Source organism: Bacillus cereus group sp. BfR-BA-01492 (assembly GCF_022662815.1).
Classification (GTDB): domain Bacteria; phylum Bacillota; class Bacilli; order Bacillales; family Bacillaceae_G; genus Bacillus_A; species Bacillus_A cereus_BD.
This window is the reverse complement of the sequence record NZ_JAKUEH010000003.1, coordinates 287,360-345,030: the sequence shown is the minus strand read 5'-3', so window position 1 is coordinate 345,030 and position 57,671 is coordinate 287,360. Positions and strand designations below refer to the sequence as shown.

Here is a 57,671-nt window from a genome sequence, read left to right as displayed (position 1 = left end):
GTGGGACAAGAATTAATTGTCATTTGGACACTTTTTTCTTTACTCGTTATGATTACGCTTACGGATCTTTTTTATATGATGATCCCCAATGCTGTATTACTTAGTTTTAGTTGTATTTTTCTTATTGAATATATGGTAAGCCCGTTTATTTTTTGGTTTGATAGTGTGCTTGGTGGGGGCATTATATTTTGTGTATTGTATGCGCTCCGAATGATACACCCAAACGGTCTTGGAGGTGGCGATGTAAAATTGTTATCTCTACTTGGATTTGTACTAGGAATAAAAGGGATTTTGATTACGCTTTGTATTGCTTCTTGCTCCAGTCTTTTCTTTTTAGGGATTTGTTTCCTATTTAAGCGGATGAATTTAAGAGATCCCTTGCCGTTTGGCCCTTTTATTGCACTTGGAACAATCTGTTATGTCGCTATGAAATTTTGGGAATAGGGGCGGGGCACATCGCTATTAAGCTAAGAAAAATTGAACTCTAGAAAGTGAAACTTTAATCAGCGGGGGTTTTCTTCATCCCCCACTGATTATGAGCTCTCACCAATCGGGCTGTTACGGGCAGCCCTACTCCCACCTATCTTCCTTGCTTCTCTCTGAATCTTGAGGTGGGAGTCTTACTGCTCTAAAATAGCGGGATAAATCAATGAGGACAAATGATATAAATTTTAAAAGGAAACGTAAAGTAACCTCAAAATCAATTTTTATCCCTCTTTTCAATATTTCTTTTCTGCCAATATTATTTCAGTTAGTGGCATATTTTTTACTGTAGAATGAATTGTATAAGTGTAAATTTGTACCGAATTATTTGGAGAATGCTAGTAAGTGATGCCATAAGTTAAACTAGAACATGTCAATTTATAAAAAATTTCACAAATCGACCATGTATCCCAATTGTTTGCGCTTATACCAAATTTCTGAGGAGGAAATTGACTATGATGGATTGGAATAAGGTGAAAAAACAGATTGAAAATACGTTTAATGGCACGATATTGCTTGCACAAGAAAAAAATTCTATTACAAGGTGCCTATGGAGAAGCTTCTATTCAAACACATGCTCCCATGCAACTCAATCAACGTTTTAACTTAGCTTCTGTATCAAAACCCATAACAGCATTAGGTATTTTACTATTAGTGCAAGAAAATAAAATCAATTTAGATGACGATATTAACCAATGGTTTGCAAAATTACCTTATACTAATATTACTGTACGTCACCTTTTACAACACACATCGGGTTTACCTGATTATATAGAATTGTTTGCTGAACATTGGAACGAATCAACATTTGCTTCAAATGAAGATGTACTACAACTATTAACTCAATATGCACCACCTCGGCTCTTTGAATCAGGTGAACAAATGATATATAGCAATACGGGTTATGTATTATTATCCCTGTTGATTGAGCGTGTCACGAATAAGAGCTTTTCTAAGTATATGACTGAAGCTATCTTTAAACCATTAAATATGAAACATACAACAGTAACTTCAACTACTTTTATAAAGGAATATACTTGTGAAATTGCACAAGGATATGTATATGATGTTTATAGTGGCAAACATATTAGGCCTGTTGAATTTGAAGAAACAAGGGGTACTGTTTGCTTAGATTATATTACCGGTGATGGAGGAATCTATTCAACAGTGGAGGACTTATGGAAATTAGGGCGTGCTGTCATTTGTGCGCAACTTTGGAATAAAGAATTGCTTGAACAAGCTTTTATTCCATCAACTCTTTCGGTAGAACAATCTTTTCCTTACGGTATGGGATGGATGATATATGAAGATGAACAACTGGGAAAATGCGTCTCCCATACTGGTGGTTGGCCAGGCTATGCAGCCACCTTTAAAATTTTTCTTCAATCTAAAACGATCTTTGTCTTTTTACGTAGTAAAGAGCAAGAAGTAACCTACGAACAAGCGATTGAAGAAGTGATTGAAAAGGCACTAAAAACAAATGAATTAATCTTACCAAAAAAACCTAAGCAACTGAAAGCTATACATTTATCAACTGAATTATTGGAAGGATATGTGGGAAAATACTATTTACAAGAGAATCCTGAATATGCGATTGAGGTGGTATTACAACCAAATAATCACTTGTATATATTTACCAAATACAATGCCAATGGAATTATATGCAATTAATGAGAATGAATTTTTTCTACGTAATATAGAAGTTTTAATAAAGATTAAACAAAATATATTAACTGTTATTGACGGAGATCAAAAAACAATCGCAATAAAATAGTATGAAAGTAGGGGAACACCACATGCCCATCAAGCTAACCAAGTAAATTATTAGGTACGAAATGATCCTTGTTTCAAAACTAGCAAGTGATAAAAAAGTAAGCATGCTAAAGAAGCCTATTAAAACGCGATTTTTTCGCTAGGCAGCTTGTCTATGCTTCAATGTCGTTTTATACACAATCCCTAGAATATCAAAGACGGTCATCTTCTTATGCCTATGACATTTACGGCCGTTCTTTTTGAGCAGTTGATAAAGGCGATGCAGAATTTTTAAAAGTTCTTCTGTGGCAAAAGCTATCGCTTGAAACAGTAACGGAAAGTAATCTTTAATTATATAAATCGCTTTGTATTCACTCAGTTCCTGCTTTTTCTTTTCAAGCAGAAACTGACGCATTTGAAACATCGTAGAAGAACAGAGGAGAATGCTGATGAGTTATCCATATAAATGGCACTCTAGGCGTTCTCTTTTTATATTTTTGCATTCATCAATTTCAAAGAATGACTTCCACGTTTTAAATAAAATTTCAATCTGCCAACGCAGTGAATATAATGAATGCACGTAGTTTGTCGGTACTTCTTCTAGCGACGTATTCGTGATATACACATTCATGCCCATTAAACGTTTACTTTTATCCTTCATGACAATGCCTTTTTTCTTTTCACGTATCGCTTGATTTTTTAGACGTGTTTGCGTTTGATCATCAGTTAAACGATGGATAATGACACGTGCTGGAAGTTTCTGATTTTGGCCAATGTATGTCTCTTGGATTTCCATCGTTTCATCAGGGGTTAGGTCAGACAGCATTTGTGTCATATCAAGCTGGATGTATTCTGTTTGCTTTTTTAACATGCCGTTGTTGAAGTATTCTGGCTCAGGGTTCTTGATATAAATCCGTGTATTCAGCTTCAACCGCGAGATATAGTAAGCTCCTTTATCATGAATAGTTTGCAAGTCCCCTAAATCGAAGTAACCAAGATCACGTAAACATAAATCGCCCGCCTCTACGGTTTTAAGGCAGATGGTACCGTATGTTTTATCATTATTCTTTCCTGGTCCAAGCTGCACGTTAAGGAATTGACCACTAAGCAAATCATATTCCAATTGAATTTTCACGCCTGCCGTATTACTACTCCCACCTGAACCTTGATAGTCAGTAGCGAATTGATCAGGTAGTTGAAACACTGTTGCATCTAGAATACGGATACGATTGAAAGTAGAGATTATATGTGCAGAAAGTGAGTGATTTGAACAGAGTTTTTGTGTGAGAAGGGAAGTAAACACTTCTCGAAGAAATGCGACAGCTGCTGGATTAAAGCGTTGATTCAGTCCTTCTGGACTCATAAGTGTAGCTGTATTTACATAAAGCTGACTACATAATCGAGTAAGAGAATCGCTTGCTACATGTTGATTGATCCAAATACATAAAGCAGTCAAGTCTCGTGCGCCATACTTGCTTTTACGTTTTACAAATCCTGTCTTCTGTGCGAGTTGTTGAAGGACATGTGGAGATAGGTATCGCTTTAGTTCTTTAGCGAATAGATGAAACTCATTTTGAATCGATAGATTCATACAAAAACGCCATCCTTTCTGTATATTTCTACAAAAAGAATAGCGCTTTTTTCATTTTATGAATACAAATTTACTCTATTTTGAAAAAAATTATATTTAAAATAAGTATTTTTTTAAAGAATCAATGCAATAACGAATAGCCTCGTTATTAAGTGCAGTTGATTTCGCAATAAGATACACTTCCTGGGGATGTAACAAATTTAAAGACTCATATGCAAGTTTATGAACTTTCTCCAAACCCTCTGATGATTCAACGATTCGATCCGGCATAAATGCAATTCCTTGTCCGGATTTTACAAAATCCAGTAAAGTTTTACTGTGGCCAACTTGCACAAAGGGTGTAAACGATTCACCGAATTCTCTAAAAAACCAATCATCAAAAGTTCTTCCCCAATCTAGATATACAATTGGATAGTTTATAATGTTATTCCAATTAAGCCTTTCATTAATATGAAAAGAAGAGGCACCATATAACGAAAAACAATCATACCCCACTATTTCAATTTTAATATTATCATTTAATGGAGCATGATAAACTATTCCGATATCTATAGAACCATCTTTCACGCCCTCCATTATTTGTGGAGAGTGGTCTGTTACAAATTTAAAATGTATATTTTTAAAAGCAGTATGTATATGTTCAACCCACTTCACTAATACAGGATTCCATAAAGAATATGTTAATCCTAGACAAATTATCTTTTCTTTCGTTTTGTACCCTTTAGCAATATCTTTTGTTTTCTCCATTATTTCTAACTGTCTCTCTAGCAATGGTAATATTTCTTTTCCAAAATTAGAAAGTTCGACTTTTTTGTTTGAACGATAAAACAAAGATTGTTCATAATAGCTCTCTAAATTTTTAATTCTGGTAGTAATTGTTGATTGAGTTACATGTAGTTCGTCAGCCGCTTTTGTAAAGTTTCGATGATTTGCCACAGAAAGGAATGACTTAATTTGCTGATAGTCCAAAAACATCACCTTTTCATTCGAAAAATCAATTATTAGTATAGAATAATTCAATTAGACAATAGTCAATAATCATTTTACACTAAATAATGAATTAAGAAATAGAAACGAAATAAAATAGTAAGTATTTATTTGAAAATAGGGGATGGTTTAGATTGAAATTAACTATTAAAAAAAATACTAAAATCAATTATTTACAATGCTTACGCTGTAATAATAACTATGATTTTGCTGATTTTTTTGAAGGTTGTCCAAGATGTTCAGCGGAAAATAAGCCTTCAAGTTTAAAAATAGTATATAGAGAGTTTGATACTACTTGTGCATTACCTTATAAATCCTACCTTTCTATGTCGGAAGGTAATACACCATTAATTCCTATATCAATTGACAAAGAAGAATTCGGGAAATTTCACATAAAACATGAAGGTCAAAATCCAACAGGTTCACATAAAGATAGAATGAGTGCTTTAATTGTAACAAGAGCTATCGAAATAGGGGCCAAAGGTGTAGTTGTAGCATCTAGTGGAAACGCAGGGATTTCATTAGCAGCTTATGCAGCGTTTGGAGGTATAAAATGTGTTGTAATTGCTTCGAAAAACTTAAATAATCGTATTCAATCATTACTTAAAGGTTATGGGGCTAATTTAGTATTAACTAATACACCTGAAGAAAGATGGATTAAATTGAAAGAATATTCAGATGCAGGGTTTTATCCTGCTAGTAACTATTTAACTCCTCCTGTTGGAAGTAACTTTATTGGAGTTCAAGGGTATAAAACTATTGCCTATGAAATTTTACACCAATTACAAGGAAAGGTCCCTACTAAAATCATTGTTCCCGTTTCTAGGGGAGACCTGTTGTGGGGAATTTGGCAAGGCTTTAAAGAAATCAACCTAAATAAAAACATAATAAAACTTCCTAAAATGATAGCAGTTGAACCTTTTCCTCGTTTAACAAATGTATTAAATGGGGTTCACTATACAGAAGAATTTATTGGAGAAACTCGGCTGAAATCATTAGATGGTACAACGGTGACTTTCCAGGCTTTGAAGGCATTACAAGAATCTAATGGACTAGCAACAGTAGTTACTGAAGAACAAGCAAAACAAGGCCAACAATTCCTGTTAACAAAGGGGATTTTTCTTGAAAATTCTTCTGCCACAGTAATCCATGCGATAAACCAATTGAAAAATCAAAATCTCTTAAAAAAAGAAGACATCGTAATTGCTATGGGGACGTCTTCAGGCTTTTTAGAAGTTTAGATTTATCCCACCTCCAAGTGGAAATGTATATCTTCTACTGGATATAGGAACTTATTCACTTTGAAGTATTTTCATTTCTGAGTTTGATAGGTGTGTAGTTCTATCTCATCACCATCAAGTTAGCTTATATAACGTCAAGCATAGGAAAAAAGAGATTGCAGTGTTGTATAAAATTAAAATTTAGTTTGGAGTGATAAAATTTATGAAATTAACAATTATTAATAGTGTGCGGACTAATAATTTTAATGATAGTTTTTTAATCCAAAAGATTACGAGATTATGGAAGGAGTCTTCTAATCGCCTGACTAATAAAGAAATTATTACCTATGCTGTATATCATAATTATGAGAGTAATTATAAAGGTGATTATTCATTAAGCATTGCCATTGAAGATAACAATGGTGAACCTTCACTGGAAATACCGAATAATGCAAAATATGAAATATTCAATGTAGATACAGCAGTAGAAAATGGAGTTGTGAATACTTGGAAAGAAATATGGGAACGTGAAAATGCAGGTACATTAGAAAGAATTTACAAATATGACTTTGAGAAATATTATCCCAATGGGGAAATTGAGGTTTACATAGCAATTAAATAATCTAAAAGGGCTTTGGGGTATCAAACTTGGTACAATTGTATACAACACGTAAGATATCAAAGGTTGTTTTATGAGTTTTTCTCCCTTTTTGTTGTAGGAGATGGAACACCTTTAGTAGCTCTTAGGTGTCTTTCTGTATAGGAATTCCCCCATATCCATTAACTTAAATTAATGTTCAAAAAAACGAAAAAACAGGCTTATTATTCATAAATAACTGTAGAGAAAAATTTTCGTTATGGGGGGACTTCAAAATTTTAGCTTGATGGGTATGGGGGAACACCAGCAAAATGCGAATTTCGTATATTATCAAGACCTAAATTCAAAGAAACCTAAAATATAAGAGTCCTAACATATTATATATGGCTAATATGTTAGGCTTTTTTATTTTTGTTAATGATTTTTGGACCTGAGTTTGCATAATAAGCAAATAAAGCACCATAAACGGTCGTTTTGGGTACGTTTAAATTAAAGCTCGATCAAAAAGATGGTATTACTGACACGTACAAGTTATCAACAATCTTTATGTTGAAAGCATTGTAGCGTACGCTAAGCGATTTTTCACATAGAAAAAGCCGACTTCCTGTACGTTAAGGGATCATCGGCTTTTGTTTTAAATATTTAGGACTTAGTTTTACAGACAAGACTAGGCATCAGCAATGATTGAGTTTGGATTAATTGCCATAGCCTACAACTTCCTCAAACTGGCGAAAAAAACAGATTGTTTGAGGAAGGAAATTAAAAAAATAATAAATCCCACAGAGAAAATACTTTTTCTCCGCGGGAGGTGTCAATGAAAGGAGCTTTTTGGGTTGCTCCTTTCATTAATGTTTCATATGAGCTTGTAAAGGAATAATCTCCTCTTGAGGAGCAGCTTCACCAGCATTTGTTGTTCCTTTTGTTAAATAATGATATACCATACCTACAAAGACGGATCCGCCAATAATGTTCCCGATTGTGACGGGAATTAAATTGTGAATGGCACCAGCAAAACTAATTGTATCAGGGTGTGGTGATAGTAAAGATAATGCAAATAATGATAAGTTTGCAATGCTATGCTCATAGCCAGACAAGAAAAAAGTAAAAACAAGGAACATCATCACAAGAATTTTGGCTGTATCACCTTTCACTTGCGACGGAAGAAAACAAGCTAAACAGACAAGCCAATTACATAAAATAGCTTTAAAGAAAAGTTGGATTGTAGGTGTTCCCATTTTGATTTCCACAACTTTATTCATCAAATGTTCATGATCGATTGTTTCAAAAATTCCAGTTGCATAAAATAATAATGCAAAAAATAATGCCCCTGCTAAATTGCCTACATAACAAGTAATCCAGTTACGGAATGTATCGGAAATAGTTGTTTTGTTTCTTAAAGTAGAGACTGTAAAATACATTGTATTTCCTGTAAATAATTCAGCCCCACCGTATATGATTAATACGAGTGCAATACCGAAAAACATAGAAGCAGCTAAATAAGTTGCTGGAGAATTTTCTATATTGAAGAAATTACCTAATTTAAAACATAGTACAATAATAAAGCCGATATAAATGCCAGCAAGTGCAGCACGAATGAAATATTGCATTAAATTTCTGTCTAGCATTTCTTTTTTTTTCTGAGCAAGTTTTACAACGTAAGTCAATCCGTGTTCTAGCATAATAATTGCGCTCCTTTTTGTAAATACTCTTTATATGACTAAAGTACATGGATTCGATTTCATTTTCAATAAAATTGTGAAACGTTTCACAAAAGGGACACATATGAAAACAAAAAGTAGAGGGATTAAGATGTCATTTATTCGCTATTTGCGAACATTCAGATGAATAGTGAGGGCTCATAATCAGTTGAGGATAGAGACAATTGTCATTGATTACAGTTACACCTTATTTGAAAAAGTAGGAAGGGTGAGTGAGTTTATGTAATAAAAGAAAAAAGCGCTGTAATTACAACGCTTTTTCATCAAAATTCTTTTGTATAGTATTTGTTTTTGTATCTTTTGAGAAGAACCAACCACCAGCTGCAATTCCAACTAGTACAATCCAGAATCCAATTTTCCATGGAGCAGATTCAGGGAATGAATGAGGGATAACCCCTAAAGCTGGATGTGCTAATGTGTAAACAGCAAGTTTTACCCCAACCCAACCAACAATCAAGAAGGCAGCTGTTTCTAGTCCTGATTTCCGTTTTAATAAGTGTACGAAAGCAGATGCAGCAAATCGCATAATGATTAAACCGATTATACCGCCTGCAAAAATAACAAGGAATTGACCTGTATCGAGGCTACCAATAGTACCTAATCCTGTTTTTGGTAAAGTCATTGCCAATGCAACAGCAGCTAAAATAGAATCAACTGCAAATGCTATATCAGCAACTTCGACTTTAAATACCGTCCACCAAAAGTTTTCTTGTTTTTTCTTTGTGTCTGCTTCTTTCTGCTTCGTTTCTTCATTTGTATTCTTTCTCATATAAGTTTTGAACAAATGGTTACCTGCAATAAACATTAAATAAATCGCACCTAGCGCCTGCACTTGCCATACATCGACTAAGAAAGAAATGATAAACAGTGATCCAAAGCGAAATACGAAAGCACCAGCTAATCCATAAAACAATGCTTTTTTTCGTTTTTCTTCGGGTAAATGTTTTACCATAATAGCAAGAACAAGTGCATTATCTGCTGCTAAAATTCCTTCTAATGCAATTAAAATAAGTAATATCCAACCATACTCCAAAAGTAATGATACATCCATACACATTCTCCTCTCATTTGTATAAATCCTAAACGAGTGACGAAAATCCCCACTGTTTAGTTTCCCCATACTCCTACCTATCAGCGGTAGAAGAATCTAGAAAAGAATGCAAAAAAGACCTCTGCCGTTGATAGGCAAAGGTCTTGCTAGACATATGTAATGAAAATGCCAACAAAGCCGGAAGAACGAAGTTCTACGTAATGACGACTTTGTTTCCAAGAATTATTTCTTGGACGCTACTCCCCTTTGGAGATATGTTATTGTAGTTATATTATATGAGTGATGGAATTGGTTGTCAACCTGTTAAAATATCTTCGTTTGGATATTTTATTTTTTTTCGCTTTTTACGTGCAAAGGAAAAGGCTAGCGTTAGTGGCCCCATCTTTCCAAAGAACATCATAAATATAATAATAAATTTTCCAATGAGAGTTAACTGCGGTGTAAGTCCCATACTTAATCCAACGGTTCCAAATGCCGAAAAAATTTCGAATGCACTCATGAAAAGAGGAGCTTGTTCAGTAATGCTTAAAATAAGTATGGAAAAGAAAATAAATGAAATGGATATGACAGTAATGGTTAAAGATTTAACGATAAGGGTATCTTTTATCGACTTTTTAAAAATAACAATATCATCTTGTTCTTGAAGAAACTTAAATACACCGAATACCATAATTAAAAAGGTTGTTAATTTAATACCACCTCCTGTAGATGCACTACCAGCTCCGATAAACATAAGTAGCATCATAAGCAAAAGAGAGGGTTTGGAGAGCTGTGCGATATCAACTGTATTAAAACCAGCAGTACGTGTTGAAACGGCTTGAAAGTAGGCAGCTAATGCTTCTTCAAATGGTGTGAATCCTTTCATGGAGATAGAATTATGAAATTCAAATATAAAAATTAAAAGTGTTGCAACAATATTGATTATAAGGGTAGAAGAGAGCATAAGTTTAGAATGTAGAGTCAGTGTTTTAAAACTCTTTTTTCGTTTTATATCCACGATGACTGTAAAACCAATCCCTCCTAAAATAATTAAAGACGAAATAACAACATTAACAAGAATACTGTGAGATTGAGACATTAAATTGTCACTCCAGATGGAAAAACCGGCATTATTAAATGCAGAAATGGAGTGAAATAAACTATAATAGAATCCTTTCGTCGTACCATATTTAGGAATCCATTCGAACGAAAGAAAAAGAGCTGCAATACACTCAACTGTAAACGAAAATATAAACAAAGATTTGACAAGGCGGATTACACCACCAATATTTGTTTGATTTAATGCTTGTTGGAGTAATATTCGGTTTTGAAGTCCAATTTTTTTTCCTAACATAATCGCAATGAATACGGCAAAGCTCATAATACCTAGTCCACCGATTTGAATGAGAAATAAAATGACACATTGTCCAAATGTAGTGAATACTTTTCCTGTATCAACAACACCTAGTCCAGTAACGGTACAGGCAGAAACAGTTGTAAATAAAGCATCTAGCCATGAAATAGAAGTTGTCGTTGAAACGGAGAGTTTTAATAAGCATGTTCCAGTAATGGAGAGCATCATAAAAGATAAAATGAGTACACGAGGTGGGCTCATTTTCATATTGATTCGTTTCATGTAATCTATCTGTCCTTTCAGTGTGCTCTCTGTAGTATGTGAAGAAGAAATATAATGTATGTCTAAAAAGAAAGAAGGCAGAATTTCTGCCTTCTAAATCCAAACGGTATAAAATTATCCACGCAATTGTTGTTGTGCTAAAGAAACAAGACGTTTTGTTACTTCGCCACCGACAGATCCATTAGCACGAGCAGCTGTATTCGATCCTAAGTTTACGCCGAACTCTTGCGCAATTTCGTATTTGAATTGTTCCAGCGCTTGTTCAGCACCAGGAACAAGTAATTTATTTGTTTTTACCATTTATATACACATCCTTGTCTATAATCCAGTTTGGTAACTGGTATCGTTATTGTATGTGTTATGGCGCCAGTCATACGCGGAAGTAATCGGAGGGATTAGTAGTTCTTGGATATACAAAAGGAGTAGCTCATTTGCTACTCCTTTTTGAGTGTCGTTGCGGTACCTTCGACAACAATAACATTTGATTGGTTATATATATTTGTTTGCAATGTAATGATTTTTTTATCATCACGTTTTTTTATCACTTCTACTATAACGCGTAATGTATCACCAATTTTTACAGGTGCACGAAAGGAAACATTTTGTGATAAATAGATGGTATTTTTACCTGGCAATTGCGTACCGAGAACAGTAGAAATAAAACCTGAAACAAGCATTCCATGTGCGATACGCTCTTTGAAGATTGTTGTTTTTGCAAAGGAATCTAGAATATGAATTGGGTTTACGTCCCCAGTTAGTTTTGCAAAAGCAAGAATATCTTCATTTGTAATGGTTTTTGTTAATGAAGCTTGGTCGCCAACTTGAATCTCATCGTACTGAAGCTCTTGAACAGATTGCGCTTCTTGAAATAGATTCATGTAATCCTCCTTCTTTTCCATATCGAAAAATGTAAGCCATCTAGATGTAATGGGAGGAAGAAAGAGTTTTGTTTGTTTAGCAGTAAGCTGCCACATTTTTCTTACTTGATGGAAGTAAATAGATTTTTTGAATTTTCCTCGAACTTTTTTACAAGTTCCAGTTGTGTAGACTTGAACTCTGTCAAAAAATCATCTAGTTGTTTTTGAAGTTCCTCGCGTTGAAGTTGTTGTTGCTCAATAAATTGTTTTGTTGTTTCTTCGAATTGACCGCTTGTTTGCGTAAGAATAGACAGTGATGTTTTTGTAGGAGAAACAGTAAGTTGATGAATGTGGTTAGAGAGTTCATTCCATTTTTCTTGCCATTCATGAATTTGATCATTTAGAGAATTGCCTGTAAGTTGTTTCACATATTCTGTATATTGGCTGTTTAATTGAGCAGTGAATTGTTGAAGTTCCTTTTCTAGTTCGTCAACTCCTGCTGTTAGTTTATGCAAAGCGTCTTGTTGTTGTTTTAATGTTTCTAACGTAAGTTGTTCTAATTGTTTTCCCGCTGAAGAAAAAAGGGAAAGCGAATGTGACCAATTTTTCCAAAATGCATCGATAAGTTCGTATGGTTTAGTTTCCATAGTTTGACCTCCAAATGTTTTTTTGCATATTGTGAACGCAGATTATTCTGCTGTACCACCAGGTGAAGATGAAGAATTTTTTTCATCCTTGTCTGGAGAAGTAGAAAACGGAAAGAATGCATTGGTGTATAAAGTGAAAAATGTTCGCAACATATTTTGGTAATGTTCAAAAGAGGTCGCGCATGTTGCTAAATATTGCTCTCCATATTCCGTTAAAGAGTAGATACGTTTTGCTGGCCCTCCTTCACTTGTATCCCAAGTTGAAGAAATAAGATTTTCTTTTTCTAATTTGCGTAATGTTCGATACACATTACCTTGATCGATAGAAGAAAAGCCGATGTCCATTAGCATTTGAATGAGTTTGTAACCGTGAAGACTCCAGTCTTTCAGACAGAGAAGTAAGAAGGGAACTAAGAAGTTTTTTGGCATGGAGCTTGGTTGTTTGGCTGAGATTTTTTCAATACTTTCTTGTTGGTCTGGTTCATTATGTAGCATGATTGTACATCACCTCATGAATCAGTTAGATGGAATTTTTTGCTTATAAGTGCAATTTACACCTATCTGTTTCTCATGTCAATACATGTATTGGAATAAAAAATTAAAATACAGACTTGAAGTTTTTTTCAGAATATCAGAAAATAATGAATAGGTTGAATTGTTTCAAAAACAAATAAAGGAGTGTAGGAGAAGTGATTGATCAAAAATTTGATCCACTGCAAACATGGAAAGAGGTTTATGAAAAAACAGAAACGTTTTGGGGAAAAGCATTAAATGAAACAATCAAAACAGAAGAGTATTCTGCTTGGATGGGAAGCGTTCTAGATTTGAACTTGTTTTATCAGAAAATGTTAAATGATGTAACGAAGGGCTATTTAGAAAAAGCAAACATACCGACTCAAGAAGACATTGCTAGGGTAGCAACACTTGTTATTAACTTGGAAAATAAGGTTGATAACATTGAGGAAATTTTAGAGGAAAAAGCAGAAACTTTAGGCCAATCTCCTACGCTAAAACGTGATGTGACAAAAGTGAAACAAGATATTCGAACTTTAGAAAATAAAGTTGATAAAATTTTAGAATTGTTAGAAAAACAAAATGAAACATTAGCAAAATTACAAGAACCTGTGAAGGAAGAGACAAAAGCACCAGTGAAACCAGAAAATAAAAAATAAGGAATAGGCGCCTTGTTTATCAGTTTCAAAAAAGGTAGGGAGAACCTTCTTGAGATTGTGTAAACGGCGAAAACATATTATATATGGGGTTTTTAGACAAGTACCAATTGGAGTTATTAACTATTGTTCACAATTCATTAAAGGGGGAAAAGAAATGACTCAATTAAATGGAAAAGTTGCAATTGTAACAGGTGGAGCAAAAGGAATTGGGAAAGCAATTACGGTGGCTTTAGCAAAAGAAGGAGTAAAGGTTGTTATTAATTACAATAGCAGTAAAGAAGCAGCTGAAAATCTTGTAAATGAGCTAAAAGCAGAGGGACATGATGTACATGCAGTTCAAGCTGATGTTTCAAAGTTAGAAGATGCGAAGCGCCTTGTAGATGAAACTGTGAATCACTTTGGTAAAGTAGATATTTTAGTTAATAATGCTGGTATTACAAGAGATCGTACGTTTAAAAAGTTAAATCGTGAAGATTGGGAGCGCGTCATTGATGTGAACTTAAGTAGTGTATTTAACACAACAAGCGCAGTGCTTCCTTACATAACTGAGTCTGAGGGTGGAAGAATTATTAGTATTTCTTCTATTATTGGACAAGCAGGCGGATTCGGTCAAACGAACTACTCAGCTGCAAAAGCAGGTATGCTAGGATTTACAAAATCGTTAGCGTTAGAGCTTGCGAAAACAAATGTAACAGTAAATGCAATCTGCCCAGGCTTTATTGATACGGAGATGGTTGCAGAAGTACCGGAAAATGTTCGTGAGCAAATCGTTGCAAAGATTCCAAAGAAACGATTTGGACAAGCGGATGAAATTGCAAAAGGCGTTGTGTATCTGTGCCGAGATGGAGCATATATTACAGGGCAGCAATTAAATATTAACGGCGGATTATATATGTAATGAAGCGAGAAAAAAGTGCATATCCATAGCAGGAGTGCACTTCTTTTTTGAAGAAGGAAATTAATCGAAAAGGGAGATAGAAAAATGACTACATTTGTAACTGAATGGGAAAAACAATTGGAATTATACCCAGAAGAGTATCGAAATGCATATCGTCGTTTGAAGAGAGCAAATGAGGTTTTATTGCGCGAACCAGAACCGCAAGTTGGTTTAACGCCGAAAGAGGTCATTTGGACAAAGAACAAAACGAAATTATATCGTTATATTCCAAAGCAGGAAACGACACATCCAGTTCCTATTTTATTAATATATGCTCTAATAAATAAGCCGTATATTATGGATTTAACACCAGGAAACAGCTTGGTAGAATCTTTAGTAGATCGTGGTTTTGACGTGTATATGTTAGACTGGGGAACATTTGGCTTAGAGGATCGTCATTTGAAATTTGATGATTTCGTATTCGACTATATTGCAAAAACAGTGAAAAAGGTAATGCGAACTGCAAAATCGGACGAGATTTCATTATTAGGTTATTGCATGGGAGGGACGTTAACTTCTATTTATGCAGCGCTTCATCCACACATGCCGATTCGGAATTTAATTTTTATGACAAGTCCGTTTGATTTTTCTAATACAGGATTATATGGTCCTTTATTAGATGAAAAATATTTTAACTTAGATAAAGCTGTTGATACATTTGGAAATATACCTCCAGAGATGATTGATTTCGGAAATAAAATGTTAAAACCAGTTACAAACTTTGTAGGTCCGTATGTAGCGTTACTTGATCGATCCGAAAACGAAAAGTTTGTAACAAGCTGGAAACTAGTTCAAAAATGGGTTGGAGATGGAATTCCATTCCCAGGAGAAGCGTATAGACAATGGATTCGTGACTTTTACCAAAATAATAAACTAGTAAAAGGTGAACTTGTTATTCGAGGACAAAAAGTGGATTTAAAAAACATTAAGGCAAATGTATTAAACATTTCTGCAAAACGTGATCACATTGCTTTACCGTGTCAAGTAGAAGCATTGTTAGAGCACATTTCTAGTGTGGATAAACAATATGTTTGCTTGCCGACAGGGCATATGTCTATCGTATATGGTGGAACAGCTGTAAAACAAACATATCCAACCATTGGGGAGTGGCTTGAAGAGCGCTCTCAATAAAGTGAAAAAATCCAGCTAACGGCAGCTAGCTGGATTTTTTTGTGACATGATGAACAGTGAAGTTTTTACATTCGCATGTGATGCTTTGCTTTTACTATAAGAGCTTTACTACCTTAAAATAGCGAGATAAAAGGAGAAAAATGAATGTAGAAGTATAATCAAAAAACGACAAAATTAAGAATTTGTTTCGGGGGAAAGGAAAGAGTATGCCTTGTTATTCGCTATTGGAAAATGATATGATATGTGATGTGTTTATTGTTAGTTGCGGTGCAGTAGGGATGTACTGCGTATATTAGGAATAAACAGGGAGAGAAAAATAATTTTTCTTTATTTAATTGATGGAAAAAAGGTAGCGAAGTGATGGAATGAAAGGTATAAAGAAATTTTTACAAAAATTACGACCAGTGCAGCTTATCGTTTTCTTTTATTTTATAGCAGTCATTGTCTCGGTAATTCTCTTAAGTATGCCCTTTGTTATTAAACCAGGTGTAAAGTGGACGTTTATAGATGCGTTGTTTACATCGGTTAGTGCTGTAAGTGTTACAGGGCTTTCAGTTGTTTCAATTCCCGATACATTTAATACTGCAGGTATTATTGTTTTAGCGCTCGTTTTACAACTAGGCGGTTTAGGAATTATGGCACTTGGAACGTTTCTTTGGATTTTAACAGGTAAAAAAATTGGTTTACAACGTAGACGATTAATTATGGCTGACCATAACCAAGGAAATTTATCTGGCCTTGTTGAATTGATGCGATCTATTTTAATTGTCATTATTTCAATAGAAATCGTCGGAGCACTTCTTTTAGGAACAAGGTTTTTACATTATTTTTCAACATGGCAAGAAGCCTATTTTCATGGTTTTTTTGCCGCGATTAGTGCGACAACAAATGGTGGATTTGATTTAACAGGTCAATCGCTCATCCCTTATCAAAAGGACTATATTGTACAAATTATTCATATGCTATTGATTATTTTAGGAGCAATCGGTTTTCCGGTATTAATGGAAATAAAGCAGTACATAAGTAAGAGGAAACATCAATTGTTTCGCTTTTCATTATTTACAAAATTAACGACTGCGACATTTTTTGCGCTTATTGTTGTTGGTACAATTGTCATTATTTTATTAGAGCAAGGTCGGTTTTTCACTGGAAAGTCATGGCATGAAACATTGTTTTATGCATTGTTTCAATCTGTAACGACAAGAAGCGGTGGATTAGCGACAATGGATATAAGAGACTTATCACAACCAACGCTACTATTTATGAGCGTGTTAATGTTTATCGGTGCTTCGCCAAGTTCAGTTGGAGGGGGAATACGGACAACAACTTTTGCAGTTAACATTCTTTCTTTATATTCATTTGCAAAAGGTGGAAGAACGGTGCGTATTTTTAAACGCCAATTACATGAGGAAGATATTTTAAAAGCATCTGTTGTGATGACGATGGGCATTTTATTATGTGCCTCAGCATTATTTATTTTATCTATTACAGAAACAGCACCACTTATGAATTTAATTGTTGAAGTTTGCTCAGCCTTCGGAACGACCGGCTTATCGACCGGTATTACATCAGATTTAACAACTGTTGGCAAACTGGTCCTAATCGTTCTTATGTTTATTGGACGTGTAGGGATTTTAACCTTTATTTTAGCAAGCGGTGGAAGAGAACAGCCGCCACGCTATAAATACCCGAAAGAACGAATTATCATTGGATAACTTGAAACCATTCTGCCTGAAGAGGCAGAATGGTTTTTTTAATCATGAATCCCAAATTGTGGATGCATAAATGTATCTTCTGTTTTTTTGCTTTTATTTTTTAATAACTTTTGGTTTTCTTCTGAAATCCATCCGATGTCATTCGTTGGGTGGATCCATTCTTCACCGGACATAATAGCAGGGTCAATGTCATCGCTCCATTGATTAAGAGGGCTGTTTGGTGAATTGTATTGACTGTCTCCAATGACAACATCATATTGATTAGTAAAAGGCTCTTGCATCTTTTTTTCGCTTCCTTTATAGGAAGGAAAGTTGATTTGATGCGGAAGTGTTTCGTCTAAAATAGGTGATTGAATTTTTGATGCTTTCTTCAAAGTAATCCTTCCTTTTTTTATAATGAGCGCAATCATATATAGTATTTCCGCGAGTATAGTATTTTTTACATGTTAACACTTCCCAGTTATAAAATGAAGCAGTCTCCTTAATCTATTAGAGTAAAGACTTGTCATAAGGAGGTTAAAATGTATGGTAAAGCGAAAAGTAAAACAACATGCAGCAGTCAATCATAATAAAACACCAAAAGAAAGTTTGCCTGATGCAGAGTTTGCATTAGAATATGAAAATGAAAATCCAGCGAAATACGCGAATCGTAATTCAAAAAAAGGGAAGCAAAAATAAAGCGAAACTTTAATTAGTGGAGGTTTATCCTATGCTGATTAGTAGCGCTTATAAATTGGACTTTTAAGAGCCTGCTGTGAGCGGGCTCTTTTGCAAATGCTGTTGGGACATTTTTTCAAATGTCTCATTTTTTTGTGGGATTTTAAATATTTTTTTAATTATTTGTAAATTTAATGTTTTAAATTGACGAAAAAGTCCGGAAGAACATTGAAGTAGCAACGTATCGCACAAATAGACACGACAAACAAAAGATTAATGTTGGTTTAATACTGCTTTTACACTAGTAGTTTATATTTGAATTGTACATAAGAAAAGTTAAAGGAGAGGGAAACGGTGAAAAAAATGTTTTTTAAAGCTGCGACAGCGGCGATGGCATTTTCTTTATTAATGGGATGTGGGGCTGCAAAAAAAGAAGATACCGCTGATGCGAAAGCAAAGGATGATAAATTGTCTGGGACATTAACTGTTTACACAGCAATTGAAGAAGAACTTGTACCAATTTATCTTGATTCTTTTAAAAAGAAATATCCGGATGTGAAATTAAATATCGTTCGTGATTCAACAGGAGTTCTTACAGCGAAATTGTTAGCAGAAGGAAAAAATACAAATGCGGATGTTGTATGGGGAACGGCAGCGTCTAGTCTTCTTGCTTTAGATAAGAAAGAAATGTTAAAAGAGTATTCTCCAAAAGGTGTAGATCGTGTTCTTCCTCAATTTAAAGATGATAAGAAACCGGAAAAATGGGTTGGAAATACAGCTTTTATGACAGGCATTGCAGTGAATAAAGAGGAATTGAAAAAGAAAAATTTACCGATGCCAACATCATACGAAGATTTAACAAAACCAGAATATAAGGGAACGCTTGTTATGCCGCACCCAGCTTCTTCAGGCACAGGATTTTTAACAGTGTCTGCATGGTTACAAATCATGGGTGAAGATAAGGGATGGGATTATATGAAGAAACTTCATGAAAATATAGCAGCTTATACGCATTCTGGTTCAAAACCGGCAAAATTAGCAGGTGCTGGAGAGCATCCTGTCGGTGTATCTATGATTTATAGCGGTTTAAAGGAGAAACAAAAAGGTGCTCCGATTGAAGTCGTTCTTCCAAAAGAAGGTCTAGGATGGGAAGTAGAAGCAAATGCACTCATTAAGAAAGCGGATGCTAAAAATGAAAAGCTTGCAAAAGCCTTTTTAGACTGGGCCATTACAGATGATGTTATGAAATTATATTTTGAGAAAAATGGATTTGCAACAATTAAAAATGATTATAAACTGCCAGACGGTTTTCCAAAAGATGTAACCGATAAGTTATATAAAGATAATGATTTTAAATGGGCTGCTGAAAATCGAGATAAAATCTTAGAGCGCTGGGAAAAAGAGTTTGGACAAAAAGCAGAAGCGAAAAAGTAAGTGGGAGAGAAGAAAATGAGCGAATATTTATCCATTCAACATATCCAAAAGCAGTTTGAGGTATTTACGGCATTAAAAGATATTTCTTTTACAGTAAAAAAGAATGAATTTGTTTGTTTACTTGGACCGAGTGGTTGTGGGAAAACGACATTACTTCGAATTTTGGCTGGTTTAGAAGAACCGACAGCAGGTAGTATTATGATTAACGGAAAAGATATAACGGCGTTGTCTCCTGGAAAACGAAATGTAGGAATGGTCTTTCAGTCCTATGCGTTATTTCCGAATTTAACTGCGCTAGAAAATATTGAATATGGTTTGAAAGCGAAACGGTATTCAAAACTAGAAATCAAGCAAAAAGCAATAGAAGCGTTAGAGCTTGTTGATTTGTTGAATGTAAAAGATAAATATCCTGCTCAAATGTCTGGCGGACAACAGCAGCGAGTGGCACTTGCGCGCGCACTCGCGCTGTCTCCACATATTCTTTTGCTTGATGAGCCATTGTCTGCACTCGATGCAAAAGTACGTGAGAAATTGCGTAGGGAAATACGAGAATTGCAAGAAAAAGTAGGTGTTACAACAATTATGGTTACACACGATCAAGAAGAGGCATTAACGATGGCTGATAAAGTTGTTGTCATGAATCATGCTGAGATTATGCAAATTGGAACACCAGAGGAGATTTATCAAAAACCAGCTAATCCATTTGTAGCAGACTTTATTGGTTCCATTAATTTCTTTTCGCAAAATGATAGAAGTCAAGCCATTCGTCCTGAACATATAATGGTTGTGGAAGAGAATGGATTGAAAACAATTGTCGAAAATATGGAATTTCGAGGATCTGTATATCGAGCGGAAGTACGTGTAATCGAAGAGGAGACGCATCTTTATAATGAGAGAGTTGTTATTGACATATTAACGTCTGTAGCCGAAAAGCAGCGTATTCAAAAAGGAAAGACTTTACAAATCACTTTTTCAGAGAAGCATATGCTGTCGTACGGAAAGAAGGTCATTGTTTAGATGGACATGTTAGAAAACTATAAAGCAGAAATTTCTAGAAAAACAGTCAAACGAAGTATTGGGAAGGAAGAGTGGTTACAAAGAGTACTCATTTTTGGCGTGCTTGTAGCATTTCTAATTATGCTCGTTTTACCGCTGCTGCAACTGTTTACACAAGCTTTCTATGATAAAGATGGTACATTTGTTGGCGTTGCAAATTTTAGTAAATATTTCACAACACCAACGTTAATACAATCTTTACAGAATACGGTCTGGATTTCGGGAATGACAACTGTGATTTCTGTTACACTTGCTTTTATGTATGCTTATGCCATTGCAAGGACCAACGTTTTTGGGAAGCGAATATTTCAATACATTGCATTGTTACCATTGTTCGCGCCGACGATGATGCATGGCATCGCGCTTACATATTTGTTTGGAAATCAAGGATTAGTAACAAAGGGACTATTTGGTTTATTTGAAGGGATTCAGATTCCGTTATATGGCCCTGTTGGAATTACAATCGCTGAAGTCATTTACACATTTCCACAAGCGTTTCTTATTTTGTTCATTGCGTTTCAAGGAGCTGATTACCGTTTATATGAAGCATCAAATATGCTAGGTGCGAGCAAGATGAAACAGTTTTTTTCTGTTACATTGCCCGGGGTAAAATATGGATTAATTAGCGCTATGTTCGTTGCATTTACACTAAGTTTTACTGATTTCGGTGCTCCTAAAATTGTGGGAGGACAATATAATGTGCTTGCGACGGATGTTTATAAACAAGTCATTGGACAACAGAATATGCCGATGGGTGCAACCGTTGGAATGATATTATTACTTCCAGCCATATTTGCTTTTATGGTGGATCGGATTACGCATAGAAAACAAGCAACCTTTTTATCTTCCAAAGCAGTACCATACCGAATCACGCCAAATAAGACAAGAGATACCATTGCATTTATGTACTGCGCTGTCATTACACTGATGATTATTCTATTATTTGTCGCAGTTGGTGTTGCAGCAAGTGTGAAAGTATGGCCGTATAACATGACATTTACATTAGAACACTTCAATTTTTCAAGTTTAACAGGAGATGGAATGGAAGCTTTTAAAAATAGTGTAATCGTTTCATGTATTACAGCTGTCATTGGAGCAATTGTCACTTTTGCATTTGCTTACATCATTGAAAAAATTCAGCAGTTAGCGTTTTTTAGAAAAGTGGGGTATTTTTTCTCGATTATTCCGCTAGCTATTCCAGGATTAGTGCTGGGGCTTGGATATGTCTTTTTCTTTAGTCAGCCTACTCTTCAATTTTTTTGGTGGGAAGTAACAAATCCATTTCATTCTTTATATGGCACAATCGCGCTTCTTGTACTGGTAAATATTATTCATTTTTACGCTGTAACATTTGTTACAGCGACGACAGCATTAAAGAAACTAGATCGAGAGTTTGAGCTTGTTTCACAATCGCTGGGCATTCCTTTTTACAAAACGTTTTTCAAAGTGACCGTACCGATGTGTTTACCAGCAATTTTAGAAATGGTGATGTATTATTTTGTGAATTCAATGGTCACAGTGTCAGCAGTTGTCTTTTTATATGCAGTTGATTTTAAATTAGCAGCTGTTTCCATTGTAAATATGGATGATGCCGGAAACGTGGCTCCGGCAGCTGCGATGAGTGTGTTAGTTGTTGTAACGAATATTGTCGTGAGAGCGATTTATGAATGGGGAACAAGGGCTGTTCGCAGGCGAACATCATTATGGCAGAAAAGATAAAAAGGAGAAATTACATGAAAATTGAGGCTGTTATTTTTGACTGGGCTGGTACAACAGTTGATTATGGATGTTTTGCACCACTTGAGGTGTTTATGGAAATCTTTAAAAATCGCGGTGTTATGATTACGGCTGAAGAGGCACGCAAGCCGATGGGATTACTAAAAATTGATCACGTTCGTGCATTAGCAGAAATGCCTCGTATACGTGGAGAATGGGAGCGAGTTTTTGGACAGTTACCAACGGAAGCCGATGTTCAGGAAATGTATACAGAGTTTGAAGAGATTCTCTTTTCCATTTTACCGCGTTATGCAACGCCGATTTCTGGAGTAAAAGATGTAGTTGCTTATTTACGAAGTCGAGGGATGAAAATTGGTTCCACAACAGGATATACAAGAGAAATGATGGATATTGTGGCAAGAGAAGCAAAAGCACAAGGATATGAACCAGATTACCTTGTTACACCAGACGATGTCCCAGCTGGCCGTCCTTATCCATGGATGTGTTATCAAAATGCGATGCAACTTCATGTATACCCAATGAAGCATATGATGAAAGTTGGAGATACAATTTCAGATATGAAGGAAGGAAGAAATGCCGGAATGTGGACGGTTGGTATCATTCTTGGTAGCAGTGAACTTGGATTGACAGAAAAAGAAGTGGAAAGTATGGATTTGGTGGAACTTCAAGAGAGAATGGAAGGTGTCCGGAACCGATTTATCGAAAGCGGCGCTCATTATGTAATCGAAACAATGAAAGAGTTACCTCAAGTAATTGAACATATCGAAAAACAAGAACTTATCATTTCTTAAAAGGAGCATAATCATGAAGGACAATCACTATTTATTATTAACGCCAGGACCATTAACAACAACAAAAACCGTCAAGGAAGTAATGCTATATGATTGGTGCACATGGGATACGGAATATAACGAGTTCGTACAAGAAATACGAAAACGTCTTGTATCATTAGCGACGAAAGAAGAGGAATGTTATACAACTGTTTTCATGCAAGGAAGCGGTACATTCTCCGTGGAATCAGTTATTGGATCCGTCATTCCAAAAGAAGGAAAGTTGCTTGTTTGTACGAATGGAGCATATGGAAAGCGAATGGTTCAAATAGCAAAAGCATTACATATTCATGTTGCTGAGAGCCATACAAATGAATGGGAACCAACGAATCTTGTAGAAGTAGAAGAGATATTACAAAAAGACTCGGAAATTACGCATATTGCGGTAGTGCATTGTGAAACAACAACAGGAATAATCAACCCAATCGCTGATGTATGCCGGTTAGGAAAACAATATGGAAAAGTTACTATTGTAGATGCGATGAGTAGTTTTGGCGGGGTGGAAATGGATGTTGCTAATTTAAAAATTGATTTTATGATTAGCAGTGCAAATAAATGTATGCAAGGTGTTCCAGGATTTGGATTTGTCATTGCAAAACGTACGGAATTAGAAAAATGTAAAGGAAGGGCTCGTTCTTTATCATTAGACCTTTATGACCAGTGGGAAACAATGGAACTTCAAAATGGGAAGTGGCGTTTTACATCGCCAACTCATACTGTACGCGCGTTTTATCAAGCCTTGCTCGAGTTAGAAGAAGAGGGGGGAGTGAAAGCGCGAAATGCCCGCTACCGTAACAATCAACAAGTACTAGTGAAGAGAATGAGAGAAGTTGGTTTTGAGCCATTATTAGATGAAACATATCAGTCCCCTATTATTACATCTTTTCTATATCCAGGGGAAGGTTTTACATTTCAGCAGTTATATGAAGAGTTAAAAGAGCATGGGTTTGTTATTTATCCAGGAAAAATTTCAAAGGTAGATACATTCCGAATTGGTAATATTGGTGATGTGAATGAAAGGGATATTCATCAATTAGTAGATTGTATTTCTGAAGGAGTTGTGATTGGATGAAAGTATTTTGTTTAAGCGGAGCAAGTAAAATTTGTTGAGAAGCAAATTTAGATTTTGATTGAAATGAAAGAAACGTATTTTGCATAAGAGGAATTCAGCATATAGAGCTGAGAAAAGGTTGCCTATATAAGTGAATGAAACGAGGTGAAAGAATGTCTGTTGCTGGAGAAGAAAGAAAGCGTACTATTCTTGAAAAAGTAGAGTTTAAAGGGAAAGTGAAAGTTTCCGAATTAGCAAAAGAGTTTTCTGTATCAACAGAAACAATTCGTAGATATCTAGAAGAATTAGATCGTGAAAAAAAGTTGAAAAAGGTGTACGGTGGTGCTGTTCAATTGCCAGGAGTGGGGACAGAGCCATCTATGTTAGAAAGGGAAATGTTACATATAGAGGAGAAGAAGAGAATTGGCTATAAAGCAGCGACATTTGTGGAAGATGGAGATGTCATTGTAATTGACGATGGAAGTACACCACTTCAAATGGTTCCCTATCTCATACATCGGAAAAATTTAACGATTGTAACAAGTTCCTTTCCAGTTGCAACACAACTTATTTCTTCTATTAATAAAAATATGTTTCATGGTGAAGTACTATTTATTGGAGGGAAAGTATCTCCAAAGCATTCTCGTGTATCAGGTTCTATTTCACAGCAGATGATTCGCCAATTCCATTTTCATAAGGCTTTTATTTCAATCGATGGATTATTACCAAGTTTCGGAGCCTCAAGTTTTGAACTGGAAAAAGCGAAGTTATCAGAGACGATGATTCAATTAGCAGAACAAACATTTATTCTTTGTGATCATACGAAGATTGGCGTGAAAGGAAATTATCGAATTGCAGGGTTTTCTCATATTCAACATGTCATTTGTGATAAAAGAATGCCGTATAGTTTTGAAGAAGAGATTGCTAAACATCATATTCGGTGGACAATTAGTTAAATATAAAGTGAAATTTACTTATTCCCAATCGATCTTCCTTGTTTTTCTACACCTTAAGGTGGGAGTCGATATTACTTGCGTATAAAAAAAGTTGTGTTTGTGCAAAAAAATGGACACATTTTCCCAACTTGTTCATATAATTTACCAACGAAAAAAAGTTGACTTAAGGAAAGAGGGGGACGAGGATGTCGGAACGCATATACAATAAATTAGTACTGTATGCTCATATATTGCAGAAACTGCGGGTCATTAATGAGCAAGAAAAAAGTCAAATCCTTCAAATGATGAACAAAAAAGCCCTATGAGAAAGGGCTTTTTATTTTAGGATTGATGGAATTCTCTCTTTTTTGAGATAGAGAAATCGTATTGACAAAAAAGCGTTCTCATGTAATAATTCAATTAAATTTTTAGAATAATCAAAAAATACTTCTTTTTACATAGAAATGATCGTGAGATTACCATGGGGGTGACGAAATGTTATTTTTTCTAAAGAAATGGAAAGAGTTAAAGAATGTAAAGATGGAATTGGCACTTCGTGATTGGTTTTATGGAACAAAAATTAGTTTGTCTATGTGTACATCAAAAGAACCATTAACATTTTTAGTGAATATAGAAGGAAAGGATAAAGGTTTATTTGTTGATGAAGATTTTATTGTGGTAAACAGTATGTGTGAGCCTGTTTTTGAAAATGATCAAAAGCCGGCTATTGAATCCTTTATGCATGCCGATATTTATAAGAAAAGTAATGCAGAATGTATTTTACAAGTCCAGACAGTAGATAGCCATTTAATGTCAGAGTTATATGGGAAAGAAGAAGAGGTAACATTTGAAAAAGGGAGCGTGAAACGTATTTTTGGATCGGAAGGGATAGAAGAGCTAACGATTCCGATTGTAGAAAATGAAAAGAAATTTGCAGATTTATTAGAGGAGAGTGTTCCAAACTTTACAAAGGACGGGGGCGTTGTTCTTGTTCATAATTATGGAATGATTGTTTGGGGGAAAACACCAGAAGAAACGAAAAAATGGTTAGAGGGACTTGAATATTTAATGAACTATCACGTAAAGTTGTTGATGATTAAAGGAGCAAAGAGTTCGGTAATGTGAAATATTCCTTATTTATAAACTAGGTAATGAAAGCGTTTTAATATTAGTTTTACTCATAAAATATAGGTCTCCTTATTATATATAGATTACATGTGAATGTGAGGGGGAACATATTTTGCGAGTTAAATATCATTTTCTGCCGAAACAGCAGGTGGTTTTTTGTAAAAGCCATGATTCGGAAGAAAAAGCACTAAGTATAATGAATGAAAATGGTTATCGGGCCATTCCTGTGTTAGCAGAAGATGAGAAACACTTTCAAGGAATCATTTATAAAGTAGATATTTTAGAACAAAAATGTGGAGGTGGAGTAAAAGGAATATATGTAAAGGACATATGTGAGGATCAATCTGCATTTATTTTTGAAAAAGATTCTTTTTTTCGAGCGTTTTATATGATTAGACGTCTGCCGTTTCTAGCCGTTTTGAATGAATATAGTGAATTTGTTGGGATATTAACACATTCTAACATATTTGATGTGATTGAAGATTCATTTGGCATGCGAACAGGTGGACATATACTTACAATTGCAACGCAGGATTGTAAAGGAACGATGAAAGAGATAGGAACAGTACTAAAATCGTATCATATTGGGGGACTATTTACATTAGATAATGGAGATCAATACATTCGGCGTGTTATTGTCAATATTACAGATGAATTACATGATAAAGCGCTCAAGCAATTAATAGCTAAGCTAGAGAAAAAAGGATTTCGAGTCAGTCATGTCGATTATATTTAAGAAAATAAGAGAACAGTGATACGCTGTTCTCTTATTTTTGCTTAGAAACAGGAGGAGATAGGACAAGATCAGATAGAAAAATGAAATCTGCATGTTCCCGTACTTTTGGAATAGTAGATTGGATGATACGTGAAGTGATTTCTCCTGGCGGTCCAACGTGGCCAATTGCTACGACAACAGGTGTTTTTCTTATTTTTTGTAGAAGGAGCTGTGCTTGTTTCGAAATGTGTGATGATGTATAGATGTCATCAAAAAACATTTGGTTTTCGATAATCGGAACATCTAGTTCTTTTCCAATTTTTGAGATGACACTATTTGAATTGGTTTTACTATCCAAATAAAATAAACCATGTTTTTTACATATAGTGAGTATGATTCGCATAATTCGTTCATCTGCTGTCACTTTTGATCCCATATGGTTATTCATACCGATTGCATATGGTACTTCTTCAATTGCTTGTTCCATTCGATGTTTAATTTCATCGTCACTTAAATCAGTTGTAATAGCTTTCGGTCCTAACCATTCTTTTTTTCCGTTTATCGGTTCCATTGGCATATGAATAATCACTTCATGTCCCTTTTTATGAGCGGCGATTGCATCTTGTTTAGTGGAAGGGAGAAAAGGCATAACCGCAACTGTAAGTGGGATTGGAAGAGATAACATTTCTTTCGTTCCCTTCATATTATTTCCAAAATCATCAATTACAATAGCTACTTTATTCGTATGAGCATGTGTATTGATTGGGAATATAAGAAATGGAATCAAAATGAATAATATAAATGTAATTATGTGTTTACGCATATATGAAATTCCTTTCTATTTCATAAAATAAATCGCTTTTTAAAAAAGGATATATGTACCTACTGCACTCGATGCGTTCATCTGGAGATAGGAAGAAATAACATCATTATTATGATTTGCTTTTTTATCTAAATTAAACAAAAAATGTCGAAGAAAAATAAGGTAATAACGGAAAGACAGCGTTTGTCCACGTATTGTAAAAAAATAATATAAAAAAAATGTCTATTATTGCGAATGTATTTACAAAGATAGAATAATTTGTAATAATTCTCAAGGTGAGGATAAAGATTTGTAAATTACAGGGAGAAATTGTTGAAATTTCTGAGTATTCGAACTTGAATATGGATACTGAAAAGCTTATGTGATGAACAGAAAAAAACAAGGATGAGAGTATGGGAAGAATAAGGGGGATATGAATGTTTACAGCAAAAAGGAAGTACACAATGGAAAAACTTTCACGTGATATTCATATGAAGCGTGAAGAAATGATTCATTTAGGATTGACATATGGATTAACCAATAAGGAAACCGTTCAAGTGAGCCAAGAATTGGACGAGCTGATTGTGAAGTATCAACGTTACAAAGAAAAACAATCGTCAAGATGGCTATTTTTCACTAAACTACCGATCTTTCAAATTGCATGGGAAGAAAAATCAACTGATTTTTGGAAAATGCTTGTAACCGGTTTTATGAAATAAGTATAATTACCCTCCAAAGAGAAGGATAATTATACTGAATCTAGCGGAAGTTCTATTTGCACAGTTGTTCCTTGAGCCTCTTTACTTTTTATTAGAATACGACCACCGTACATTTCTATAATTCGTTTGCATATAACAAGTCCAAGACCTGTTCCAGTATCTTTACTAGTAAAGAACGGATGAAAGAGGTGTTTTTGAATATGTTTTGGGATTCCTTTTCCTGTGTCAATAATGTGTAATTGCGCATGATCTTGATTGCTGGTTATGATGATCGTTAATGTATCACCAGATGACATAGCTTCAATTGCATTTTTTGTAATATTTAAAATCACTTGTTTCATATGATCTTTTGAGCAGCGTATGTAAACAGGATGATCAGGTAAATTCAAAGTAAATGTAATGTTATATAGATTTGCCTCTGATCGAATAATTAATGAAACTTCTTTCATGATATCTCGTATATCATATTTGTCTTCAATAATCGCTGTCGGTTTACCAAGAATGAGAAATTCGCTAACAATCTCATTAATACGTTCGATTTCTTGTTCAATTACTGAAAAATAGAATTGGTCTTGTTCTAGTGTATATTTTTCTTTCAATAAAGCAACAAGGCCTTTAATTCCAGTTAGCGGGTTGCGAATTTCATGAGCTGTACTAGCTGCAAAAGTTCCAACTAACTCAATCTTTTGCATTTCATTTTGTTGGCGTTCTAAACGTGCTTGTCGCTTTAATAACATATTTTGAATTAATAAAGATAAAATCGTCATTAAAAATAATGTGACAAGACATTCTACAATAACCATTTGATATAACGTTTTTGTATGGATAGGTAATGGAGCAACAGATACTTTCCAATTTAATTTTTGGAGTGGAGTAGAAAGTATATTTGGATGCTGTTCATTTTGTTCGTTATTATGATCCTTCAGGAAGACTACACCATATTGATCAGTTACTTCAAAATGATATTGCGGTTTAATAGCATTTAAAGTAGCTGATATATAGTCGAAACGTAAACTGGCTAGTAATAGACCAGAAGTTTTCGTATGTTTTGTGAGAATTGGTGTAGCAATCATAATTGCTTGATGGCCAAGTACACGATCTGTAATTACAGATGATACAGTTGTTTTTTTAGATTGAAAAGCTTCTTTAATATAAAAACGATCTGAAACATTGACAGGAGCTGTTAGTCCTTCTGAGGCAACGGTTATGACTCCATCAGAATTTGTATAATATAGACCAGAAAACCGTTCGTCGTTCGTATCTGTCTCATGAAGTACTTGCTTAATACCGTTTCTGTTTCCTGTTTCTGTGCTTACGACCATAGCGAGCATTTCGAGTGCAGAAATCGCTTCGCCAATATGATGATCGAGATAATCCCTATATACAAATAAAATCGTATGAGCAGCTTGTTTGTTTTCTTCTTTCATTTGATAAGTATGGTACGAATAAAATGTTACACCAATTCCGATTGTGGGTAATATAACAAGTAGTATATACAAAGTGGTGCCACGAAGTTTTTTACTCAAAGTTGCTACTCCTTCTTTTTTATTATCATTATATATAAACTATGTTAAAATTGTCATGTTTTATTCCGGAAAATTACCGGAATATGAGAATGGGAATATGTAAAGAGATAAAAGATGAGTGAGCAATCAGTCAGAAATGAACATGGAGAATGAGTTATGATGTAGAGTGTCTTTCATTTTTAGAATTTACACGAAAGGTTGGAAGAATATAATGTCGAATGATATACGAGAAGAAATTTCGCAATCTTTAAAGATATTTATTGCGTTATCACGTGTGCAACGCTCAATTATGGATACAACAAACAAGTCTATGCAAAGTAATGGATTAAATCCAACTGAATTTGCTGTGTTAGAATTGTTATACCATAAAGGAAGTCAACCTCTTCAACAAATTGGAGAGCGTATATTAATTGCTAGTGGTAGTATTACATATGTGGTAGATAAGTTAGAAAAAAAGGGACTTGTGAAGCGAACTCCGTGTCCGAATGACAGACGTGTTATATATGCGGAACTTACTGAGGACGGAGCAACGCTGATTGATTCTATTTTTCCGAATCACGAGAGGCTTATACATCAATCTTTTGAAATGTTAACAAAAGAGGAAAAAGCAGAGTTGTTAACTTTACTGAAAAAGATTGGGAAATATGAAAAGTGATATGTGATCAAAAAAGCTTTTAATAAAGTGAAACTTTAATCAGTGGGGGCTTCATCCCTCACTGATTATGGGTCCTTACTGCTTTAAAATAGCGGGATCAAAGATCTAAAGTTTTTTGTTCATTCACTTTTTAGAGGATAAAAAGTGAATGAACATGTTTCGTTTATAGAGCAAATCGTTATGTTCTGACGAATTTTGTTGGAAAATAACAGGAGAAAGGGTAAGGGAAATAGAACTATAAATAGATACATATAATTGAAAGGGGGCATATTTTCTATGTCATTTAAAGATTATGAATATAAGCGTCCGAATATAGAAGAGTTCCAAACAAACTTCACCGCAGCTTTAGAACGCTTTGAAACTGCAAAAACAGTAGAAGAACAAAAAGAAGCGATTGGGTTTATTAATCGGATTCGTAATGATTTTGGGACAATGAGCACTCTTTGTTCGATTCGTCACTCGATAGATACAACAGATACTTTCTATAAAGAAGAACAAGATTTTTTTGATGAATATGATCCAGTGGCACAAGGGTATGTAACAAAGTATTATAAAGCATTATTAAGTTCTTCATTTCGTGCAGAATTAGAGGCCTACTATGGAAATCAATTATTTGCGTTAGCAGAATGTGACGTAAAAACATATTCAGATGAAGTTGTAAAAGACTTACAAATCGAAAATAAATTATCTTCGCAATATACACAGTTGTTAGCTAGTGCAAAAATTCCATTTCAAGGAGAAGAAAGAACGCTATCACAACTCATTCCTTTTATGCAAGGAAATGAAAGAGATACGCGGAAACAAGCAAGTGAAGCATACTATGGTTTCTTAGCAGAACATGAAGAAGAGTTAGATCGCATTTATGATGAGCTTGTGAAAGTGAGAACAAAGGTTGCCAAAACGCTAGGCTTTAAAAACTTTGTCGAACTTGGATATGCGAGAATGTATCGTACAGATTATAATGCGGAAATGGTTGCAAGTTATCGGAAACAAGTATTAGATTATATCGTCCCAGTTGCAACGGAACTTCGAAATAGACAGAAAACAAGAATTGGTGTAGAGAAGTTAGCATATTATGATGAAAACTTTGAATTTGCAACAGGCAATCCGACTCCGAAAGGGGATGCGAATTGGATTATCAACCATGGAAAGACGATGTATCAAGAGTTATCAAAGGAAACGGATGAATTTTTTCATTTCATGCTAGATCATGATTTATTAGATTTAGTTGCGAAGAAAGGAAAAGCTGGCGGTGGGTATTGTACATATATTGAAAATTATAAGGCCCCGTTCATTTTCTCAAACTTTAATGGAACGTCTGGAGATATTGATGTATTAACACATGAAGCTGGCCATGCATTTCAAGTATATGAAAGCCGCAAGTATGAAATTCCAGAATATAATTGGCCGACATATGAAGCATGTGAGATTCATTCCATGAGTATGGAATTTTTCACATGGCCATGGATGAAGTTATTCTTTGAAGAAGATACAGACAAATATTACTTCTCTCATTTAAGTTCAGCATTATTATTTTTACCATACGGTGTGTCTGTTGATGAATTCCAACATTACGTATATGAAAACCCGGAAGCATCACCAGCAGAACGAAAGGCAGCATGGCGGAATATAGAAAAGAAATATTTACCTCATCGTGATTATGAAAATAATGATTATTTAGAGCGCGGTGGATTCTGGCAACGCCAAGGACATATTTATAATGCACCTTTTTATTATATTGACTACACATTGGCTCAAATTTGTGCGCTCCAATTTTGGAAACGGGCAAGGGAGAATAGAAAAGAAGCATGGGATGATTATGTGAATCTTTGCCAACAAGGTGGAAGCCAGTCATTTTTACAATTAGTAGAAACTGCGAATTTAACATCTCCGTTTGCAGAAGGGTGTGTACAAGGAGTTATGAAAGACATTCACGCGTGGTTACATGCAGTAGAGGACACAAAATTGTAAAAAACATATGCTGTTTTTGTTCTGTTTCTCATCGACACATTTATAAAATAATGAGATAATAAAAGAAAATTCAGATTTATTGAAAAGAGGTGTTTCTACATGAAGAAGCACCTCTTTTCACCAAAAAAGAGGGGGGAAATGTATGATTCAATCGAATATAAGTTTGGAGACATTGCTGCAATCATTGCAAGCAACAAGACATGCATTATTATCAGAAGTTGAAATGTTAAATGATACAGACGTAAACATAAAACCACGGCGTGATAAATGGAGTATCATTCAAATTATGCATCATTTACATTTAGTGGAGCAGTCTGTTACATCTGCGCTTGTATATGCTCTGCAGAAAAGAGAAGGAAAATTCGTTCCATTTAAAGATCTCCAGTTAATGCTTGATCGAACGTATAAACGCGAAGCTCCTCAACAAATGCAACCTACAGAAACACTTATGAAAAAACAACAAGGAATTCAATTACTAGAACACTCAAGACAAGAGCTACTTCATACGCTTCATAGTATTATAGATGAAAAAGAACTATACCAAAATTCATTAAAACATCCGGTTTTTCAAGAACTTAGTTTGTATCAATGGATTCAATTTCTTGATTTACATGAACAAAGACATCTTACCCAATTAAAAGAGGCGAAACATGCTATTTTACAAAGATAGTCACCTTTTTATAGGCAAGAAAGTGAGTGAGCGATTGACTCACTTTTTTATTAGGATGAAAGAATTTTTTCTGATCATACTTGGAATAATACAAAGATAGAAAGGAGCTGAGAATATGTCCAAAAAGAAGAAAGAAGAAGAACGCGCTTGGAAAGCAAGGAAAGAAAATCAAAAGCCACATGGAAAAGTAAAAGCTTTTGCTGAACTTGTAAGTGAAACGGAAAAAACGTGATGGATTGTCATCACGTTTTTTTTCTAAATAAGGATAAAAAAATTAGATATTTCCCTGATTCTGCACAGTATGATACAATATGCTTTGTCAACGAAAGAAGAAATTCCATGTTATAACATGGGAGAGGTTCGCGAACTCCCTCTATAAAAAACTATGAGAACAACAATATCTTAAGGTATTGTTTTGTTTTTTTATTATGACAGTTCAAGAACGTTCTTTCTTCTTATTTATAATAGAGAAGGAGAATGAGTAAAATGAAAAAAGAGAAAGCAGTTGTTGTTTTTAGTGGTGGTCAAGATAGTACAACATGTTTATTTTGGGCTATGCAACAGTTTGCAGAAGTAGAGGCTGTAACGTTCAACTATAATCAGCGTCATAAATTAGAAATTGAATGTGCAGCGAATATTGCAAAGGAGTTAGGAGTTAAGCATACAGTACTCGATATGAGCCTTTTAAATCAACTTGTTCCCAATGCTTTAACAAGAACAGATATCGAAATTACGCATGAAGAAGGTGAATTACCATCTACATTTGTCGATGGACGAAATTTACTGTTCTTATCATTTGCAGCTGTTTTAGCGAAACAAGTAGGAGCGCGTCATATTGTAACTGGCGTGTGCGAAACAGATTTTAGTGGCTATCCTGATTGTCGTGATGTATTTGTAAAATCATTAAATGTTACATTAAATTTATCTATGGATTATCCGTTTGTCATTCATACGCCGCTTATGTGGATTGATAAGGCGGATACATGGAAGCTATCAGATGAATTAGGTGCATTTGATTTTGTGAGAGAAAAGACTTTAACGTGTTATAACGGAATCATTGGCGATGGATGCGGTGAATGTCCAGCATGTAAACTTCGCAAAGCAGGGTTAGATACGTACCTACAAGAACGCCAAGGAGCGAAGGCATAATGGAACAAAACTTCTTCGGTTTTCGTATTGTAGAAAACTTACAAAAAATAGATAAGGATATTCAGCGTCAACAATTAAAATATCATAATAAACGAGTAATGGTCAGCAAGGAATTTACATTCGATGCAGCTCATCATTTGCACTGCTATGATGGGAAATGTAAAAACTTACATGGGCACACTTATAAAGTTGTCTTTGGAATTAGTGGATATGTAAATGAAATTGGTATTGCCATTGACTTTGGAGATATAAAAGAAATTTGGAAAAATGAAATTGAAATTTATTTAGATCATCGCTACTTAAACGAAACATTACCAGCGATGAATACGACTGCGGAAAATATGGTCGTTTGGATTTATGAGAAAATGACAGAGGCATTAACAAAAGGAAACCGAGCAGAAGAGTATAAAGGAGCTCGAGTTGAATTTGTCCGTCTGTTTGAAACACCGACAAGTTACGCAGAAGTAAGACGGGAGTGGATGCTCGATGAGTAAAATCCCCGTTTTAGAAATATTCGGTCCAACTATTCAAGGAGAAGGAATGGTTGTGGGCCAAAAAACGATGTTTATTCGTACAGCAGGATGTGACTATAGTTGCGCATGGTGTGATTCTGCTTTTACTTGGGATGGATCGGCAAAAGATCAGATTCGACAAATGACTCCAGACGAAATTTGGAAGGAACTTATTGAGATTGGTGGAGAAAATTTTTCACATGTAACAATTTCAGGTGGGAATCCAGTGTTACTGAAACATATGAAAGAACTTTTAGAGATATTAAAAGAGAATAACATTCGGACCGCCATTGAAACGCAAGGGAGTAAATGGAAAGAATGGCTTTTGAATATAGATGAAATCACAATTTCACCGAAACCGCCAAGTTCAAAAATGAAAACAAATTTTACGATGTTAGACTCAGTAATAGAAAGATTAGTAGATAAAAATATGAGTTTAAAAGTAGTTGTATTTGATGATGATGACTTTGAATACGCAAAGAAAGTTCATGAACGTTATCCGCATGTACCATTTTTCCTACAGGTTGGAAACGATGATACAAAAACAGCAGAGGACGCAGTGTTAATTCCTAAATTGTTACAGAAATATGAATGGTTAATTGAAAAGGCGGTTCATAGTAAAGAAATGAATGATGCAAAAGTATTACCTCAGCTTCATGCCTTAGTATGGGGAAATAAGCGAGGCGTATAAGTGATAGAAGGGATGTTTAAAGATGGCAGGAAGATTAGATGAAGATTTAAAAGATGTAACGTTGCTTGGAAATCAAAATACAAAATATTTATTTGAATATAGCCCGGAAATTTTAGAGACTTTTGATAATAATCATCCAAATCGTGATTATTTTGTGAAATTCAATTGTCCTGAATTTACAAGTCTATGTCCAAAAACAGGACAACCAGATTTTGCAACAATTTATATTAGTTACATTCCTGAGAAAAAAATGGTGGAAAGTAAATCGTTAAAGTTATACTTATTTAGTTTCCGTAACCATGGTGATTTTCATGAGGATTGTATGAATGTGATTATGAACGATTTAATAGAATTAATGGATCCGCGTTATATTGAAGTGTGGGGGAAATTTACGCCACGCGGTGGTATTTCAATCGATCCATATTGTAACTATGGGCGCCCAGGTACGAAGTATGAGAAAATGGCAGAGTATCGCATGATGAATCATGATTTATATCCGGAAACAGTTGATAACCGTTGATGAGAAAGGATCTGTACGTTGTGTACAGATCCTTTTTATCTAGGAAGTTATGCATATTGATTAATTACGGTATAATTTTTATGGTTTACAACTGTAAGAGGTTCCACATCTAATTCTCTAAAATTCTCCATAATTGTTATATCAACAATAACGGAATTTTTATTTACTTTTTGAACACGTCCTTGCATGCCGTCTTTAAATTCGATAATATCCCCAGTCTTTGCGATTTCCATGAACAACGCTCCTTATTACAGTTTTAGCAAAAAATAAATTTTTTTCTAGTTTCTTCTATTTTGAACTATATTTTTTCGTTTGTAAATGTTTCCAAAGAGGGAATTTGAAAAATGTTTATTTTTCATAAGAAATTTGTAAAGATATGTTGAAAGGAAGAAAGGAGATAAAATTGTGATGAAGTTACTATATAGGAGTATAATAAAAGAAAGAGTTTCATAAACAATGATTGATTCTGCTATTTTTAAGATGAAAATAGGGATGATGACCAGCTAATATACTAGAAGCTAGGAGCGACAGCGATGTTATTTGAAATTGTAGGAAGCTTTATTACGATTCTTTTATTTCTATTTTCATATAAGCAATTAAAAACAATTCGTCATCATGATACGAATACATATTTTGATGGATTGGATGGATTGCATGCTATTTCAACACATGAAAGCGGTTCAGATATGTAAGAGTATGTCTTTCTTCCTCTCCATGGTATGATGACAATAAGAAATCCGTGCATCATTATATGGTTGATGAGCGGTGAATGAGGAGGGAAGAATATGCGAATTTCTTTTATCCGTCACGGTCGCTTGAATCATTGTGTAAATCCAATGACAGTTACTGCGTTTCATGAATGGCTGAAATGCTATGATGAAGAGGATATGAGGGCAGAGGAAAGTATACCACGTGAAACGATTGAAGCGATTGAATCTTCCAATTTAGTTGTGACAAGTAATCAAAAACGTGCTGTGCAATCAGCAGCAGAGTTAACAAACTCTTTATCTTTTATCCAAAATAAACTTTTTCGAGAAGTAGAGGTACCATCTCATTTTTTTGCTCCCAAGTGGATAAAATGTAAACCAAAAATATGGACAATAGTAGGGCGTACGTTATGGATCATAGGTTACTCTAAAGGGGTTGAATCGTATCGAGAGGCACGGGAGAGAGCGAAGCAAGCTGCTGATACACTTATTGGTTATGCCCTTGTTCATGGCCATATTGCGCTTGTAGGTCACAGTTATTTTAATACGATGATTGGTACGGAATTACGTACGAGAGGTTGGGTTGGGCCACCTATCTTTCATAGAAAGCCGTGGGGATGTACAGAATATACATTTCATGAAGCTTTAAACGGAACGAAATTAAAAACGAATTTAACATAACAGCACACGATTCAAACGGTGAATCGCGTGCTTTTTATTATGAAACGAAAGTCTTTTTTAAGAGCGGTTTTACTAAGTGAGCATACGGCTCACCTACAAGCATGACAGTCTTGTCTTCTTCATAGCCAAGTTTTTTATATAAAGAGAAAGCTCTTATGTTTTCTAAATTTACAAGTAATGCAATTTTTTCATACCCCTTGTCCAAGGCATTATTTTCAACTGTTTTAATTAATTGGGAGCCAATTCCTCGTCCGCCATATTTGCTTGAAACAGATAATGTATCGATATAATACTCATCTAATTCCGCTTCTTTTTCTAACGTAATAGTTGAATCTTGGTGTAGTTTTTGCAGGTGTTTTACAATTGGAGCATCGAGCTGTTTTGCATGACTTCCGTGGTAAGCAACGATAATTCCAACTGCTTTCCCATCTAATTCTTCAACGAAACAGTTTTCATAGCTCAATCGATTCCCTGTTTTGGAAAACCAATCTTCAAGGCCTTTTAATACCTCTGTTTTCTCTTTTGCACCGGTGAGTTTTTCAGCAATTTCATGCAGAGCATTATACAATAGCGGAGCGATTGCGCTCGCATCTGTTTTTTTTGCTTTCCGAATCATAGTATCCCTCCTAATTGTTAATCTTATTGTAACATAAAATAAAGTTTGAAATGCTTCATAATAGAGAGAGCTTTTTAAAGAAGCTATAATAAGATTGATCATGTAAAATAAGGTGAATCATTTGTTTAGTTCGTAAGAAACATAGAGATTTCCTCACTTTAGGTTTATAAGTAGGTAGCCGTCGTTCGATGATTCGGTATGATACTTCTTTCCGAATTAAGATAAAATTACCGTTGTCGACTGGTAAAAGATAAGATAGAATATTGCAGAGAGGTGAAATACATGGATAAACAATTAGCAAATACAATTTTAGATCAATTGAAAAATGGTGAGATAAAAGAGTATGTTGTAACAAAAGATGTATTTTATACGTTTCGAGAAGTTTTAGTAGATCGAGAAGATTTTAAACATTTTATTGGAAATGCACAGCGCGGTGGGCAGGTTATTTATACATATACGGAAACCCCACGTTCATAATAAGAGGTAAAGGAGAGGCGATTTATGGGAGAGTTTAAACAAGGAGCTTTGCCGCATTGGGACTATATGTGGAAAGATGAAGCTGGGAGAAGGCTTGTTGGCATGGTTATGTTTCCTGAGAGACGAAAGCATATGAAAGAGATCGTGGAAAGAATAAAAGTTGCTTATGAGCAAGGGAACAGAATTGAAACGACAGTAAAAGTGCAACATACATATCAACATGTTGAAGGAACTGTTGTATATTTTGATGAAGAGGCACCAGTATTTACGATTCAAGATAAAGAAGAAAATTTTCATCACATTTTTATAAAAGATGTTTCAAAGTTAAATATTATAAATGGATAAAAAGTTTCGTATAGTATGATGCACTTGTTTTACAATCCAGTCGCACGAATAAATATATGGATGTGCGTTCATAATTGTCTTTTATCATTGTAATGATATTTTTATTATGTAACAAAATGAGTATATGTATTTAGAGAATCGTATTTCTGATTTGTACAATATAGATAATGTGTAACCGGTTTCGAACAGATTACAACATACAGTCTGTTCTTTTTTGTGTGTGCTGGAGAAAAGGAATTCTCCAGCATTTCCCGTTTTTCACAAAAATGATTCTTAACATTTTTGCGAAAATGGTTAAATTCATTGACAACTTTTTTGAAAAGCACTTTATTGACATGAGTTTTAGAATGTTGTTTCATAGTCATTGTATTAAAAAAAACGACTGTTTATGTCGAAAAGTAAAAGTTAAAAAAAGAAAGAATTTATACATATATCTTGTGTCTTATTTTAAAACGTAATACAATATATAGGGAAATCAAGAATCGGCAGCGAGATATAAAAGGAAGAAAGGGAGGGTCGGAGATGTTAATTGCATATGATTCTATGACAGGGAACGTGAAGCGTTTCATCAACAAATTAAATATGCCGGCCGTTCAAATTAGTGAGGACCTAGTAATAGATGAAGAGTTTGTACTTATTACGTATACAACAGGTTTTGGAAATGTGCCAGAACGTGTTTTAGAATTTTTAGAACGCAATAATGCAAATTTAAAAGGCGTATCTGCAAGTGGCAATCGCAACTGGGGAGATATGTTTGGAGCGAGTGCAGATAAAATTTCAATCAAATACGAAGTACCTATTGTATCAAAATTTGAGTTATCTGGAACAAATAAAGATGTAGAATATTTTAAGGAAAGGGTGCGGGAGATTGCGACACATTGAACTGAATAATGAAATCACGCAAATGCAAGATGGTTTCTATCAGCTTCATAAAGATAAAGAAGCATTGGAAGTCTTTATGGAAGAAGCGAGAACGAATACCATTCATTTTGATAACGTGGCAGAACGAATAAAGTATATGATTGAACACGATTATTATTACAACGTTTTGGACGAGTATAAGTTGGAGGAAGTAGAAGCAGTATACGATATTGCGTACGGAGAAAACTTTAAGTTCCAATCTTATATGGCAGCATCTAAGTTTTATAAAGATTATGCGCTCAAAACAAATGATCAAAAGCAATACTTGGAAAGCTATGAAGATCGTGTAGCAATTGTATCCTTATATTTGGGACGCGGTGATGTGAAAAAGGCAAAACAATTTGCGAGCATGATCGTGAAACAAAACTATCAACCAGCGACACCAACCTTTTTAAATGCCGGCAGAAGCAGAAGAGGAGAAATGGTGTCTTGTTTCTTGTTAGAGATGGATGATAGCTTAAATTCGATTGGGTTTAATATTAATACGGCGATGCAGTTATCAAAAATCGGTGGCGGAGTAGCCTTGAACTTATCTAAGCTGCGTGCACGCGGTGAACAAATTAAAGGGATCGAGAACGCAGCAAGTGGTGTTGTACCAGTTATGAAATTGTTAGAAGATTCGTTTTCATATGCGAATCAGTTGGGTTAACTTATGGCTCAACTATAAAACCGGGTCAATTGCTGGAACGCCTGAGTATATCGAGGTAGGATACTACGAAGAAATTACGTAGCGCCCCCTAAAAAACCAAGATTGCAGGAAATCAGCAGCCGAGCTCCTAAGTCTATTAGATATGGAGAAGGTTCAACGACCAAGTAGTTATGTAGGTGACTATATAGCTCGAACCTGGCTTCTCAAACCAACCAAATTCAAAGGGTGTGTCTAGTTATGGGGAGAACAAAGAGCTTTATAACAAAAATATGTCCTATTTGTAAAAGTAAATATGAGGTTAATCAAAAGAACAAACAGGTACATCAAAAACATGATGAGTGGCTAAACAAAGAATTTGGTGAGAAGAAGATATGGTCTGAACTCTATAGCGATATAGAGAGGGTAGCAGAAATGACTATCCCCCATACGTTTTAAGGTATGGAGTAACAATATGCAAAGAAAAGGTGCCGGTGCAGTATATTTAAACATTTTCCATTGGGATATTATTGAATTTCTCGATACAAAAAAAATAAATGCCGACGAGAAGAGCCGTATTCAGTCTCTATCAATCGGTATTATCGTTCCAAGTAAGTTCTTTGAGCTTGCTGAGAAAAATGAACCATTCCATGTTTTCGCACCATATACAGTATATAAAGAGTACGGAAAACATTTAGATGATATTGATATTGATGAAATGTATGATGAGTTAATGAGCAATCCAAATGTGAAGAAAAAGCCACTAGATTTAAGTGCGCGTGATATGCTCATTAAGATCGCGATGATTCAGCTTGAGTCTGGTTATCCATACTTAATGTTTAAATCGAATGCGAATCAGCAACATCCATTAAAAAATATTGGAACTGTGAAGATGTCTAACCTTTGTACAGAAATCTTCCAATTGCAAGAAACATCCGAAATTAACGACTACGGTACAGATGACATTATCCGTCGTGATATTAACTGTAACTTAGGTTCATTAAACATTGTAAACGTAATGGAGAATAAAGAAATTCGTGAAGCGGTACATGCAGGAATGGAAGCTTTAACAGCTGTTTCTGATATGACTGTTATTCCAAATGCACCAACTGTGAAAAAAGCAAATGATGAGCTTCATTCGGTTGGACTTGGTGCTATGAACTTACATGGATATTTAGCGAAAAATAAAATCGCTTATGAAAGTGCAGAAGCGAAAGAATTTGTTCGTACATTCTTTATGATGTTAAACTACTACTCGATTGAAAAGAGTATGGGTATTGCGAAAGAAAAGGGCGAAACATTTAAAGACTTTGATAAGTCGGATTATGCAAATGGCACGTACTTTGAAAAGTATGAAACAACAGATTACAGCCCTGTAACAGAGAAAGTACAACAGTTATTTGAAGGGATCTATATTCCAACAAAAGAAGATTGGACAAGTCTAAAAGAAGAGGTTCAGAAGTACGGTTTATACAACTCATATCGTTTAGCTATTGCGCCAACACAATCGATTAGTTATGTTCAAAATGCAACTTCAAGCGTAATGCCAATTGTAAGTCAAATTGAATCAAGAACATATGCAAATGCGACAACATATTATCCAATGCCGTACTTATCAAAAGATACGTTCTGGTATTATAAGTCTGCTTATGATATGAATCAGTTTAAACTGATTGATTTAATTGCAGAGATTCAAGAGCATATTGATCAAGGAATTAGTACGATTCTTTATGTAAATAGTGATATTTCTACACGAGAGTTAGCGCGTTACTACATTTATGCACATAAAAAAGGCTTAAAGAGTCTGTATTATACAAGAACGCGTAAGTTAAGTGTGGAAGAATGTGTAGCTTGTACGGTTTGATGTAATGATAGTTGATGAATGATATACAACTTAAAGGATAAGACATCATGAGCAGGGTTTTTTAACCCTGCTCATGCTTAGTTATAAATTTTAGGTTCTCTCATTTATGGATATGTTGTGAGTAGAAAGTCTGAGTTTAGAGAGGATTTCATTATAAAAAAGAAGGGGCGATTCAATGCGTGCGGTAAACTGGAATAAAAAAGAAGACGATTTTAGTTTAATGTTTTGGAAGCAAAACATCGCTCAGTTTTGGACAGAAGAAGAAATCGCAGTATCTTCTGACAAAAATACTTGGGCGCAATTATCAAAAGAAGAACAAACGACGTATAAGCGTGTATTAGGTGGCTTAACACTTTTAGATACAAAACAAGGTGGCGAAGGGATGCCACTTGTGCTTGTACATATTGAGAATTTACAAGCGAAAAGTGTATTAGCTTTCATGGGTGCTATGGAAGAAGTACATGCGAAGAGTTACAGTCATATCTTTACGACACTTGCAACAGAAGAAGAAATTGATGAGATTTTTGATTGGGTGGATCATCATCCATTACTTGAGAAAAAAGCTGGTATTATTACAGGATACTATCGCAAGTTATTAAAGCCACAAGTAACGAAAAAAGAGTTGTACATGGCAATGGTAGCGAGTGTATTCTTAGAAAGTTATTTATTCTATAGCGGTTTCTTCTATCCTCTATATTTAGCAGGACAAGGAAAATTGACTGCAAGTGGTGAAATTATTAACTTAATTATTCGTGATGAAAGTATTCACGGCGTATTCGTTGGTCTTTTAGCACAACAAATCTTCGCTGAATTGTCTGCAGAAGAACAAGAAGAAGTGCAAAAGGAAACACAAGATTTATTAATGGAACTGTATGAAATTGAAACGGCATATACAGAAGAAATTTATACGTCTATTGGTCTTGTTGAAGAAGTAAATCGCTTTGTTCGTTACAATGCAAATAAAGGACTTATGAACTTAGGATTAGAACCACGCTTTGAAGAAGAAGAAATTAACCCAATTGTTTTAAACGGTTTACGTACGGATACGAAAAACCATGATTTCTTCTCTGTAAAAGGGAATGGCTATGTAAAGGCAACAAATGTTGAAAAATTATCAGATGATGATTTTGTATTTGATTTTTAATAGATGACAGAGGAAACAGGAGGCAAAAGCCTCCTGTTTTTTTCTATTTGCTGTATTACTACTAAATGATTAGTAACGAGTAGGATATCCATTTTTTCATGTATTTATTAAATAGTTTGCATAATGTTATTATTTCACAAAAGTGTTTCTATGTCTTATGATATGGAAAAATGAATAAAGGGAAACGGTATTTTACTATTTTAGGGCTGCAAATCATCTTGACGATGAATCTTATGATTCCGTCACGTTCTTTAGAATTGACATGATGTAAATAGCATTTGAAATGTGCACATGAGTAGGAGCAATCCATACTATTTTTTGTAATCATTTTCATATGAGTATTTACAATCCTTTTGTATCAGTGTACTATGGAACTAGTACACTGATACAAAAGGAGGGGAGAAATGAAAATCGAGTTTTCTCCAAACATACCAATTTATATTCAAGTGATGGAATACATAAAAAAAGAGATTGCAACTGGTCACTTATCACTTGGTGATAAAATTCCCTCTGTTCGTGAACTAGCAAGCGAGTTACAGGTGAATCCAAACACAATTCAGCGAACCTTTCAGGAGTTAGAGCGAGAGGGTATTGTCATAACTCGTAGGGGAATGGGACGATATGTAACGAGCGAAGGAGAGAAAATTATGGAATTGCGTAAAGAGATGGCCAAAGAACTGCTGGATTCTTTCATAAATGGAATGGATCATTTAGGGTTTTCTGGAGATGAAATCCTCTCTATCCTTCGTTCTTCATTAGAAGAAAAAAGGGAGGAGAAAGGATGACGAATTTACTTGCGATCAAAAACCTATGGAAGAGGTATGGTTTAAAGACCGTGATTCGGAATGTGAATTTGGAGATTACAGAAGGAAAAATCATTGGTCTTGTTGGGAATAATGGAAGCGGAAAAACAACGCTATTAAAAATGATGGCTGGTTTACAACATCCTTCAGAAGGAAATATTACAATTGCAGGAAAGAAAATAGGATTAGATACGAAAAAGGTTGTTTCATTTATGCCAGATTATCCTGTATTTGATGAGTGGATGACTGTAAAAGATGCAATATTTTTCTATCGTGATTTCTATCAAGATTTTGATATACAAAAATCGGTAGATACAATTGTTGCATTCAAAATACCGTTAGAAGAGAGAATTACAGCTTTATCAAAAGGAATGGTTGAAAAGCTACAGCTCATTTTAACATTTTCTAGAAAAGCAAAGCTTTACATATTAGATGAACCGCTTGGTGGGATAGATCCAATATCACGAGAGCATGTATTAGAGCTTATTTTACAGTTTTATCGAGAAGATTGTACAATTATCATTTCGACACATTTAATTGGTGAAATTGAAAATATTTTTGATGAAGTTCTCTTTTTAAAGGATGGAGAAATTGTGCTTCATGAAAATGTAGAAGAACTTCGTTTTCAAAAAGGGAAAGCGGTGACTGGGTTGTTTAAGGAGGTGTTTAGTAGGTGAGCGGATTACTACATTATATGTGGAATTGTAATAGAAAGAGGTTTATTATTTCATTTTTTATATTTATATTTGTCATGGCTATATTATGTGCACAAATGAATGTACAGTTAAGTGGTACATCTGATAAAAAGCAAATGGAACTCTTTTTTATTATAGTAATGTTATATATATTTGGTATGTTGCTTTCCTTTATACAAACGGTAGCTACCTTCTCAAAACTTTTAAAAAATCCACTGATTCGTTTAAGTGGGGTTTCCGGGGGGAAAATAGTATGGGGAATGGTTTTATTCTTATTTGCAGTGATGATAGCATGGGAAGTTGTAGCTGATTGTCTATTATATATTTTGGAGATTTTGGCAATACCGGGTTCGACATTGTTTCAACTATTGAATGAAGTAAAAGATATGACAAGAATGGAATGGTTTTTGAATTCTTTTATAGAAATGCTGAAAATAGAAAGTATTATGGTTCAAATATTATTTTTAATCGTACTAATGAAATGGTTAATTAAAAAGAGGAAGCTGCAATTCTTCTTCATCATTGTTTCCTTTCTTATTTTAAATGCAATCTTTAAAGGAATGTATGCAGGTTTAGGGAAAGTAACGACAACATATGAATTCACAAAAAAAGTAATTTATTTAAGCGGTGAAGGATTAGAAATGGGTATGTATACAGGAACAACTATTAATATATACAATATTAGTTTTGCTTGCATGATAAGTTTAGTATGTATGTACGCAACAGTCTACATCATCAACAACAAACTAGAAGTCTAAAGGAGGAACAATCATTGGGAAATGTAGTAGTCAAATTAGAAAATGTTTATAAAAAGATTGGTGGAAATGAAATTATTCGCGGTCTTTCATTTGAAGTGGAAGCGGGAGAGGTATATGGATTTCTTGGGCCGAACGGAAGCGGGAAAACGACAACAATTCGCATGATGACAGGTCTTATTGCTATGACAGAAGGGGATATTATGATTTGCGGTCATAGTATTCGGACAGAACGTGAGAAGGCGTTAGAACACATTGGAGCGATTGTTGAAAACCCAGAATTATATGATTATATGACAGGTATGCAAAATTTAAAGCATTTTGCTAATATGGCTGTTACACCAATTGGTAAAGAGCGCATCGCTGAAATTGTGAAGCTAGTTGAACTAGAGCATGCGATTCATAAAAAGGTAAAAACATATTCACTTGGTATGAAGCAGCGTCTAGGAATTGCTCAAGCACTGCTTCACAATCCGAAAGTTCTTATTTTAGATGAACCGACAAACGGATTAGACCCAGCTGGTATTCATGAAATTCGTGATTATTTACAAAAATTAGCGAAAGAAAAAAATATAGCTGTCATTGTATCGAGCCATTTATTAAGTGAGATTGAATTAATGTGTGATCGCGTTGTCATTATTAAGAATGGTCAATTTGTACAAGCGTATAACTTACATGAGCAAGCAAAGCATGATGAAACTGTTGTCGTAATGTTTGAAGTAGATCAAATCGAATGTGGAAATGAAATCATTCAAGGCAAGGTGCAAGAAAATATTATTGTTGCTTCTGTAACAAAGACTAAAATTCCGCAAATTGTGAAACAACTTGTTCATCATGATATTCTTGTATATGGTGTTACAGTACAAAATAAAACACTAGAAGATAAGTTTTTATCAATTACAGGAGGAGTGAAGGCATAATGGTAAAATTAATCCAAAATGAATATTTAAAATTACATGCGAAAAAAGGTATATATTTTTTAATGGGAATATTAGTTGGATTAGAAATTATAATAGCGATCGGTATGAAACAATGGGCACCGGCTGAGTTGCAAATTTCTGGATACGGTTCATTTACAAATACAATGTTGAGTTTGATATTTCTTATTGTAACAATTTTTGGAATCACCTTGGCAACTCGTTCTATTACAGAAGAATTTCAAAAAGGAACAATTAAACAGTTGCTGATTCGTCCAAGAAAGCGAGTTACAGTTTTATTTTCAAAATATATAACAATTGCATTAGTTATAACAGTTATATCATTTATTACTTTCATGATTTCCGTATTAATTGGAATGGTTGTTTTTGGTGGAGAAAAAGAGGGACTAACAGTTGCTGTATTAATGAAGAAGTTTATGTATGAGATAGTATCATTGTTATTCTTTATAACATTAGCTTTTTGTTTAGCAAATATTTTTAGAAAATCTGTATTATCATTAGTTATGTCCCTATTTATTTTTTTCTTAGAAGGAACAATTAATACGGTATTAATGATTTTGGCAAAAGGTGTAGCAAAGTTCTCTGTTTTTTCTCATTTAGATTTAAGTGTATACGATAGTAATGAACTCATTAACGCTGGAATGAAACCTCCATTTGCTGGATTTACTTTTACAACATCATTATTAATCGTTATCACATACTTTGCTATATTACTGATTGTGTCAAGTGCCTTATTCCAAAAACGTGATGTACTATAAATGATAAATCCTCCGCAATGAGCGGAGGATTTATTAATAAATTTGTTCTGTTTCCTTATTGTATATCGTCTTGTAGTGATTTTCTTAATGGCAATTAAGATGGATACAATACTTATAAAGAAATTATAATGGTCTGGAAAATGATTGTGATTATAGAAGTACGCATGAATTTATTTCTACAAATATACGTTTCATAATGTAATAGATTTAAGGATAGATGGTATCATATTTTCAAAGAAATTCGTATAAAACATTTTTCTTATTTTCAACACGTTAAGATGTTTTATAAAATGAAAGTATAAAACGCGACATTTGGCATTATCTTGTAAAGAGGAATTTTTATTACATAGTTTCATTGAAATGTAGTAACAAATGAACTGAGCAAAATAGGAAGAATTTTATGGATATATCATCTTGGGGGTGTTTTTTATTCAATACGCATTTTCACATATAAGACTTCGTAGTTTTTTTGCATGGATGATTTTAGGAATGATTGTTACAGTAGTACCATTAACGGTGATAGGAGTTTCAGAAACAATTGAAGATGTCTTCATGCAAACGACAGTGTTTTTTATATTTCCATTATTATGGCTCTATATAAAAACACAAAAAAATAATATTGTATTTACTAGTTTTTTTGATAAAACATCAAAAATGAATTGGAAATTAATTTTGATTGCAACAGCAATGGGAATGATTTTTTCTTTTGGTGTATCATTTATTCAATTTTACATACTAGCACATCTTGTCCCGAATTTTATTGTAGATATATTGAATGATACTAGTGTAATTGATACGAACAATGTGTTCACAACGATATTTAGCTTTATTTCGGCATGTATATTTGCACCAATTATGGAAGAAGTGATTTTTCGAGGTTTTTTCTTACAACGTATGACAGTAAAGTGGGGGATTAAACGAGCTGTAATCATTTCATCTCTTATTTTTGGGCTAGGTCATTTTGATATTGTAGGCGCTTTCTTATTTGGAATCATCATGTGCCTTTTGTATATTAAGACACAAAATATATGGATGAACATTGCCGTGCATGCTTTAAATAATTGTATTGTAACGATTATGCAATTAATAGGGGGAGAAGGAACAGACGATACGATTTCTGCTAGTGCATTACAAGGAGCAGGAAACTTATGGGCTGGAGCGATTTTTATTTTGATTAGTTTATTATGGTTTGTACCTTTTATTCGGAAGAATTGGCGAAATATAAAGGAGACAGGAGTGCCGCCTCTTCGTTTCATCAATGAAGAAAAGAGAACAGAAATAACGCCGCGAAATGAAATATATAGTCAAGTTATTATAACGGAGCGATTGATGGCTGTAGAATTACCGGATGAAGTTGTCAATCGGATTAAGTTAGAAGAAAATGATGAGGTAACAATAACGGTAGAGAATGATCAAATGATTATTAAAAAAGCTGAGCAAAGTAAAAAGTAGCCCTCCGATGAAAGGAAGGCTACTTTTTTAATGAATAACAATTTCTACATGGAAATTATTTCCTTTTTTTACGTATTTAATATCTGTAACGGTACGAATTGTTTTTAAAATCTCTACTTTTTCCCCAATGCGGGGAATGGTAGGAACATTATCCCAAATGCCAAGCAAGTCATCTTCCTGCGCTGTTTTTTCATAAAACCAAATTTTCAAAACGATACCCCTTTCTTGAACTTTATGTATTTTAATACATAATAAAACATTTTTATTCTTTTTGTAAGGGGTTTTTAAGGTCATTTTGAATAAAAATTAATTTTTATTCTTCTGGGAAAACATGTTCCATATCAGGCGTTAGTGCAACTTCTGATAAGACAATATGAGAAACAGTTGTTGCATAGGAAGAGACATCATTAATAAATTCCTCAAGTTCAACTAAGGAAGGAACAGAAATTTTCACGATATAACAGAGGCTGCCTGTTACTCGATAACAAAAGCTTGCTGATGGATAAGACTGAATAAATTGTTGCATACGTGTTGTATCACCATTTTTTAAAGTAATTTCTAAAATACAATCTAAAACGAGGCCAGCTTTTTTATAGTCGATATCGATTGTATATTTTCGAATTACCCCCTCACTTTCTAATTTACGAACACGTTCTGTTGTCGAGGGTGCGGATAAATTCACACGTTTTGACAGCTCTCGCATTGAAAGGCGACTATCATTATATAATTCATTTAAAATTTTACGATCCACACGGTCTAATGGCATTTGTAAATATACCTCCAGCAAATTTATATTTTTTGTAAAGAAAACATATAAATTAAGATTCATATGAAATGTAAAGAACGTCTTATCTATTTTACAATAAAAGTGTAAAGAGGAGGAGAGAGTGATGGAGAGAATTGCATTATCAAATGTAGGAGATACGAAATTTCAAAAGTTATTAGGTCATAATCCAGATATATTACATTCATGGAATGCGTTAGAGAAGACACTATATCATACAGGAAATCTTTCGCCAGAGTTGAAGGAGCAAGTAAGAAGAACATTAGCGTATGGGAATGAATGTCCGTACTGCATGGCAAAGGGAAGACCTGATGATATGCAAAAGGTGGAAGAAATTAGTGTAGCAGTTACTTTTGCACATACATTTGTTCATGATCGAAAGGCGATAGATGATACTATGTTTCATGTATTAAAACAATATTGGACGGAAAAAGAAATGGTAGAGCTTTGTGCGTATATTTGTTTTATTACTGCGTCGCAGCAACTTGGTTTTGTATTTCAATTACAACCAACCGAAGGGGAAAATGATGATGAATCAAATAGCGCTTATCATAATTGATGTACAAAAGGCGTTTCAATTACCATACTGGGGCGAGAGAAATCATCTTTTTGCTGAAGAAAATATAAAGTGAAACTTTAATCAGTGGGGGTTTTCTTCATCCCCCACTGATTATGAGCCCTCACCAATCGGGCTGTTACGGGCAGTTAATCTCCCACCTATCTTCCTTGCTTCTCTCTGAATCTTGAGGTGGGAGTCTTACTGCCCGTTAATGCGGGATAAAAAGTTTGTTGGAAGAATGGAGAAAAAGGAAACTACCAATTTTTCATATTCAACATATAAATAAAGAAAATGTTCAGTCGATGTTTTATCAATATGCAGAAACAGTAAACTTCAAAGAAGAAGTGAAACCATTAACAGGTGAAGTGATTATTCAAAAATCTGTTAATAGCGCGTTCATTGGGACAAATTTAGAAGAACAATTAAGAGAGAAAAAATGTAATACGGTAGTGATTGTAGGATTAACGACAAATCATTGTGTGGAGACTACAACACGAATGGCAAGTAATTTAGGGTTTATAACGTATGTAGTGAGCGATGCAACAGCTACATTCAACCGGACAGGGCCAGGCGGTATAGAGTATAGTGCAGAGGCAATTCATAATATGACACTTGTAAATTTACATGAAGAATTTGCTACGATTATGGTGACAAAAGAGGTATTAAAGTTATTTCGAGAAAATAATTGCATAATTATATAGAAAAAAATAAGAATATTTCGTATAATTTAAGTATAATTATTTTGAGAAATAGGGGTGGCAGTATATGGAGCAAATTCCAGTGAAAAAAATAGAAACCGTACTCGTTTTAGCAGAGGATGATAAGCAAAAACAAAAAGAATTTTATGAACTGTTACTTACGACTCACTTTTATGTTGCTGGTACAATTGAAGCAGAGGATTCAGCAAAAGAAGGAACGTTGCGTTTACGCCATTTTCAAGGAGAGGGCAGATGGATTGTTCCGTTCTTTACGCAATTGGAATTTGTAAAAGAAGTATTGCCAGAAGATACGCCCCTTATTACGATACGTGGTAAAGAATTGTTTGAAAGTGTGGATAAGGACGCAACGGCGGTATTAAATGTAGGCACGGAAATAAGCAAAACATTTATTCCTGAAGAAATCGCAGATATTGTGTCTGGTCGCATCTTTCAGTATTACAATTAAAAAAGAAAAGCCATTTCGGCTTTTCTTTTTTAGTTTGTAAATGGCACGATACCGGAAGGGATAGAAACTGTATTTCTGTTTGTATTCATTGTGACCGTAATCCCAAGGGGAATCCCAATATTAGGGCTAATGTGTCCAATTGGTAAGCCAAATAGAACTGGGATATGATGCGGTGCAAAGTATTCGTATAATATCGTTTGTAACGATTGAGATGGTTTTGAAGGAATGCAGTCATGACAGCTTGTAAAAATAACGCCTCGGCATTTATTAAATTTTCCAGATAAATGGAGTTGGTTCAACATGCGATCAATGCGATATGGTTCTTCTCCAATATCTTCAAGCAATACAATTTTATTTGCTGTATCGATTTCAAATGGTGACCCAAGTGTACTTGTCAGCACAGTTAAATTCCCTCCAATGAGTGTTCCAGTAGTGAAGCAGGAAGGGGCTGGTACAATACATTCTGATGTCGTCAAGATAGATGAACAGGGATGGAAGAGCTGATTGAAAGAAGAAAGCGATAGAGAATCTATCCCTTTTCCTAATTCTTCAATCATCGGACCATGGAACGTCACGAGGTTTGCATAGCGTGAAAAAGCAATATGTAAAGCTGTAATATCGCTATATCCCCAAAAGATTTTTCGGTTTTGTTGAATGAGTTCATATTGAATGTGAGGGAGGAGACGAGCACTTCCGTAACCACCTCGTGCACAGAAAATTGCCTTTACTTCATTATTTGTAAAGGCCTCATGTATATCATCAAGACGAACTTGATCACTTCCAGCTAAATACCCATACTTCTCATAAACACTCTTTCCAATTATTACGGATAAGCTCATCTCTTGTAATACGTTCACACCTTTTAATACATTTTCAAGTGTTGGTGGGCCAGACGGTGCAATAATCATTACTGTATCACCTTGTTTTAACGCATTTGGATATATCATTGTTTTCAGCCTCCTTCTCTTTCAATATATTCGCTTCGTATGAAATTCAATCCTTGTAAAAGAAGGGGAAAGCTTGTCAAATAAAGAAGATATAAGGAGAATAGGAGGGAAAATGATGTTTACAAGTCGAGTTACAGACATATTACAAATTAAGTATCCTATCATTCAAGCAGGTATGGCAGGTGCGATTACGACGCCAGAACTTGTGGCAGCGGTCAGTAATAGCGGAGGATTAGGCACGCTTGGAGCCGGCTATATGAGCCCAGAAAAAATTCGTGAAGCGATTTATAAAATAAGGCAGTTAACTCATAAGCCTTTCGGTGTTAATTTACTTTTAACGAAAGAGATACAAGTAGAAAAAGAGAAGGTAAATGAGGCGAAAGTCTTACTTAATGGAATGAATAGAGAGTTAGGTATAGAGGAAGAAGAGGTATTAAAGCTTCCAAAAAGTTATAAAGAACAATTACAAGTGCTAGTAGAAGAAAAGGTACCAGTCGTTAGCTTTGCGTTTCAAACGTTAGAACAAGAAGAGATAGATGCTTTAAAACGAGAAGGAATAAAAGTAATTGGAACAGCTACTCATGTAAGCGAAGCGAAGGTGCTTGCGGAATTAGGAGTAGATATTATTGTTGGACAAGGAAGTGAAGCGGGAGGGCATAGAGGAACGTTTATCGGTAAAGAACAAGATGCTATGATTGGTACGTTTGCGTTAATACCTCAGTTAGTAGCAGCAGTCTCGCATATCCCGATTGTCGCAGCAGGTGGTGTAATGAACGGGAAAGGGTTTGTTGCTGCGTTGGCATTAGGTGCAGAAGGTGTTCAAATGGGATCAGCCTTTTTAACGAGTGAAGAAAGCATTACACATGATGTATATAAAGAGGCCATATTGCAAAGTACAGATACGAGTACAACTGTTACGAGAGCATTTTCTGGAAAATATGCAAGAGGTATACGGAATATTTTTATAGAACAGCATGAAGGAAAAGAGGATAGACTCCCAATGTATCCAGTGCAAAACGTATTAACTTCTAAAATACGCCAAGAAGCAGCGAAACGAAATAAGAAAGAATATATGTCGCTTTGGGCAGGACAAGCATCATCATTAGCACGAATAGAATCAGCTAAGCACGTAGTAGAGCGAGTTATGACAGAAGCGGAGAACGCCATTGAACAATTAGAAAATGTATATAGAAAAAGACCACTTGAGTAATTCAAGCGGTCTTTTTCTTAGTTTGTTTTATAAAATTGTTGGATGGCCTCGTCGATGTAAACCCAGCCTTTCCAACCTAAGTGCATATGATCTTTTAGGAAAAACGTATCATATTCATGATTTGAGAAGTCGGCAATTGGATATCCAGCTTTCTTAATTTGCTCATGAACTTTTTTGTAGTACAATTCGCGGCGTTCTTTCGGGAATCCAGCGTAATCGTACCAAGTCCCTTTGACAGGAACAGAAATGAAGATTGGTTTTGCACCTGTTTGCTTTAATAAGTCAAGTACAGTTTGTAAATCTTCATACTCTGGAGATTGATCATAAGCATCATGTTTTAAGTATCCTTGACGTTGTTTCAATTTCTTTTTAATTTTTTTATTGAAATAATGATCTTCGATACCATATTCATTCGATTGTGATTCCATTTTACCAGTTTCATCTGCATATTTACGCGCTTCTTCCCAGTTCATTTGTTTCAATGATGGATCAAGCTTTTCTTTTGGTGTTTTAATATGAAACAGTGCTGTAAATAAATCTTTACGATCTAAAATATTGCGATACAGATAAGCAAAAGGTTTTACAGCCATTGCTTTTATTTTATGCTCTGTATCATCATAAACAATACCTTCTAAAGAAGTTTTCAACAATGTTTCTTTCTTTACAATTTCAAAGTTTAGCAAACGCTTTGCAATTTGTTGTTTCATTTCCGGTTTTAAATCATTGTTGAAAATGAAATGATATCCTTGTTGCTTAGAAAAGTTAGGTGCAAAATGCGTTTCGTCAATACCGTGTGGGACAAACCATTGAGGTGAAAGAACAAAGACCATTTTTTTATCTTTTAATTGATCCATTGTAGATGCAAAGTTTAATACATGTACAAGGTTCTGTGTTCCACCTCGTCCAAGAAGGAATGGTGTAAATCCTTCTGGTTTTACTTTAAAGTAATTGGATGGATGGAAAGCATCCATTCGAGCAAACTCCGATGAACCATACATCGGAAGATATTTCGGGTCTTCTAACATTTTTTGCTGTAAAATCATACTTTGAATTTTTTCTTCTTGTAAAGAAGTAGCAGCTCGTTCTACTTTCTCATCACTGACAAGTGGAAGTAGAAAGCGTGTTGGAATAAGTAAGAATACAGCAAAAAGGGCCAATGCTAGAAGCATCGGTCCAAATTTTGCTTTGTTCATCGGATTTCTTCCAATTTCTTAATAACCATATTTGGTGTTGCCCACTCATCACGGTCGAAATCAGAAATAGAAACTTCAATACCTAAGCGCTCTTGGAATTCTACTAATAAAGATACGACAGCGAAAGAATCAAGAATACCTTCTTCAAATAATTGAACATCTAGATTTTCTTTCACAATATCGTTTTCACATACTTCTTCTAAAATATCTAATACTTGTTCTTTAAATTCTGCCATTTTAAAAAATCTCCTTTATATCCGAAATGTATTATATATGCGAACTTCTTAATGAAATAAGAAGTGATGCATTAAAAGTATCTGTTTAGGTGACCAGAGAAGATTAGGAAACCGAAACATACAAAGTGGAATGTAATGACAACCGCAAGGATATGCATCCATTTATTATTTGGCCAAAATTTATGCTTCTTGTTTTTTCGTTCGAAAATATCAAACAAGATAAATAAAGCAGCATGATAAAGGCCGTAAATAATATATTGATATACATGCTCACCAGTAATGTGCCATATCCCCATAATGAAAAAGTTTAAAAATGCGCCGATATATGAAATCGTATATCTATTTTTCAATAACTTTTTCTTCGTTGCAAAAAAGACAAAGCGCATATAGATAAAGTCACGGAACCAGAACGATAAACTCATGTGCCAGCGATTCCAAAAGTCTTTAATGTTACGACTAAGGAATGGTTTATTAAAGTTTTCAGGAGTTTTAATTCCCATCATATAACTGATACCAATTACGAACGCACTATAACCTGCAAAGTCAAAGAATAACTGCATGCTAGTAGCGTACATAAAAATCACATTAGATAAAAGTGTATCTTGATTGGCGAATACTGCTTTTACAAGATATGTTGTTATCAAGTGCGCAATTATAAACTTATACAGAAAGCCTTGGAAAATACGGTTAAGCCCTGTATATAGTAAATTTTGATATTCCTCAGCACTAGGTGGCTTTTGGATATCTTTTTGGAATCTACGATAACGATCGATAGGTCCACTTGAAATCGCAGGGAAGAATAAAACGAATTCCCAGAAATTAAAGAAGGAAAGTTCTTTAATTAAATTATCACGAACTTCAAAGACAATTTGTACAGCCCTAAATGTTACGTAAGACATACCTGCGAAAACAATAAAATGCAATTCAGGTACAAACGGTGCAATTTTTGCCAAGATAAGTGGCAAAATCGATAAAATAATAGCTATACAAAACATGAATGTACTATTATTTTGTTTTCTTAAAAGTAAATAGCCTTTAATCAGGGCATATTGCCAAATAATAAATGCGGCTAACATAATCGCTTGCTTCGGTTTATCCGAGAAGATAATAGCAATCATGATTAATGTTAAAACGGCATTATATTTACGCAACATTTTACCTTTTAATCCAGCTATGATAGTAGGTATTAATAAAATGCCTACTATCACGAAAAAATAAAATGATCCATATGCGGTCATGCTGTAACCTCACTCAATAATTTTTTGCGATCTACCTTTCCATTTGGTGTCATTGGAATAGAAGATTGATACATGAATTTACGTGGAATCATATAGTTTGGTAATCGCTCATTGAGTTCTTTTTTAATTGCAGATGTTAATTTAAATTCCTTTTCAAACGAATGCTCTCCAGGAACAACAACCGCTAATAAATAATCATATTTCTCACCTTTTTTAATTGGAACAATAACTGCTCCTTCTACGTAAGAACATGCACGAAGATGATGCTCAATTTCTTCTAATTCCATTCGATACCCATGAAGCTTAATTTGGAAATCAAGACGACCATTATAGAATAGAAGACCGTTTTCTACATAGCCAGCATCGCCTGTTTTATAGGCGCGCTCGCCGTCAATCATAGTAAATGACTTTTCTGTTAATTCAGGGCTTCCTAAATAACCAACGCTTACGCTTGGGCCAACAATTACGATTTCACCTTTTTCCCCATCTGATGCAATCGTTCCATCTTCTTTCATAATAAGAAGACGGCAGTCGGATTTACAATAGCCAACTGGAAGGGATTGATACGTATCAATAACTTCTTGCGTAACAGGAATACTTGTTACAGCAACAGTAGCTTCTGTAGGACCATACGTATTCATAATTGTTGCTTTTGGAAAACGTTCCATTAATTTTTTCGCAACCTCATTTGGTAATACTTCCCCGCAGAATAAGAATGTTTTCATGTTTGGTAGCATACTTTCAGAGAAAGAAGCTTCCATTAAACACATTTCTGCAAAAGATGGTGTCGAAGTCCATACTTGAATGTTCGATTGTTTTAATGATGCAAATAAATCTTTTGGACGTGCAATCATATCTTTATCGATTGTCCATAGTGTACCACCTGTTACTAATGATGGGTAAATATCCATTACAGATAAGTCAAATGAGAAAGGTGCTTGGTTTAAGAATACTTGTCCTGTTTGTAAGTTGAAATCTTGGATCGCCCATTTTGTAAAACTAACAAGACAGTTATGCGTAATTTGTACACCTTTTGGATTACCTGTGCTTCCTGATGTGTAAATAATATAGAAGTTCTCATCATCTTTTACTGCATGTTCAGGGTTTGGAATTTTCCCTTTATGTGTAAAGAAAATGTCTTGTAAGTTGTTTTGAGATATAGTGCGAACTGGTAAGTCAGTTACAGTTAATTCTGCTGCTGATAAAAGAAGTTTCGCACCAGAACTTTCCGCAATACGTAGTACACGGTCAGCCGGAATAGATAAATCAACAGGAATATAAGCGTGTCCGGCTTTTACACAACCTAAGAAGCTGATAATCATTTCAG

64 protein-coding genes, 2 pseudogenes and 2 riboswitches (2 of these 68 running past the window's edge) are annotated in these 57,671 nt (G+C 34.6%); of the genes and pseudogenes, 45 read left to right on the top strand and 21 right to left on the bottom strand.

The window, feature by feature from the left end; genetic code table 11:
• Together MR063_RS07025 and MR063_RS07020 are read left to right on the top strand one after the other, a co-directional pair.
• A protein-coding gene (locus MR063_RS07025; protein WP_242195586.1) for a prepilin peptidase crosses the window boundary here: on the top strand, positions 1-444 show its 3' portion. Its footprint begins 279 nt before the window's first position; the window shows 444 of its 723 coding nt (coding positions 280-723); the start codon falls outside the window, past its left edge; it ends in the stop codon at positions 442-444.
• A gap of 555 nt (positions 445-999) precedes the next feature.
• Entirely contained in the window at positions 1,000-2,154 is a 1,155-nt protein-coding gene (locus MR063_RS07020; protein WP_242195583.1) for a serine hydrolase domain-containing protein, read from the top strand.
• A gap of 241 nt (positions 2,155-2,395) precedes the next feature.
• On the opposite strand, the pseudogene MR063_RS07015 reads toward MR063_RS07020, so the two are convergent.
• Together MR063_RS07015 and MR063_RS07010 are read right to left on the bottom strand one after the other, a co-directional pair.
• Positions 2,396-3,826, bottom strand: a pseudogene (locus MR063_RS07015) (IS4 family transposase).
• 96 nt (positions 3,827-3,922) lie between these two features.
• The gene (locus tag MR063_RS07010) at positions 3,923-4,795 is read right to left on the bottom strand and encodes a LysR family transcriptional regulator (protein WP_242195579.1); all 873 of its coding nucleotides are present in this window, start codon (positions 4,793-4,795) and stop codon (positions 3,923-3,925) included.
• A 152-nt stretch (positions 4,796-4,947) separates the two neighbouring features.
• Between MR063_RS07010 and MR063_RS07005 the strand changes: the two genes are divergently transcribed.
• Positions 4,948-6,054, top strand: coding sequence for a threonine synthase (locus MR063_RS07005; protein ID WP_242195576.1), 1,107 nt, complete (start codon positions 4,948-4,950; stop codon positions 6,052-6,054).
• 202 nt (positions 6,055-6,256) lie between these two features.
• Complete coding sequence (locus MR063_RS07000; protein ID WP_074608313.1) at positions 6,257-6,655, top strand: GyrI-like domain-containing protein; 399 nt, start codon at positions 6,257-6,259, stop codon at positions 6,653-6,655.
• A gap of 821 nt (positions 6,656-7,476) precedes the next feature.
• On the opposite strand, the gene MR063_RS06995 is transcribed toward MR063_RS07000, so the two are convergent.
• From MR063_RS06995 to phaQ, 7 genes are all read right to left on the bottom strand, one after another.
• Positions 7,477-8,310: a formate/nitrite transporter family protein gene (locus tag MR063_RS06995; RefSeq protein WP_242195573.1), complete on the bottom strand. Its 834-nt coding sequence runs from the start codon at positions 8,308-8,310 to the stop codon at positions 7,477-7,479.
• Positions 8,311-8,596: 286 nt separating this feature from the next.
• A complete protein-coding gene (locus MR063_RS06990) occupies positions 8,597-9,400 on the bottom strand; it encodes a TerC family protein (RefSeq protein ID WP_242195570.1) in 804 nt (267 codons plus the stop codon).
• Positions 9,401-9,482: 82 nt separating this feature from the next.
• Positions 9,483-9,657, bottom strand: a riboswitch (yybP-ykoY riboswitch).
• Between the two features lie 38 nt (positions 9,658-9,695).
• A complete protein-coding gene (locus MR063_RS06985) occupies positions 9,696-11,015 on the bottom strand; it encodes a TrkH family potassium uptake protein (protein ID WP_242195567.1) in 1,320 nt (439 codons plus the stop codon).
• 114 nt (positions 11,016-11,129) lie between these two features.
• Positions 11,130-11,315 carry an alpha/beta-type small acid-soluble spore protein gene (locus MR063_RS06980; protein WP_242142484.1) on the bottom strand — a complete coding sequence of 62 codons (186 nt, stop codon included), beginning with the start codon at positions 11,313-11,315 and terminating at the stop codon, positions 11,130-11,132.
• Positions 11,316-11,449: 134 nt separating this feature from the next.
• Positions 11,450-11,893, bottom strand: a complete 444-nt coding sequence (locus MR063_RS06975; protein ID WP_242142485.1) for a MaoC family dehydratase — start codon at positions 11,891-11,893, stop codon at positions 11,450-11,452.
• Positions 11,894-11,994: 101 nt separating this feature from the next.
• On the bottom strand, positions 11,995-12,519 hold the full coding sequence (gene phaP / locus MR063_RS06970; RefSeq protein ID WP_242195565.1) for a polyhydroxyalkanoic acid inclusion protein PhaP: 525 nt from the start codon (positions 12,517-12,519) through the stop codon (positions 11,995-11,997).
• A gap of 42 nt (positions 12,520-12,561) precedes the next feature.
• Entirely contained in the window at positions 12,562-13,014 is a 453-nt protein-coding gene (phaQ, locus tag MR063_RS06965; protein WP_242142487.1) for a poly-beta-hydroxybutyrate-responsive repressor, read from the bottom strand.
• Positions 13,015-13,208: 194 nt separating this feature from the next.
• On the opposite strand from phaQ, the gene phaR reads away from it, so the two are divergent.
• The 4 genes from phaR to MR063_RS06945 all read left to right on the top strand — a co-directional run bounded on the left by phaR (position 13,209) and on the right by MR063_RS06945 (position 17,474).
• On the top strand, positions 13,209-13,691 hold the full coding sequence (gene phaR / locus MR063_RS06960; protein WP_242195562.1) for a polyhydroxyalkanoic acid synthase subunit PhaR: 483 nt from the start codon (positions 13,209-13,211) through the stop codon (positions 13,689-13,691).
• Positions 13,692-13,845: 154 nt separating this feature from the next.
• Positions 13,846-14,589 carry an acetoacetyl-CoA reductase gene (locus MR063_RS06955; RefSeq protein WP_242195559.1) on the top strand — a complete coding sequence of 248 codons (744 nt, stop codon included), beginning with the start codon at positions 13,846-13,848 and terminating at the stop codon, positions 14,587-14,589.
• A gap of 84 nt (positions 14,590-14,673) precedes the next feature.
• Complete coding sequence (phaC, locus tag MR063_RS06950; RefSeq protein ID WP_242195555.1) at positions 14,674-15,759, top strand: class III poly(R)-hydroxyalkanoic acid synthase subunit PhaC; 1,086 nt, start codon at positions 14,674-14,676, stop codon at positions 15,757-15,759.
• A 365-nt stretch (positions 15,760-16,124) separates the two neighbouring features.
• On the top strand, positions 16,125-17,474 hold the full coding sequence (locus MR063_RS06945) for a TrkH family potassium uptake protein (protein WP_242195552.1): 1,350 nt from the start codon (positions 16,125-16,127) through the stop codon (positions 17,472-17,474).
• 38 nt (positions 17,475-17,512) lie between these two features.
• Here MR063_RS06945 and MR063_RS06940 read toward each other — a convergent pair whose 3' ends face one another.
• Positions 17,513-17,848, bottom strand: a complete 336-nt coding sequence (locus MR063_RS06940; RefSeq protein WP_242195549.1) for a DUF3905 domain-containing protein — start codon at positions 17,846-17,848, stop codon at positions 17,513-17,515.
• Positions 17,849-17,999: 151 nt separating this feature from the next.
• Between MR063_RS06940 and MR063_RS06935 the strand changes: the two genes are divergently transcribed.
• The 9 genes from MR063_RS06935 (at position 18,000) to cbpA (ending at position 27,038) form a co-directional block, all read left to right on the top strand.
• Positions 18,000-18,152, top strand: a complete 153-nt coding sequence (locus tag MR063_RS06935) for a hypothetical protein (protein WP_011984126.1) — start codon at positions 18,000-18,002, stop codon at positions 18,150-18,152.
• A gap of 333 nt (positions 18,153-18,485) precedes the next feature.
• The gene (locus tag MR063_RS06930; protein WP_396021819.1) at positions 18,486-19,565 is read left to right on the top strand and encodes a putative 2-aminoethylphosphonate ABC transporter substrate-binding protein; all 1,080 of its coding nucleotides are present in this window, start codon (positions 18,486-18,488) and stop codon (positions 19,563-19,565) included.
• 15 nt (positions 19,566-19,580) lie between these two features.
• Positions 19,581-20,582 carry an ATP-binding cassette domain-containing protein gene (locus MR063_RS06925; protein WP_242195547.1) on the top strand — a complete coding sequence of 334 codons (1,002 nt, stop codon included), beginning with the start codon at positions 19,581-19,583 and terminating at the stop codon, positions 20,580-20,582.
• Complete coding sequence (locus MR063_RS06920; protein ID WP_242195544.1) at positions 20,583-22,340, top strand: putative 2-aminoethylphosphonate ABC transporter permease subunit; 1,758 nt, start codon at positions 20,583-20,585, stop codon at positions 22,338-22,340.
• 14 nt (positions 22,341-22,354) lie between these two features.
• Positions 22,355-23,149, top strand: coding sequence for a phosphonoacetaldehyde hydrolase (phnX, locus tag MR063_RS06915; protein WP_242195541.1), 795 nt, complete (start codon positions 22,355-22,357; stop codon positions 23,147-23,149).
• A gap of 13 nt (positions 23,150-23,162) precedes the next feature.
• On the top strand, positions 23,163-24,260 hold the full coding sequence (gene phnW, locus MR063_RS06910; RefSeq protein ID WP_242195538.1) for a 2-aminoethylphosphonate--pyruvate transaminase: 1,098 nt from the start codon (positions 23,163-23,165) through the stop codon (positions 24,258-24,260).
• A 152-nt stretch (positions 24,261-24,412) separates the two neighbouring features.
• Positions 24,413-25,195, top strand: a complete 783-nt coding sequence (locus tag MR063_RS06905; RefSeq protein WP_242195535.1) for a DeoR/GlpR family DNA-binding transcription regulator — start codon at positions 24,413-24,415, stop codon at positions 25,193-25,195.
• Positions 25,196-25,669: 474 nt separating this feature from the next.
• Positions 25,670-26,299: a class II aldolase/adducin family protein gene (locus MR063_RS06900; RefSeq protein WP_242195533.1), complete on the top strand. Its 630-nt coding sequence runs from the start codon at positions 25,670-25,672 to the stop codon at positions 26,297-26,299.
• Positions 26,300-26,414: 115 nt separating this feature from the next.
• Entirely contained in the window at positions 26,415-27,038 is a 624-nt protein-coding gene (gene cbpA / locus MR063_RS06895) for a cyclic di-AMP binding protein CbpA (RefSeq protein WP_242195531.1), read from the top strand.
• A gap of 31 nt (positions 27,039-27,069) precedes the next feature.
• Here cbpA and MR063_RS06890 read toward each other — a convergent pair whose 3' ends face one another.
• On the bottom strand, positions 27,070-27,840 hold the full coding sequence (locus MR063_RS06890) for a divergent polysaccharide deacetylase family protein (protein ID WP_242195527.1): 771 nt from the start codon (positions 27,838-27,840) through the stop codon (positions 27,070-27,072).
• 416 nt (positions 27,841-28,256) lie between these two features.
• On the opposite strand from MR063_RS06890, the gene MR063_RS06885 reads away from it, so the two are divergent.
• Positions 28,257-28,538, top strand: a complete 282-nt coding sequence (locus MR063_RS06885; RefSeq protein ID WP_242142501.1) for an aspartyl-phosphate phosphatase Spo0E family protein — start codon at positions 28,257-28,259, stop codon at positions 28,536-28,538.
• A gap of 29 nt (positions 28,539-28,567) precedes the next feature.
• Here MR063_RS06885 and MR063_RS06880 read toward each other — a convergent pair whose 3' ends face one another.
• Positions 28,568-30,064, bottom strand: coding sequence for a DUF3149 domain-containing protein (locus tag MR063_RS06880; protein WP_242195523.1), 1,497 nt, complete (start codon positions 30,062-30,064; stop codon positions 28,568-28,570).
• 208 nt (positions 30,065-30,272) lie between these two features.
• Here MR063_RS06880 and MR063_RS06875 point away from each other — a divergent pair, with 208 nt between their 5' ends.
• From MR063_RS06875 to queF, 8 genes are all read left to right on the top strand, one after another.
• Positions 30,273-30,719: a MarR family winged helix-turn-helix transcriptional regulator gene (locus MR063_RS06875; RefSeq protein ID WP_242195643.1), complete on the top strand. Its 447-nt coding sequence runs from the start codon at positions 30,273-30,275 to the stop codon at positions 30,717-30,719.
• A 276-nt stretch (positions 30,720-30,995) separates the two neighbouring features.
• Positions 30,996-32,690, top strand: a complete 1,695-nt coding sequence (locus MR063_RS06870; RefSeq protein ID WP_242195521.1) for a M3 family oligoendopeptidase — start codon at positions 30,996-30,998, stop codon at positions 32,688-32,690.
• Positions 32,691-32,832: 142 nt separating this feature from the next.
• Positions 32,833-33,360 carry a DinB family protein gene (locus MR063_RS06865; protein WP_242195518.1) on the top strand — a complete coding sequence of 176 codons (528 nt, stop codon included), beginning with the start codon at positions 32,833-32,835 and terminating at the stop codon, positions 33,358-33,360.
• 115 nt (positions 33,361-33,475) lie between these two features.
• Positions 33,476-33,592 (top strand): DUF6254 family protein, encoded by a 117-nt coding sequence (locus MR063_RS06860; RefSeq protein ID WP_242142505.1) that lies wholly within the window; start codon positions 33,476-33,478, stop codon positions 33,590-33,592.
• 117 nt (positions 33,593-33,709) lie between these two features.
• Positions 33,710-33,753, top strand: a riboswitch (PreQ1 riboswitch).
• A gap of 93 nt (positions 33,754-33,846) precedes the next feature.
• The gene (gene queC, locus MR063_RS06855; RefSeq protein ID WP_242195515.1) at positions 33,847-34,509 is read left to right on the top strand and encodes a 7-cyano-7-deazaguanine synthase QueC; all 663 of its coding nucleotides are present in this window, start codon (positions 33,847-33,849) and stop codon (positions 34,507-34,509) included.
• Positions 34,509-35,003, top strand: coding sequence for a 6-carboxytetrahydropterin synthase QueD (gene queD, locus MR063_RS06850; protein WP_242195512.1), 495 nt, complete (start codon positions 34,509-34,511; stop codon positions 35,001-35,003). Before queC ends, queD begins: the two co-directional genes overlap by 1 nt.
• Positions 34,996-35,712 (top strand): 7-carboxy-7-deazaguanine synthase QueE, encoded by a 717-nt coding sequence (gene queE / locus MR063_RS06845; RefSeq protein ID WP_242142508.1) that lies wholly within the window; start codon positions 34,996-34,998, stop codon positions 35,710-35,712. Before queD ends, queE begins: the two co-directional genes overlap by 8 nt.
• A gap of 22 nt (positions 35,713-35,734) precedes the next feature.
• Complete coding sequence (queF, locus tag MR063_RS06840) at positions 35,735-36,232, top strand: preQ(1) synthase (protein ID WP_011984146.1); 498 nt, start codon at positions 35,735-35,737, stop codon at positions 36,230-36,232.
• 47 nt (positions 36,233-36,279) lie between these two features.
• On the opposite strand, the gene MR063_RS06835 is transcribed toward queF, so the two are convergent.
• The gene (locus tag MR063_RS06835; protein WP_242142509.1) at positions 36,280-36,465 is read right to left on the bottom strand and encodes a YkvS family protein; all 186 of its coding nucleotides are present in this window, start codon (positions 36,463-36,465) and stop codon (positions 36,280-36,282) included.
• A 300-nt stretch (positions 36,466-36,765) separates the two neighbouring features.
• On the opposite strand from MR063_RS06835, the gene MR063_RS06830 reads away from it, so the two are divergent.
• Positions 36,766-36,924, top strand: coding sequence for a hypothetical protein (locus MR063_RS06830; RefSeq protein ID WP_242142510.1), 159 nt, complete (start codon positions 36,766-36,768; stop codon positions 36,922-36,924).
• Positions 36,925-37,017: 93 nt separating this feature from the next.
• Complete coding sequence (locus MR063_RS06825; protein WP_242195509.1) at positions 37,018-37,620, top strand: histidine phosphatase family protein; 603 nt, start codon at positions 37,018-37,020, stop codon at positions 37,618-37,620.
• A gap of 37 nt (positions 37,621-37,657) precedes the next feature.
• Here MR063_RS06825 and MR063_RS06820 read toward each other — a convergent pair whose 3' ends face one another.
• Positions 37,658-38,236, bottom strand: a complete 579-nt coding sequence (locus MR063_RS06820) for a GNAT family N-acetyltransferase (RefSeq protein WP_242195506.1) — start codon at positions 38,234-38,236, stop codon at positions 37,658-37,660.
• A gap of 282 nt (positions 38,237-38,518) precedes the next feature.
• Between MR063_RS06820 and MR063_RS06815 the strand changes: the two genes are divergently transcribed.
• From MR063_RS06815 to MR063_RS06755, 13 genes and pseudogenes are all read left to right on the top strand, one after another.
• Positions 38,519-38,713, top strand: a complete 195-nt coding sequence (locus MR063_RS06815) for an abortive phage infection protein (protein ID WP_242142513.1) — start codon at positions 38,519-38,521, stop codon at positions 38,711-38,713.
• A 24-nt stretch (positions 38,714-38,737) separates the two neighbouring features.
• Complete coding sequence (locus MR063_RS06810; RefSeq protein WP_242195502.1) at positions 38,738-39,058, top strand: hypothetical protein; 321 nt, start codon at positions 38,738-38,740, stop codon at positions 39,056-39,058.
• A gap of 522 nt (positions 39,059-39,580) precedes the next feature.
• Positions 39,581-39,940, top strand: a complete 360-nt coding sequence (nrdI, locus tag MR063_RS06805) for a class Ib ribonucleoside-diphosphate reductase assembly flavoprotein NrdI (protein ID WP_087098101.1) — start codon at positions 39,581-39,583, stop codon at positions 39,938-39,940.
• A pseudogene (locus MR063_RS06800) lies at positions 39,927-40,625 on the top strand (ribonucleotide reductase N-terminal alpha domain-containing protein); the annotation flags it as partial. The gene nrdI and the pseudogene MR063_RS06800, both read left to right, overlap by 14 nt.
• 240 nt (positions 40,626-40,865) lie before the next feature.
• Positions 40,866-41,063 (top strand): hypothetical protein, encoded by a 198-nt coding sequence (locus MR063_RS06795; RefSeq protein WP_242195499.1) that lies wholly within the window; start codon positions 40,866-40,868, stop codon positions 41,061-41,063.
• Complete coding sequence (locus MR063_RS06790) at positions 41,053-42,468, top strand: ribonucleoside-diphosphate reductase subunit alpha (RefSeq protein WP_396021822.1); 1,416 nt, start codon at positions 41,053-41,055, stop codon at positions 42,466-42,468. Before MR063_RS06795 ends, MR063_RS06790 begins: the two co-directional genes overlap by 11 nt.
• Positions 42,469-42,643: 175 nt before the next feature.
• Positions 42,644-43,612, top strand: coding sequence for a class 1b ribonucleoside-diphosphate reductase subunit beta (nrdF, locus tag MR063_RS06785; RefSeq protein WP_242142515.1), 969 nt, complete (start codon positions 42,644-42,646; stop codon positions 43,610-43,612).
• A 404-nt stretch (positions 43,613-44,016) separates the two neighbouring features.
• Entirely contained in the window at positions 44,017-44,397 is a 381-nt protein-coding gene (locus MR063_RS06780; protein WP_242195496.1) for a GntR family transcriptional regulator, read from the top strand.
• Complete coding sequence (locus MR063_RS06775) at positions 44,394-45,092, top strand: ABC transporter ATP-binding protein (RefSeq protein ID WP_242195493.1); 699 nt, start codon at positions 44,394-44,396, stop codon at positions 45,090-45,092. Before MR063_RS06780 ends, MR063_RS06775 begins: the two co-directional genes overlap by 4 nt.
• A complete protein-coding gene (locus MR063_RS06770; RefSeq protein WP_242195490.1) occupies positions 45,089-45,868 on the top strand; it encodes a hypothetical protein in 780 nt (259 codons plus the stop codon). Before MR063_RS06775 ends, MR063_RS06770 begins: the two co-directional genes overlap by 4 nt.
• Positions 45,869-45,882: 14 nt before the next feature.
• Positions 45,883-46,785 (top strand): ABC transporter ATP-binding protein, encoded by a 903-nt coding sequence (locus MR063_RS06765; RefSeq protein WP_242195487.1) that lies wholly within the window; start codon positions 45,883-45,885, stop codon positions 46,783-46,785.
• The gene (locus MR063_RS06760; protein ID WP_242195485.1) at positions 46,785-47,561 is read left to right on the top strand and encodes an ABC transporter permease; all 777 of its coding nucleotides are present in this window, start codon (positions 46,785-46,787) and stop codon (positions 47,559-47,561) included. Before MR063_RS06765 ends, MR063_RS06760 begins: the two co-directional genes overlap by 1 nt.
• 429 nt (positions 47,562-47,990) lie before the next feature.
• Positions 47,991-49,013, top strand: a complete 1,023-nt coding sequence (locus MR063_RS06755; protein ID WP_242195640.1) for a CPBP family glutamic-type intramembrane protease — start codon at positions 47,991-47,993, stop codon at positions 49,011-49,013.
• A 27-nt stretch (positions 49,014-49,040) separates the two neighbouring features.
• On the opposite strand, the gene MR063_RS06750 is transcribed toward MR063_RS06755, so the two are convergent.
• Together MR063_RS06750 and MR063_RS06745 are read right to left on the bottom strand one after the other, a co-directional pair.
• Positions 49,041-49,223: a DUF3913 family protein gene (locus MR063_RS06750; protein WP_242142521.1), complete on the bottom strand. Its 183-nt coding sequence runs from the start codon at positions 49,221-49,223 to the stop codon at positions 49,041-49,043.
• Between the two features lie 103 nt (positions 49,224-49,326).
• A complete protein-coding gene (locus tag MR063_RS06745) occupies positions 49,327-49,779 on the bottom strand; it encodes an Lrp/AsnC family transcriptional regulator (protein ID WP_242142522.1) in 453 nt (150 codons plus the stop codon).
• Positions 49,780-49,903: 124 nt separating this feature from the next.
• On the opposite strand from MR063_RS06745, the gene MR063_RS06740 reads away from it, so the two are divergent.
• From MR063_RS06740 to MR063_RS06725, 3 genes are all read left to right on the top strand, one after another.
• Positions 49,904-50,356, top strand: coding sequence for a carboxymuconolactone decarboxylase family protein (locus MR063_RS06740; RefSeq protein ID WP_242195482.1), 453 nt, complete (start codon positions 49,904-49,906; stop codon positions 50,354-50,356).
• Between the two features lie 218 nt (positions 50,357-50,574).
• Positions 50,575-51,057: an isochorismatase family protein gene (locus tag MR063_RS06730; RefSeq protein ID WP_242195636.1), complete on the top strand. Its 483-nt coding sequence runs from the start codon at positions 50,575-50,577 to the stop codon at positions 51,055-51,057.
• A gap of 64 nt (positions 51,058-51,121) precedes the next feature.
• A complete protein-coding gene (locus MR063_RS06725) occupies positions 51,122-51,520 on the top strand; it encodes an SseB family protein (protein WP_242195479.1) in 399 nt (132 codons plus the stop codon).
• Positions 51,521-51,549: 29 nt separating this feature from the next.
• On the opposite strand, the gene MR063_RS06720 is transcribed toward MR063_RS06725, so the two are convergent.
• A complete protein-coding gene (locus tag MR063_RS06720; protein WP_242195476.1) occupies positions 51,550-52,467 on the bottom strand; it encodes a S66 peptidase family protein in 918 nt (305 codons plus the stop codon).
• Between the two features lie 73 nt (positions 52,468-52,540).
• On the opposite strand from MR063_RS06720, the gene MR063_RS06715 reads away from it, so the two are divergent.
• Complete coding sequence (locus MR063_RS06715) at positions 52,541-53,677, top strand: NAD(P)H-dependent flavin oxidoreductase (RefSeq protein ID WP_242195474.1); 1,137 nt, start codon at positions 52,541-52,543, stop codon at positions 53,675-53,677.
• A gap of 17 nt (positions 53,678-53,694) precedes the next feature.
• On the opposite strand, the gene dltD is transcribed toward MR063_RS06715, so the two are convergent.
• The 4 genes from dltD to dltA form a co-directional block, all read right to left on the bottom strand.
• Complete coding sequence (gene dltD, locus MR063_RS06710) at positions 53,695-54,870, bottom strand: D-alanyl-lipoteichoic acid biosynthesis protein DltD (protein ID WP_242195471.1); 1,176 nt, start codon at positions 54,868-54,870, stop codon at positions 53,695-53,697.
• Positions 54,867-55,106, bottom strand: coding sequence for a D-alanine--poly(phosphoribitol) ligase subunit DltC (gene dltC, locus MR063_RS06705; RefSeq protein WP_011984169.1), 240 nt, complete (start codon positions 55,104-55,106; stop codon positions 54,867-54,869). The genes dltD and dltC overlap by 4 nt, the downstream gene beginning before the upstream one ends.
• Before the next feature lie 71 nt (positions 55,107-55,177).
• Complete coding sequence (dltB, locus tag MR063_RS06700; RefSeq protein WP_242195468.1) at positions 55,178-56,344, bottom strand: D-alanyl-lipoteichoic acid biosynthesis protein DltB; 1,167 nt, start codon at positions 56,342-56,344, stop codon at positions 55,178-55,180.
• On the bottom strand, positions 56,341-57,671 hold the 3' portion of the coding sequence (dltA, locus tag MR063_RS06695) for a D-alanine--poly(phosphoribitol) ligase subunit DltA (protein WP_242195465.1). 184 nt of this gene lie beyond the right edge of the window; 1,331 of the gene's 1,515 nt are visible here — the last part of the coding sequence; its start codon lies off the right edge, out of view; its stop codon occupies positions 56,341-56,343. Before dltA ends, dltB begins: the two co-directional genes overlap by 4 nt.

Coding starts and splice junctions, on each gene's coding strand:
- MR063_RS07000 (WP_074608313.1), top strand. CDS start 6,257: ATGAAATTAACAATTATTAATAGTGTGCGGACTAATAATTTTAATGAT.
- MR063_RS06995 (WP_242195573.1), bottom strand. CDS start 8,310: ATGCTAGAACACGGATTGACTTACGTTGTAAAACTTGCTCAGAAAAAA.
- MR063_RS06990 (WP_242195570.1), bottom strand. CDS start 9,400: ATGGATGTATCATTACTTTTGGAGTATGGTTGGATATTACTTATTTTA.
- MR063_RS06985 (WP_242195567.1), bottom strand. CDS start 11,015: ATGAAACGAATCAATATGAAAATGAGCCCACCTCGTGTACTCATTTTA.
- MR063_RS06980 (WP_242142484.1), bottom strand. CDS start 11,315: ATGGTAAAAACAAATAAATTACTTGTTCCTGGTGCTGAACAAGCGCTG.
- MR063_RS06975 (WP_242142485.1), bottom strand. CDS start 11,893: ATGAATCTATTTCAAGAAGCGCAATCTGTTCAAGAGCTTCAGTACGAT.
- phaP (WP_242195565.1), bottom strand. CDS start 12,519: ATGGAAACTAAACCATACGAACTTATCGATGCATTTTGGAAAAATTGG.
- phaQ (WP_242142487.1), bottom strand. CDS start 13,014: ATGCTACATAATGAACCAGACCAACAAGAAAGTATTGAAAAAATCTCA.
- MR063_RS06955 (WP_242195559.1), top strand. CDS start 13,846: ATGACTCAATTAAATGGAAAAGTTGCAATTGTAACAGGTGGAGCAAAA.
- phaC (WP_242195555.1), top strand. CDS start 14,674: ATGACTACATTTGTAACTGAATGGGAAAAACAATTGGAATTATACCCA.
- MR063_RS06945 (WP_242195552.1), top strand. CDS start 16,125: ATGAAAGGTATAAAGAAATTTTTACAAAAATTACGACCAGTGCAGCTT.
- MR063_RS06935 (WP_011984126.1), top strand. CDS start 18,000: ATGGTAAAGCGAAAAGTAAAACAACATGCAGCAGTCAATCATAATAAA.
- MR063_RS06925 (WP_242195547.1), top strand. CDS start 19,581: ATGAGCGAATATTTATCCATTCAACATATCCAAAAGCAGTTTGAGGTA.
- MR063_RS06920 (WP_242195544.1), top strand. CDS start 20,583: ATGGACATGTTAGAAAACTATAAAGCAGAAATTTCTAGAAAAACAGTC.
- phnX (WP_242195541.1), top strand. CDS start 22,355: ATGAAAATTGAGGCTGTTATTTTTGACTGGGCTGGTACAACAGTTGAT.
- phnW (WP_242195538.1), top strand. CDS start 23,163: ATGAAGGACAATCACTATTTATTATTAACGCCAGGACCATTAACAACA.
- MR063_RS06905 (WP_242195535.1), top strand. CDS start 24,413: ATGTCTGTTGCTGGAGAAGAAAGAAAGCGTACTATTCTTGAAAAAGTA.
- MR063_RS06900 (WP_242195533.1), top strand. CDS start 25,670: ATGTTATTTTTTCTAAAGAAATGGAAAGAGTTAAAGAATGTAAAGATG.
- MR063_RS06890 (WP_242195527.1), bottom strand. CDS start 27,840: ATGCGTAAACACATAATTACATTTATATTATTCATTTTGATTCCATTT.
- MR063_RS06885 (WP_242142501.1), top strand. CDS start 28,257: ATGTTTACAGCAAAAAGGAAGTACACAATGGAAAAACTTTCACGTGAT.
- MR063_RS06870 (WP_242195521.1), top strand. CDS start 30,996: ATGTCATTTAAAGATTATGAATATAAGCGTCCGAATATAGAAGAGTTC.
- MR063_RS06865 (WP_242195518.1), top strand. CDS start 32,833: ATGATTCAATCGAATATAAGTTTGGAGACATTGCTGCAATCATTGCAA.
- MR063_RS06860 (WP_242142505.1), top strand. CDS start 33,476: ATGTCCAAAAAGAAGAAAGAAGAAGAACGCGCTTGGAAAGCAAGGAAA.
- queC (WP_242195515.1), top strand. CDS start 33,847: ATGAAAAAAGAGAAAGCAGTTGTTGTTTTTAGTGGTGGTCAAGATAGT.
- queD (WP_242195512.1), top strand. CDS start 34,509: ATGGAACAAAACTTCTTCGGTTTTCGTATTGTAGAAAACTTACAAAAA.
- queE (WP_242142508.1), top strand. CDS start 34,996: ATGAGTAAAATCCCCGTTTTAGAAATATTCGGTCCAACTATTCAAGGA.
- queF (WP_011984146.1), top strand. CDS start 35,735: ATGGCAGGAAGATTAGATGAAGATTTAAAAGATGTAACGTTGCTTGGA.
- MR063_RS06835 (WP_242142509.1), bottom strand. CDS start 36,465: ATGGAAATCGCAAAGACTGGGGATATTATCGAATTTAAAGACGGCATG.
- MR063_RS06830 (WP_242142510.1), top strand. CDS start 36,766: ATGTTATTTGAAATTGTAGGAAGCTTTATTACGATTCTTTTATTTCTA.
- MR063_RS06825 (WP_242195509.1), top strand. CDS start 37,018: ATGCGAATTTCTTTTATCCGTCACGGTCGCTTGAATCATTGTGTAAAT.
- MR063_RS06820 (WP_242195506.1), bottom strand. CDS start 38,236: ATGATTCGGAAAGCAAAAAAAACAGATGCGAGCGCAATCGCTCCGCTA.
- MR063_RS06815 (WP_242142513.1), top strand. CDS start 38,519: ATGGATAAACAATTAGCAAATACAATTTTAGATCAATTGAAAAATGGT.
- MR063_RS06810 (WP_242195502.1), top strand. CDS start 38,738: ATGGGAGAGTTTAAACAAGGAGCTTTGCCGCATTGGGACTATATGTGG.
- nrdI (WP_087098101.1), top strand. CDS start 39,581: ATGTTAATTGCATATGATTCTATGACAGGGAACGTGAAGCGTTTCATC.
- MR063_RS06795 (WP_242195499.1), top strand. CDS start 40,866: ATGGGGAGAACAAAGAGCTTTATAACAAAAATATGTCCTATTTGTAAA.
- nrdF (WP_242142515.1), top strand. CDS start 42,644: ATGCGTGCGGTAAACTGGAATAAAAAAGAAGACGATTTTAGTTTAATG.
- MR063_RS06780 (WP_242195496.1), top strand. CDS start 44,017: ATGAAAATCGAGTTTTCTCCAAACATACCAATTTATATTCAAGTGATG.
- MR063_RS06775 (WP_242195493.1), top strand. CDS start 44,394: ATGACGAATTTACTTGCGATCAAAAACCTATGGAAGAGGTATGGTTTA.
- MR063_RS06760 (WP_242195485.1), top strand. CDS start 46,785: ATGGTAAAATTAATCCAAAATGAATATTTAAAATTACATGCGAAAAAA.
- MR063_RS06745 (WP_242142522.1), bottom strand. CDS start 49,779: ATGCCATTAGACCGTGTGGATCGTAAAATTTTAAATGAATTATATAAT.
- MR063_RS06740 (WP_242195482.1), top strand. CDS start 49,904: ATGGAGAGAATTGCATTATCAAATGTAGGAGATACGAAATTTCAAAAG.
- MR063_RS06725 (WP_242195479.1), top strand. CDS start 51,122: ATGGAGCAAATTCCAGTGAAAAAAATAGAAACCGTACTCGTTTTAGCA.
- MR063_RS06720 (WP_242195476.1), bottom strand. CDS start 52,467: ATGATATATCCAAATGCGTTAAAACAAGGTGATACAGTAATGATTATT.
- dltD (WP_242195471.1), bottom strand. CDS start 54,870: ATGAACAAAGCAAAATTTGGACCGATGCTTCTAGCATTGGCCCTTTTT.
- dltC (WP_011984169.1), bottom strand. CDS start 55,106: ATGGCAGAATTTAAAGAACAAGTATTAGATATTTTAGAAGAAGTATGT.
- dltB (WP_242195468.1), bottom strand. CDS start 56,344: ATGACCGCATATGGATCATTTTATTTTTTCGTGATAGTAGGCATTTTA.